Origin of the sequence: Marichromatium gracile (assembly GCF_004343155.1) — a bacterium.
In the GTDB taxonomy this organism is placed as follows: Bacteria; Pseudomonadota; Gammaproteobacteria; order Chromatiales; family Chromatiaceae; genus Marichromatium; species Marichromatium gracile.
The window spans coordinates 57,672-115,342 of record NZ_SMDC01000008.1 but is presented as its reverse complement, the minus strand read 5'-3'; the positions used below and the strand labels follow the sequence as shown (position 1 = coordinate 115,342).

Annotated in this window: 38 protein-coding genes, 1 tRNA gene and 1 CRISPR repeat array (2 of these 40 cut by a window edge); of the genes, 17 read left to right on the top strand and 22 right to left on the bottom strand. The window is 69.7% G+C overall.

Going from position 1 to position 57,671, the window contains the following annotated elements; genetic code table 11:
• The 3 genes in view from EDC29_RS12140 to EDC29_RS12130 are tightly spaced (at most 25 nt apart) and all read right to left on the bottom strand, a layout consistent with a single transcriptional unit that may run on beyond the window.
• Nucleotides 1-1,812, bottom strand: partial view of an efflux RND transporter permease subunit gene (locus EDC29_RS12140; protein WP_132230059.1) — the 5' portion only. 540 nt of this gene lie to the left of the window's left edge; the window shows 1,812 of its 2,352 coding nt (coding positions 1-1,812); its start codon is at nt 1,810-1,812; the stop codon falls past the left edge of the window.
• Nucleotides 1,813-1,837: 25 nt separating this feature from the next.
• Entirely contained in the window at nt 1,838-3,055 is a 1,218-nt protein-coding gene (locus tag EDC29_RS12135) for a DUF1302 family protein (RefSeq protein ID WP_165913508.1), read from the bottom strand.
• A gap of 22 nt (nt 3,056-3,077) precedes the next feature.
• Complete coding sequence (locus EDC29_RS12130; protein WP_062273607.1) at nt 3,078-3,863, bottom strand: outer membrane lipoprotein-sorting protein; 786 nt, start codon at nt 3,861-3,863, stop codon at nt 3,078-3,080.
• 271 nt (nt 3,864-4,134) lie between these two features.
• On the opposite strand from EDC29_RS12130, the gene EDC29_RS12125 reads away from it, so the two are divergent.
• From EDC29_RS12125 to EDC29_RS12095, 7 genes are all read left to right on the top strand, one after another.
• The gene (locus tag EDC29_RS12125; RefSeq protein WP_132230055.1) at nt 4,135-9,609 is read left to right on the top strand and encodes a non-ribosomal peptide synthetase; all 5,475 of its coding nucleotides are present in this window, start codon (nt 4,135-4,137) and stop codon (nt 9,607-9,609) included.
• Complete coding sequence (locus EDC29_RS12120; RefSeq protein ID WP_165913507.1) at nt 9,606-10,715, top strand: saccharopine dehydrogenase NADP-binding domain-containing protein; 1,110 nt, start codon at nt 9,606-9,608, stop codon at nt 10,713-10,715. Before EDC29_RS12125 ends, EDC29_RS12120 begins: the two co-directional genes overlap by 4 nt.
• Complete coding sequence (locus tag EDC29_RS12115; RefSeq protein WP_165913506.1) at nt 10,712-11,815, top strand: class I SAM-dependent methyltransferase; 1,104 nt, start codon at nt 10,712-10,714, stop codon at nt 11,813-11,815. Before EDC29_RS12120 ends, EDC29_RS12115 begins: the two co-directional genes overlap by 4 nt.
• Complete coding sequence (locus EDC29_RS12110) at nt 11,812-13,896, top strand: methyltransferase (protein ID WP_132230049.1); 2,085 nt, start codon at nt 11,812-11,814, stop codon at nt 13,894-13,896. The genes EDC29_RS12115 and EDC29_RS12110 overlap by 4 nt, the downstream gene beginning before the upstream one ends.
• On the top strand, nt 13,893-14,987 hold the full coding sequence (locus EDC29_RS12105) for a Gfo/Idh/MocA family oxidoreductase (protein ID WP_132230047.1): 1,095 nt from the start codon (nt 13,893-13,895) through the stop codon (nt 14,985-14,987). The genes EDC29_RS12110 and EDC29_RS12105 overlap by 4 nt, the downstream gene beginning before the upstream one ends.
• Complete coding sequence (locus EDC29_RS12100) at nt 14,984-15,691, top strand: VOC family protein (RefSeq protein ID WP_123140926.1); 708 nt, start codon at nt 14,984-14,986, stop codon at nt 15,689-15,691. Before EDC29_RS12105 ends, EDC29_RS12100 begins: the two co-directional genes overlap by 4 nt.
• A 138-nt stretch (nt 15,692-15,829) precedes the next feature.
• Complete coding sequence (locus EDC29_RS12095) at nt 15,830-16,750, top strand: helix-turn-helix domain-containing protein (protein ID WP_123140925.1); 921 nt, start codon at nt 15,830-15,832, stop codon at nt 16,748-16,750.
• Here the strand turns inward: EDC29_RS12095 and EDC29_RS12090 are convergent.
• Nucleotides 16,723-17,463: a 4'-phosphopantetheinyl transferase family protein gene (locus EDC29_RS12090; RefSeq protein ID WP_132230045.1), complete on the bottom strand. Its 741-nt coding sequence runs from the start codon at nt 17,461-17,463 to the stop codon at nt 16,723-16,725. The genes EDC29_RS12095 and EDC29_RS12090 overlap by 28 nt on opposite strands.
• A gap of 209 nt (nt 17,464-17,672) precedes the next feature.
• Between EDC29_RS12090 and EDC29_RS12085 the strand changes: the two genes are divergently transcribed.
• The 7 genes from EDC29_RS12085 (at nt 17,673) to EDC29_RS12055 (ending at nt 34,435) form a co-directional block, all read left to right on the top strand.
• Nucleotides 17,673-20,651, top strand: a complete 2,979-nt coding sequence (locus EDC29_RS12085) for a salicylate synthase (RefSeq protein WP_132230043.1) — start codon at nt 17,673-17,675, stop codon at nt 20,649-20,651.
• Entirely contained in the window at nt 20,648-27,160 is a 6,513-nt protein-coding gene (locus tag EDC29_RS12080; RefSeq protein ID WP_132230041.1) for a non-ribosomal peptide synthetase, read from the top strand. Before EDC29_RS12085 ends, EDC29_RS12080 begins: the two co-directional genes overlap by 4 nt.
• A gap of 334 nt (nt 27,161-27,494) precedes the next feature.
• The gene (locus tag EDC29_RS12075; protein ID WP_123140921.1) at nt 27,495-29,612 is read left to right on the top strand and encodes a TonB-dependent receptor; all 2,118 of its coding nucleotides are present in this window, start codon (nt 27,495-27,497) and stop codon (nt 29,610-29,612) included.
• A gap of 13 nt (nt 29,613-29,625) precedes the next feature.
• Complete coding sequence (locus tag EDC29_RS12070; RefSeq protein WP_132230039.1) at nt 29,626-30,906, top strand: MFS transporter; 1,281 nt, start codon at nt 29,626-29,628, stop codon at nt 30,904-30,906.
• Nucleotides 30,896-31,681, top strand: coding sequence for a thioesterase II family protein (locus EDC29_RS12065; RefSeq protein ID WP_132230037.1), 786 nt, complete (start codon nt 30,896-30,898; stop codon nt 31,679-31,681). Before EDC29_RS12070 ends, EDC29_RS12065 begins: the two co-directional genes overlap by 11 nt.
• A 98-nt stretch (nt 31,682-31,779) precedes the next feature.
• Complete coding sequence (locus EDC29_RS12060; RefSeq protein WP_123140918.1) at nt 31,780-32,016, top strand: hypothetical protein; 237 nt, start codon at nt 31,780-31,782, stop codon at nt 32,014-32,016.
• A gap of 22 nt (nt 32,017-32,038) precedes the next feature.
• Nucleotides 32,039-34,435, top strand: coding sequence for a pentapeptide repeat-containing protein (locus EDC29_RS12055; protein WP_132230035.1), 2,397 nt, complete (start codon nt 32,039-32,041; stop codon nt 34,433-34,435).
• Between the two features lie 277 nt (nt 34,436-34,712).
• On the opposite strand, the gene EDC29_RS12050 is transcribed toward EDC29_RS12055, so the two are convergent.
• A tRNA-Ser gene (locus EDC29_RS12050) sits at nt 34,713-34,802 on the bottom strand.
• A gap of 294 nt (nt 34,803-35,096) precedes the next feature.
• Between EDC29_RS12050 and EDC29_RS12045 the strand changes: the two genes are divergently transcribed.
• Nucleotides 35,097-35,768, top strand: a complete 672-nt coding sequence (locus EDC29_RS12045) for a Bax inhibitor-1/YccA family protein (protein WP_062275071.1) — start codon at nt 35,097-35,099, stop codon at nt 35,766-35,768.
• Nucleotides 35,769-35,840: 72 nt separating this feature from the next.
• A complete protein-coding gene (locus EDC29_RS12040) occupies nt 35,841-36,026 on the top strand; it encodes a hypothetical protein (protein WP_005224143.1) in 186 nt (61 codons plus the stop codon).
• Between the two features lie 57 nt (nt 36,027-36,083).
• Here EDC29_RS12040 and EDC29_RS12035 read toward each other — a convergent pair whose 3' ends face one another.
• The 3 genes from EDC29_RS12035 to EDC29_RS12025 all read right to left on the bottom strand — a co-directional run bounded on the left by EDC29_RS12035 (nt 36,084) and on the right by EDC29_RS12025 (nt 42,299).
• Nucleotides 36,084-37,844, bottom strand: a complete 1,761-nt coding sequence (locus EDC29_RS12035; RefSeq protein ID WP_132230033.1) for a SufS family cysteine desulfurase — start codon at nt 37,842-37,844, stop codon at nt 36,084-36,086.
• A 215-nt stretch (nt 37,845-38,059) separates the two neighbouring features.
• Nucleotides 38,060-39,058 carry an acrylyl-CoA reductase (NADPH) gene (gene acuI, locus EDC29_RS12030; RefSeq protein WP_123143197.1) on the bottom strand — a complete coding sequence of 333 codons (999 nt, stop codon included), beginning with the start codon at nt 39,056-39,058 and terminating at the stop codon, nt 38,060-38,062.
• Between the two features lie 40 nt (nt 39,059-39,098).
• Entirely contained in the window at nt 39,099-42,299 is a 3,201-nt protein-coding gene (locus EDC29_RS12025; RefSeq protein WP_132230031.1) for a bifunctional diguanylate cyclase/phosphodiesterase, read from the bottom strand.
• A gap of 355 nt (nt 42,300-42,654) precedes the next feature.
• Between EDC29_RS12025 and EDC29_RS12020 the strand changes: the two genes are divergently transcribed.
• A complete protein-coding gene (locus EDC29_RS12020; protein ID WP_123140961.1) occupies nt 42,655-42,996 on the top strand; it encodes a hypothetical protein in 342 nt (113 codons plus the stop codon).
• 16 nt (nt 42,997-43,012) lie between these two features.
• Here EDC29_RS12020 and serS read toward each other — a convergent pair whose 3' ends face one another.
• The 14 genes from serS to EDC29_RS11950 form a co-directional block, all read right to left on the bottom strand.
• Nucleotides 43,013-44,287 (bottom strand): serine--tRNA ligase, encoded by a 1,275-nt coding sequence (gene serS / locus EDC29_RS12015; protein ID WP_132230029.1) that lies wholly within the window; start codon nt 44,285-44,287, stop codon nt 43,013-43,015.
• Nucleotides 44,288-44,303: 16 nt separating this feature from the next.
• Nucleotides 44,304-44,609 carry a DUF190 domain-containing protein gene (locus EDC29_RS12010; RefSeq protein WP_132230027.1) on the bottom strand — a complete coding sequence of 102 codons (306 nt, stop codon included), beginning with the start codon at nt 44,607-44,609 and terminating at the stop codon, nt 44,304-44,306.
• A complete protein-coding gene (gene crcB, locus EDC29_RS12005) occupies nt 44,606-44,980 on the bottom strand; it encodes a fluoride efflux transporter CrcB (protein WP_190287942.1) in 375 nt (124 codons plus the stop codon). The genes EDC29_RS12010 and crcB overlap by 4 nt, the downstream gene beginning before the upstream one ends.
• A 382-nt stretch (nt 44,981-45,362) precedes the next feature.
• Nucleotides 45,363-47,005: a CRISPR direct-repeat array (repeat unit 37 nt; unit sequence GCCGCAATGCTCAATCCATTACAACAAGGATTGAAAC).
• A 232-nt stretch (nt 47,006-47,237) separates the two neighbouring features.
• Nucleotides 47,238-47,819, bottom strand: coding sequence for a class I SAM-dependent methyltransferase (locus tag EDC29_RS12000; protein ID WP_132230025.1), 582 nt, complete (start codon nt 47,817-47,819; stop codon nt 47,238-47,240).
• Nucleotides 47,820-47,837: 18 nt separating this feature from the next.
• Nucleotides 47,838-48,503 carry an endonuclease III domain-containing protein gene (locus EDC29_RS11995; protein WP_132230023.1) on the bottom strand — a complete coding sequence of 222 codons (666 nt, stop codon included), beginning with the start codon at nt 48,501-48,503 and terminating at the stop codon, nt 47,838-47,840.
• Nucleotides 48,497-49,732: a GlgC family sugar phosphate nucleotidyltransferase gene (locus tag EDC29_RS11990; RefSeq protein WP_123143202.1), complete on the bottom strand. Its 1,236-nt coding sequence runs from the start codon at nt 49,730-49,732 to the stop codon at nt 48,497-48,499. Before EDC29_RS11990 ends, EDC29_RS11995 begins: the two co-directional genes overlap by 7 nt.
• Nucleotides 49,733-49,880: 148 nt before the next feature.
• Entirely contained in the window at nt 49,881-50,669 is a 789-nt protein-coding gene (gene pdxJ / locus EDC29_RS11985; RefSeq protein ID WP_123143203.1) for a pyridoxine 5'-phosphate synthase, read from the bottom strand.
• Nucleotides 50,670-50,689: 20 nt separating this feature from the next.
• Nucleotides 50,690-51,427, bottom strand: coding sequence for a DNA repair protein RecO (recO, locus tag EDC29_RS11980; protein WP_132230021.1), 738 nt, complete (start codon nt 51,425-51,427; stop codon nt 50,690-50,692).
• Between the two features lie 9 nt (nt 51,428-51,436).
• The gene (gene era, locus EDC29_RS11975) at nt 51,437-52,339 is read right to left on the bottom strand and encodes a GTPase Era (protein ID WP_123141028.1); all 903 of its coding nucleotides are present in this window, start codon (nt 52,337-52,339) and stop codon (nt 51,437-51,439) included.
• Nucleotides 52,332-53,009, bottom strand: coding sequence for a ribonuclease III (rnc, locus tag EDC29_RS11970; protein ID WP_123143205.1), 678 nt, complete (start codon nt 53,007-53,009; stop codon nt 52,332-52,334). Before rnc ends, era begins: the two co-directional genes overlap by 8 nt.
• Nucleotides 53,006-53,401, bottom strand: a complete 396-nt coding sequence (locus EDC29_RS11965) for a DUF4845 domain-containing protein (protein ID WP_123143206.1) — start codon at nt 53,399-53,401, stop codon at nt 53,006-53,008. Before EDC29_RS11965 ends, rnc begins: the two co-directional genes overlap by 4 nt.
• A gap of 10 nt (nt 53,402-53,411) precedes the next feature.
• A complete protein-coding gene (gene lepB / locus EDC29_RS11960) occupies nt 53,412-54,230 on the bottom strand; it encodes a signal peptidase I (protein WP_062275028.1) in 819 nt (272 codons plus the stop codon).
• Nucleotides 54,231-54,372: 142 nt separating this feature from the next.
• The gene (gene lepA / locus EDC29_RS11955) at nt 54,373-56,175 is read right to left on the bottom strand and encodes a translation elongation factor 4 (RefSeq protein ID WP_123141031.1); all 1,803 of its coding nucleotides are present in this window, start codon (nt 56,173-56,175) and stop codon (nt 54,373-54,375) included.
• A gap of 201 nt (nt 56,176-56,376) precedes the next feature.
• Nucleotides 56,377-57,671 carry the 3' portion of a DegQ family serine endoprotease gene (locus EDC29_RS11950; RefSeq protein WP_123141032.1) on the bottom strand. It continues 127 nt past the right edge of the window, so only the last 1,295 of its 1,422 coding nucleotides appear in the window; its start codon lies beyond the right edge, outside the window; the stop codon is at nt 56,377-56,379.

The following is a 57,671-nucleotide window of genomic DNA, read 5'->3' as shown; positions in this document are numbered from 1 at the left end:
GCCGATCAGATACACCTTGGCGTCGGGGAACAACTCGGCGGCGCGGGCGCGGATACGCTCGAGCTCGCGCTCGGCCTCCTCCGAGTCGTAGTCGCTGACCTCGATCATCATCCGCAGTCGCTGGTAGTCGTAATCGACCCAGCGCGCCGCCTCGGTGCCGCCGGCGTTCTCGTAGAGCAACAGCAGCTGGGCGAGCAGCTGGCGATCCTCCGGCAGCCGGTAGTCGGCGTCGCCGCCGCCGAACACCGCCTGGTGCAGGTCCTTCACCACCAGGTTGAGCGAGGTCACCCGCTTGGTCAGCGGGAAGCCGAGGATCTCCTCGCGCAGCTGGTCGAGCTTGGCAAGGTTGGCCGGCTCGCGCGCCTTGTCCGGGGCGTCGAAGGCGATCGCCAGGTCATAGGCGTAGAGCGAGCCGACCTCGCTCTCGGCCACCGCGTTCATCCGCGCGATATAGGGCACCTGCAGCCCCATGGTCTCGCGATAGTCGAACGAGACGCGGAACTGACTGAGCCCGGCCACGCAGCCCAGGGTGAGCAGCAGGAAGACGGCGATCACCGCACGCGGACGGCGCAACACCCAGCCGCCGAAGGCGCCGAGCAGCCGCTCCAGCGCACGCCCACGGGGGCGATCTCCCGGACCCGCGTCCGGCGCCGGGGCGCGATCCCGACCGAAGCTCAGCAGCACCGGCAACACCAGCACCACCAGCGCCCAGGTCACCAGCACCAGGCTCGCCGCGGTGTAGCCGATCCAGTGGATCGGCTGCAGCGGGATGAGCAGGAAGGAGAGCATCGCCGCGGCCGTGGTCAGCGCGGTGAACAGCAGCGGCCAGCCGGTCTCCTCCAGGGCGTGGAGGATGGCCGCGCGGCGCGCGCCGGTGACGAGGAAGCGACGGCGGAAGTGGTTGATGACATGGATCGAGTAGCCGATCGACACCGCCATGCCGAGAAACAGCGGCAGGAACACCAGCGAGGGGTCGATACCGACGCCGAGATGGCCCTGCACCCCGAGCACCATCGCCATCGCCGCCGCCGCGGTGAGCAGCGGGAAGAGCACGCCCCACACCGAGCGCAGCGTCACCGCCAGGATCAGCGCGCTGACCAGCAGCGAGATCCCCAGCAGGCGCGGCGCCTCGGCGTTGAAGAACCGCTTCTTCTCGTAGTTGACCGCCGGCAGCCCCGAGACCTGCGGGCGCATGAAGGCGTACTCGGGCTGGGCGGCGATCTCGCTGCAGCTGCGCCCGACCTGCAGGTCCGGGCCCTCGCTGCGCGCGACCTCGCCATAGCCGTGGAGACGCAGCATCACCCAGGTCTGGGTGCCGTCGGCCGAGACCAGCCGATCGCGGATCGACGGGCGCGACATCGCCAGGGCGCGGATCTCGGCGAGCGCCGCGGCCGACTCCGGCACCGGCTCGGGGACCAGCTCGGTGATCTCCAGCCCCTCCTCGCTCCCGAGCATGAACTCCAGGTCGGTCAGCGACAGCACCTCGTCGGCATGGGGGACGCGACGCTCCAGCTCGGTGCCGAGCGCGCGGATGCCGCGCAGCACCTCGGGGCTGAACACGTCCTCGTGCTCGATCAGCACCGCGCAATAGTCGCTGTTGCCGAAGATGCGCTCGAAGTGGTCGTGGTCCTGACGCATGGCGTCGTCTTCGAGCAGCCAGTTGTCCGGGTCGACATCGCTGTGCAGGCCGCCGATCCCGGACACCGCCCCACCGAGACAGAGCCCGACGCCGAGCAGCACCCACAGCCGGCGGCGCAGCAACGCCTCGGTGAGCCGGCGAAAGCCGAGGTTGACGCGCTCGATCCTCAGCATGACGCGCTCCCCGTGGCGGCGCGGGTCAGAAGCTGTACTTGAGCTTGAGCCATAACTGATCGTTCTCCTTGTAGAAGGCGAAAGCCCCCTCCTCGCCGCCGAACAGGTCGAGCCCGAGACCGGCGTGGAAGCGATCGGTGACCGCGTAATCGAGGCTGAGGCGGTTGTAGTAGCCCTGCTCGTTGGGACGGACGAAGAGCAGGTTGCTGAATTCGAGGGTCTCGCGCAGCAGATCGGCGCTCAGCCCCAGGGTGAGCACCGGGGTATGGGCCTCGCTGGCCAGGCCCTGGCCATAGCCGGGGATCCAGGCGTCCGAGACCTGGGCGATCAGCGTCCAGTTGTTGCCCGGCGTCCAATCCAGCCCGAGCATCCAGTGCAGCAGGTCCTCGCGGCGCAGCGGGTCGCGCCAGTCGGCGGGCTCGAGGCGCTGCCCCTGGATGTAGACCGCCTCGCCACGGAACACGAAGCTCTGCCACGGACGGGCGAACTCCAGTCCCCAGAGGGTCAGACGATGGTGGCGCGGCACCAGGGTGAGGGCGCCGTCGGCGCCATACTCGCGATCGAGGCTCGGCAGGTCCTCCCAGGTGTGGAGGACGGAGACGGCGAGATCGAGCCCGGCGCCGTAGTAGGACCAGCGCGCGGCGAACACCCCCTCGTCGAGGGCGCTGCCGGGGCGCTCGACACCCGCGCGCGCCACCCCCTCGGGGACCGGGTCGGGCAGCGCCCAGACCTCGCTCGGCGCGCGTCCGGGCCGAAAGCGCGGCGACCAGATCAGCGTGATCTGGCTGGAGTCGTCGAGCCGGCGCAGCCGTAGCGCGTCGACCCCGAGCCGCACCTCGTCGAGCTCGCGGGTGAGCGACTCGGAGCTGTCCAGGGTCGAGACCCGGTCGACGATACGCAGCCCGTCGGCACGCCCCCAGATCACCACTTGGCGCCCGAGTCGCGCGTCCCAGCCGCGCCCGACCAGATCGAGATAGCCCTCGTCGAGCTCGATCCGGTTGCCCTCGAAGGCGAGATCACGCTCGGCGGTGATGCGCGCGAACAGCTGACGATCGCCCTCGCCGGCGTAGAGCCGCAGCCGCGCCCGGGCGCGCGAGCCCTGGGTGTCCTGGGGGGCGGCAAGCTGCAGCGCCTGATAGGTCTCGACGAAACCGTCCCAGCTCAGGGTGTCGAGCAGCTCGCCCGAGGCCGCCGGCGAGAGACAGCCACAGCACAGCAGGACGGCGACGAGACGGCGACACATCGACGGGAACGACACGGCGGGGTCAGCGCAGATGGCCGCGCTGGATCGCCGAGACCTCGAAGAGCGCGTCGCGCAGCCCGGTGTCGTGGGCGATCTCCTCGATGGTCATCAGCGTGCGGTGGTCCTGCTGGACGTTGTGCATCTCGGTGCGGAACTGCACCCAGAAGCCGTCCTGCCGGCGCGCCTCGAGCACCCGCAGCACCTTGAGCAGACCGCGGTGGTCGTAGAACTCGACCTTGATCGGCAGGTCGGCGTCCTTGCGCACCCACACCTGCTTGCGGGTATAGAACTCGTCGGCGGCCTTGGGCACCGACTCCACCACCCAGCAATCGTGCCCGTCGAGGCGTTCCTCGCCGATCAGTTGATGGGTGTCCTCCTCGACGCTGCGGTCGCCCAGGTCGTCATAGGTGAAGTCCGAGCCCATGAAGGCGTCGTTGCGCGACTCGCCCATGATCCGCCGCACCCGCTTGAGCGCGGGCAGATAGAGCCAGCGATCGTCGTCGCGAGCGATGTCGTCGTACTCCCAGGTGAGGAAGGCGGTGCCCTTGACGTCGGGCGGCGACTGCAGCGCCATCACCTTGCGGGTGTCCGGCCCGTCGTCCTTGGACAGCACCAGCATCCGCCGCACCCGGGTGCTGCCGTTGCTGTTGATCAGCTCCATCACCATGGTCGAGCGGCGATCCTCACCGTCGGGACGCTGATCGACACGGGTCATGATCTCCTCGCCGGTGGGGGCGGCGAGGGTCGTGGCGGCGGTGAGCGCGAGCGCGCCGGCGAGCAGGCGGGATAACAGTTGGGCGCTGGGCATCGATGGGGTCCTCTGATCGGTTTCGGGGAGGCCCCCAGCCTATGAGTCGCCCCGCCCCGACGCTCCCCGCATAGGGTCGCACGCTGACCCGATCTGAAGTTTTCCCGTCCGCGCCACAGAGAATCCCGATTCGGGCAGAGGCCGTCCCGTTGCGGTGAGCGGCGTTCTGCAACGGGCCTTTAACCTCAAACAATAATGATTCTCGAACACATTCTTAAGTAGATCGCCGGCGCGTCCCCGGAGCCCGGATCACAGGAGCGGATTCACCACCATGCAAGCCACCGAGTTGATGACCGAACTGGAGACCCTCGGGGTCGCGCTCTGGGCCGAGGACGGCAAGCTGCGCTTTCGTGCCCCCAGCGGCGTGCTCACCGAGGAGCGCATGGCGCACCTGCGCGCGCACCGCGACGACCTCCTCGCCCTGCTTGCCGAGCCGGCCACGGTCAAGGTCGACGCCGACCCGGCGCAGGCCCACGCGCCCTTCGGCCTGACCGACGTACAGACGGCCTATCTGCTCGGCCGTCACGACTCCTTCGGTTACGGCGGCGTGGCCTGTCACGGCTATCTCGAGGTGCTCTACCCCAGGGTCGAGGACCCGGCGTGCTTCGAGACGGCCTGGAACCAACTGATCGCACGTCACCCGATGCTGCGTGCGGTGATCGCCCCCGAGGGCACCCAGCGGGTGCTCGAGACCGTGGCGCACTACGCGCTCCGGGTCGACGACCTGCGCGCGCTCGACACCGCCGCGCGCAAGCACGCCCTCGCCGAGACCCGCGCCGCGCTCGATCACCGTCTCTACGAGACCACCCGCTGGCCGCTGTTCGAGCTGCGCCTGAGCCGCACCGAGGCCGGCGAGATCCTCCACGTCTCGCTCGACTCGCTGATCGCCGACTGGGCCAGCGCCGGCATCCTCTTCGACGAGCTCGACCGCATCCTCGCCGGCGAGGGCGAGGCGCTGCCCGCGCTCGAGATCGGCTTCCGCGACTATCTCGTCGCCGAGCGACGGATGCGCGAGAGCGCCCGCTATCAACGCGACCGTCAGTACTGGATGGCGCGCGTCGACGCCCTGCCGCCGGCCCCCGAGCTGCCGCTCCGGCACGACAGCGGCGAGGGTCCGGCGCGCTTCGCCCGTCATCACGCCCGGCTCGATGCGACGACCTGGGAGCGGCTGCGCGCCCGCGCCGCCGAACACGGCACCACCGCCACCATCCCGGTGCTCGCCGCCTACGCCGCCGTGCTCCAGCGCTGGAGCCGACACCAGGCCTTCTCCCTCAATCTCACCCTGCTCAACCGGCTGCCGCTGCACCCGCAGGTCGAGCGGCTGATCGGCGACTTCACCTCGGTGAGCCTGCTCGAGATCGCACCGCTCGACGGACGCGCGTTCGACGACTGGGCCGCGGCGATCGGCGAGCGGCTGTTCGCCGATCTCGACCACCGGCTGTTCTCCGGCGTCGAGGTGCTGCGCGAGATCACCCGCCGACGCGGCCGCGAGGCGGCGCTGATGCCGGTGGTCTTCACCAGCGCCATCGGGCTCGGCCGGGGCGAGCCGCCGCGCAGCGGTCGGCGCACCCTGCGCGGGCTCACCCAGACCCCGCAGGTGCTGCTCGACTGCCAGGTGATGGACGATCACGACGGGCTGGAGATCAACTGGGACGTGCGCCAGGGCGTCTTCCCCGAGGGCATGGTCGAGGACATGTTCACCGCCTTCACCAGCCTGCTGCGCGCGCTCGCCACCGAGCCGGCGCGCTGGCGCGACCACGACCCGGTGGCGCTGCCCGAATGGCAGCGCCAGGAGCGCCGCGCGGTCAACGACACCGCCGCCGCGCTGCCCGAGCGGCTGCTCCACCAGGCGGTGTTCGAGCGCGCCGCCGAGCAACCCGGGGCGAGGGCGCTGATCGACGCCCGCGGCACGCTCGACTACGCCACCCTGACGCGCGCCGCCGGCGCCGTCGCCGAGGCGCTGCGCGCGGCCGGTTGTCGACCGGGCGAGCGGGTCGCGGTGGTGATGGAGAAGGGGCGCGAGCAGGTCGTCGCGGTGCTCGGCGCCCTGCTCGCCGGCGCCGTCTATGTGCCGATCGACATCACCCAGCCGGCGCTGCGCCGGGCGCGGATCATCGAGCGCGCCGATGTCCGACTGGTGCTCACCCAGTCCTGGCTCGCGCTCGACAGCGGTTGCACGGAGATCGCCGTCGACACCCTGGCGCCCGCCGCCGAGGTGCCGGTGTGTCCCGCCGGCGACCCCGACGCGCTCGCCTACGTGATCCACACCTCCGGCTCGACCGGCGAGCCCAAGGGGGTGATGATCAGTCACCGCGCCGCCTGCAACACCATCGACGACATCAACCGCCGCTTCGGCGTCGACGCCGGGGCGCGGGTGCTCGGGCTCGCCCAGCTCGGCTTCGATCTCTCGGTCTACGACCTCTTCGGCACCCTCGGACTCGGCGCCACCCTGGTGCTGCCCGACCCGGCGCGCGGCGCCGACCCCTCGCACTGGGCCGAGCTGATCGCCCGCCACGCGCTGACCCTGTGGAACTCGGTCCCGGCCCAGTTGCAGATGCTCGCCGGCTACCTGGAGAGCGAGCCGCGCGCCCTGCCCTCGCTGCGTCTGGCGCTGCTCTCCGGCGACTGGATCCCGATCACCCTGCCCGAGCAGCTCGCCCGGCTGCTGCCCGATCTGGCGCTGGTCTCGCTCGGCGGCGCCACCGAGGCGGCGATCTGGTCGAACTATCACCGCATCACCCGGGTCGACCCCGACTGGACCAGCATCCCCTACGGTCGACCACTGGCCAACCAGGGGCTGCGGGTGCTCGACGCCGAGCTGCGCGACGTCCCGGTGTGGACCCGGGGTGAACTCTATCTCGGCGGCGCCGGGCTCGCCCGGGGCTATCTCGGCGATGCCGAGCTGACCGCGGCGCGCTTCATCACCCACCCGCGCGACGGCCAGCGGCTCTATCGCACCGGCGACCTGGCGCGTTACCGCCCCGGCGGCGAGGTCGAGTTCCTCGGTCGCGAGGACGGTCAGGTGAAGCTGCGCGGTCATCGCATCGAACTCGGCGAGGTCGAGAGCGCGCTGCTCGCCCATCCCGACGTCGGCGCCGCCGCGGCGGTGATCAGCGCCCCCGGCGCGGGCGAGCGCGCGCTGCTCGGCTTCGTCGAGTGCGCCGCCGTCGAGCGTCCCCCCGAGGACGATCCCGAGCCGCTGCGCCGCGCCGTGGCCCGCTTCGCCGAGCGTCAGTGCGCGCCCCCACCGCGACTCGACGAGGCCAGCGCCGAACTCGAGGCGGCGGCGCGTCAGTCGATGCTCGCCGCCCTCGCCGCCCGGGGGCTGTTCGCCGACACCGAGAGCTGGCACGCCTTCGACGAGATCCTCGAGCGCGCCGCCATCGCCCCGCGTCACCACTGGCTGACGCGCCGCTGGCTCGACCTGCTCGAACGCGGTGGCTGGCTCGAACGCGCTCAGGACGCCGAGCGCTACCGCCTCGCGCGCCCCTTCTGCGCCGATGCCGCACCGGCGGCCTGGACACGACTGCGCGAACACCACGGCGCGGTCTTCTCCTCGGCCTTCATCGACTATCACCTCGCCCATGTCGAGCGGCTCCAGGCGCTGCTCGAGGACCGCGCCGATCCCTTCGCCCTGCTCTTCCCCGAGGGGCGACAGGAGACCGCGCTGGCGATCTATCGCGACGACCTCGCCGCGCGCTACAACAACCAGGCCGCCGCCGCACTGATCAACCGCGTCGTCACCGGGCACGACGAGCGCCATCCGCTGCGCATCCTCGAACTCGGCGCCGGCACCGGCGCCACCACCGCCGAGGTGCTGGCGCTGCTCGAGGGCTACCCGGTCGACTATCTGTTCACCGACATCAGCCCCTTCTTCCTCGGCGAGGCCCGGCGGCGCTGGGGCGAGCGCGCGGGGATGCGCTTCGCCCGCTTCGACCTCGACGGCGATCTCCGCGCCCAGGGGCTGGCGCCCAACGGCGCCGACCTGATCCTCTGCGCCGGCATGCTCAACAGCGTCGCCGACCCCGAGCGCGCGCTCGATGCCATCGTCGAACTGCTCGCCCCGGGCGGCTGGCTGGTATTCACCGAGCCGACCGAAGAGCTGGCCCACGTGATGCTCACCCAGGGCTTCATGATGAGCCCGCGGGACGACGGCGCCGGACGCTTCCTCTCCCGCGAGCGCTGGCGCGCGCTGATCGAGTCGCGCGGCGGCGCACTCGCCGTGGAGCTGCCCGAGGCGGCCCACCCCCTCGCCTGCCGCGGCATGGCGGTGTTCGCCGCGCGCTTCAAGCGCGAGCGCCGCGCCCTCGACCTCGACGACCTCGCCGCCACCCTCGCCCAGCGACTGCCGGCGCCGATGCGCCCCGCGCACCTGCAGATCCTCGACCGTCTGCCGCTCAGCGCCACCGGCAAGATCGACCGCAAGCGCCTCGCCGGACTGCGCCCGGCACCGCTGACCGACGGCGACGAGCACGCCGCGAGCGACGCGCGCGCGCCGGACCCGCTCGAGACCGAACTCTGCGCGATCTGGGCCGATGCCCTGGGGATCGAGCGGATCGCCCCCGAGGAGAACGTCTACGATCGCGGCGCCGACTCGCTGATCCTCGCCCGGGTCGCCGGACGGCTGCGCGAGGAGGTCGACGCCGCCGCGCCCTTCGCCTACGACACCCTGCTGCGTCAGATGCTCAACGAGCCGACGGTGGCCGCGCTCGCCGCCGCGCTGCGCGCCAGCCCCGAGGCCGAGCCGGCCGCGGCGCCGGTGGCGCAGCCGGACCGCGCGGCGGCGAGCGCCGAGAGCAACGCCCGGCTGGTGTCCTTCGGCGGTGGTGATACGGGTCCGCTGCGGGTGATGTTCCACGCCGCGCTCGGCACCCTCGACTACTTCCAGCATCTCGGGCGCGGGCTCGCCGCCCAGCGGCTCGGGCCGGTGGTCGGCATCGCCGTCGCCGACGTCGAGCGCTATCTGGCCATCGACACCCCGGCGCTGATCGAGACCGTCGCCGCCGATTACGCCGCGCGGCTGCGCGCCACCGGCCACACCCGCTTCCAGCTCGTCGGCTACTGCCTCGGCGGGCTGCTCGCCACCGAGACCGCGCGACGGCTCTTCGAGCAGGGCCTGGAGGTGGTCGACCTCACCCTGGTCGACAGCATCCCGATGTTCATCGACACCGACGAGGAGCTGGCCTTCGAGGCGATCTTCGTCCCCAACCTCAACCTCGATCCGGTGGCGGCGGTGTTCGGCGAGCAGGTCGAGCCCGAGCAGCTCCATCGCGCCATCGCCCGGCTCACCGACAACCCCGAGCGCCGGGTCCCGGCCGGGGCGATGGCCGCGCTCTCCGGCGACCCCGGACTGGAGGCGGTGGCCGCGGCGGTGCGTGCCCGCGAGGCGATCGACCAGGAGACCCGGCTCGCCGGCTATGCCAGCGCCGCCGCCGCCCAGGCCGGGCTGCCGGTCGGCCCCGAGCTGGTCCCGGCACTCTTCCGGGTGTGCCGTCACAGCATGCGCGCGGCGCGCTTCGACCCGCCGCCCTATGTCGGCGACATGACCTTCCTGCGCTGCCGCGAGCAGCAGTCGTTCGGCATCGCCGCCGGGGTCGGGCATCTCGCCGCGCCCTTCTGGCAGGAGGTCTGCCTCGGCGAGTTCCGGCTGATCGACGTCGCCGGCAACCACTTCAGCGTGATCGAGCCGCCGCACGTCGAGCAGGTGCTCGACCATCTCGGCGCCGCGCTCGGAGCGCAACAGTGAGGGTCGGACTGCTCGGCGCCAGCGGCGAACTCGGTGGCGTCGCCGCCCGCGTCCTGCTCGATGGCGGACTCGACACCCTGCGTCTCGGCGCACGCGATCGGCGCCGCGCCGAGACGCTGGCCGCCGAGCTGCGCCGACGGGCGCCGGGGGCGCGCATCGAGACCCGCGCGGTCGATCTCACCGAACCGGCCTCGGCGCTGGCCTTCGCCGCCGACTGCGGGGTGCTGGTCAACTGCGCCGGTCCGGCCCGCGACACCAGCCGCCCTGCCGCGCTCGCCGCCATCGCCGCCGGGGTCGATCTGGTCGACGCCAGCGCCGAGCCGGGGATCGCCGCGCTGTTCGAGCGCGCCCCGGCGCGCACCGCGCTGCTCGGCGCCGGGCTCCAGCCGGGGTTGACCGGGCTGCTGCCACGCTGGCTGGCGGGGCGGGGGTTTGCGCGCGTCACCCGGTTGCGCAGCTATCTGCGGGTGTTCGACCGCTTCACCGCCACCGCCGCGACCGATTTCCTCCACGCCACCGACGCCGGCTGCCTGCCGCTGGCGGCCTGGCGCTCGGGACCGCGCGGCGGCGCGCTGGCGCGGCGCAGCGCGGTCGAGCTGCCCTTCTTCGACGCCCCGGCGACGCTGCTGCCCTATCTCGATCAGGAGGCGATGGCGCTCGCCGGGGCGCTCGGGCTGGAGCACGGCGACTGGTTCAGCGTGGTCAGCGCGCCCCAGGTGCTCGACGCCTTCGACCGCGCCCCCGCGCTGGAGCCGGAGGCGGCACGCGCGGCGCTCGAACGCGCCAGCGCGCTCGACCTGCTCGGGCGTCGCCCGCGCATCCAGCTGCTGGTGGAACTCGCCGGACGCGACCCGGCGGGACGGGCGCTGACCCGCTGCGCCCTGGTCGACGGCGTCGGCAACGCGACCGTCAGCGGCACCCTGATCGCCCTCGCCGCCCAGGCGGTCGTTGCCGGCGCGCTCACCCCCGGCGCGGGCTTCGCCGCGCTCGCGCTCGACCCCGAGGCGATGCTCGCGGGGCTGCGCGCACAGCGCGCGATCGAGCCGCCGCAATGGCTCGACGGCGGGGTCGAGGACCTCGCCGTCATCGAGGAGGGCGCGCTGTGACCCTGTTGCCGAGTCAGCAACGGCTGATCGACGCCATGCCCCGTCCCGCCGCGCCCGAGGCCCTGGCCGCGGCGCTGGCACGGCTCGAGGTGATCAGCCTTGCGGCGATCCTGCGGGTGCTGATCGAGCAGCGCGCGCTCGTCGCCGAGACCGGGCGCGATGCCGCCGCGGTCGCCGCCGCGCTCGGCGCCGCGCCGCGTCACGTCTGGCTGATCGGTCGCTGGCTCGCCGTGCTCGCCGCGCGCGGCCTGATCGTGCGCGACGGAGCGGGCTATCGCCGCGCCGCCGAGACAGCGCCCGAGGTCGCCACCGAGGCGCTCGACGCGGCCTATGCCGCGCTCGGCTTCCCGCCGGGGATGGCTGGGCTGCACCGGCTCGCGCTCGGCCATCTCGTCGACCTCGCCCGCGACCGCACCGGCCTGCCCGAGCTGGTGTTTCGCAACGGCGGCGATCTCGCCGACCTCGGCGCCTATCAGCGCAACCACTTCACCGCCGCGCTCAACGCCGTCTGCGCCGAGCTGGTGGCGCTGCGACCACGCCGGGTGGTCGAACTCGGCGCCGGGCTGGGACACACCACCGAGGCGGTGCGCGCGCGCCTCGGCGCACTGCCGCCGGATTATCTGTTCACCGACGTCTCGCGCCTGTTCACGCTGGCCGCGGAGCGCCGTCACGGCGTCGACACCGCGCTGCTCGACATCGACCGCGACCCGCGCGAGCAGGGCCGCGCGCCCGGCTCGGCGGCGCTGGTGCTGGCCACCAACGTGCTCCACAACGCCGTCGACGCGGTACGCGCCCTCACCCACATCCGCACCCTGCTCGCCCCCGGCGGCTGGCTGGTGTTCAGCGAGTCGGTCGACGACAGCGCGGCGACGCTCGGCGCCATGCAGTTCCTGCTCTCGCCCGCACCCGGCGCGCCGCGCCCCGGCAGCGGCGACGAGCGTGCACGCGAGGGACGGGTGTTCCTCGACACCGCCGGCTGGCGCCGCGCGCTCGAAGGCGCCGGGCTGGCGATCCATTCCATCCTGCCCGAGGAGGACGACCCGCTGGCCCTGGCCGGTCAGCGGCTGTTCATCGCGCAGGCCCCCGAGGAGTCCGCATGATCCGCTCATCCACCCTGTTCGCGGCGCTCGAAGCCGCCGCCACCTCGCCGCGCCTGATCGTCGACGGTCACGTCTGGAGCGGCGCCGCGCTGCTCGAACACGCCGCGCGGCTGGCCGCGCGGCTCGCCGCCGACGGACTCGGCGCCGGTCGGCATCTCCACTGGCGTCCCGACGACCCGGCGCTGACCCTGCAGGCAGGGCTCGCCTGTCTGCAGCTCGGCGCCGAGCTGCGACTCGATCGCCAGGCGCCGCCGCCCCCGGACCCGGCCGATCTCGCCGGGATCGAGCCGCTGCAGACAGCGCCGCCGGACACCGCGATCACGCACCCCGGCCCCTGGTTCGGCGCACCGCGCATGCTCGCGCTCCAGGAGACGCCCGCGGCGCTCGCCCTCACCGCCGCGCTCGCCTGCTGGCAGCAGGGCGGCTGCGTACTGTTGCTGCCAGCCGACTGTGCCCCGGCACGCGCGCTCGGACTGCTCGAGCGCGACCGGGTCGATCAGGCGCTGATCGCGCCGACCCGGCTCGACGCGCTGACGGCCCACCCGGCCGCCGCGCTGGCCGATCTCGATGCCCTCGAACGGCTGTTCTGCCCGCTTCTCGACCCCGGCCAGAAAATGCCGTCACAGCAGCTCGGCGTCGACTGCATGTCACTGGTCGAGACCGGCGATGGCTGGACGATCGCCACCCCGACGGCGCGACTGGAGGCTGAGGCGCGCGCCCTGCCCGAGCTGGCCGAGGCGGTCGCACTCGAGCGCCCGGGGACGACACCGCGACTGGTCGCGGTCCCCGCCCCGGCGCGCACCGCCCTCCCGACCCTGCCCGAGGACCGGGCGATCGACATCGGCATGACCGCCGACGACCTCGATCACGCCGTCGCGCTCACCGAGCGGCTCGCCCGGATCGCCCTCGACTCGATGCTCAACGCACTCTGGCGCGGCGGTCTGTTCACCGATTCCGAGACGACCCACGCCCCCGGCGAGGTGCTGCGCCGGGCCGGGGTCGCCCCCGCCCATCGCGCCCTGGTCGGGCGCTGGCTCGAGGTGTTGCGCGCAGAAGGGCTGCTGGCCGCCGAGGCCACAGGCGCGCTGCGCTCGACCCGCCCGCCGAGCGCCTACGACGATGCGGCGCTCGCCACCGCCTGGACGGCGATCGAGGAGGCGTGGCGCGACTGTCTCGGCAGCGCCGAGACCATCGTCTACGCCCGCGACAACGCCGCGCGCCTGCCGGCGCTGCTGCGCGACGAGCACCGGGCGGTGCACCTGCTCTTCCCCGAGGGGCGCACCGAGCGCGCCGCCGCGCTCTATCGCGAGTCGGTCGTCGGTCGCTACCAGCACCGCGCCATGGCCGAGCTGGCAGCGTGCATCGCCGCCGCACACCCGCGCGGGCGGGCGCTGCGGGTGCTCGAGGTCGGCGCCGGCACCGGCGCGACCACGGAGCAGGTGTTGCCGGCGCTCGCCGGGTACGCGGTCGACTATCGCTTCACCGACGTCTCCGCCTTCTTCCTCGATCGTGCCGCCCCCCTGCTCGCGCCCTATCCCTGGGTGCGGCGCGGCCTGCACGACATCGACCGCGACCCCGCCGAGCAGGGGCTGGCCGCGGCGCGCTTCGACCTGATCCTCGCCGGCGGGGTGCTCAACGCCGCGCGCGACACCGACGCCTCGGTGCGCTGGCTCGGCGAGCTGCTGGCCCCCGGCGGCTGGCTGCTGCTCTCCGAGCCGACCCGCGAGGAGTATTGGGTGATGGCCTCGCAGGCGCTGATGCTCAGCGAGGCGAGCGACGCGCGCGCCGACGCGCGCGCCACCTTCCTCGATCTGGCGCAGTGGCGCGCGGTGCTCGACGGCGCCGGGCTCGAGCGGGTGCGCGAGCTGCCCGGTCCCGATCACCCGCTCGATCGGCTCGGTCATCGGGTGTTCGCCACCCGCCGGCCAGTGGCACCAGCGAGCGCCGCGACCCTGGCCGCACGACTCTCCGCACCCTGCGATCTGACGCTGGTCGCACACCTGCCGCGCACGCCCTCGGGCGCGATCGACCGCGCGCGGCTGGCGCGAGAGACCGCGATCGAGACGGAGGCCCACGCATGAGCACCAGCCACCCCGCCAAGGTCGTGGTCGCCGGCACCGGCTTCGGTCGTGTCTATCTCGATGCGGTGCGCTCGGCGCCCGAGCGCTACACCCTCGCCGGCATCCTCGTCCGCGGCAGCGACTACTCGCGGGCGCTCGCCGGCGAGCTCGGCGTGCCCTGCTACACCGATCCCGAGCAGATCCCCGGGGATGTCGCCATCGTCTGCGTGGTGGTGCCCTCGGGGGCGACCGGCGGGCCGGGCGCGGAGATCGCCCAGCGGCTGCTCGCCCGTGGCGTGCACGTCCTCCAGGAGCACCCGGTGCACGCCACCGAGATCACCGCCTGCCTGCGCGCCGCGCGCGCCGGCAACGCCGCCTATGCGGTCAACACCCTCTACCCCAACCTCGCGCCGGTGCGACAGTTCATCGACACCGCCGCGCGGCTGCGCGCCCAGCAGCGCATCCTCTGTGTCGACGCCGCCTGCAACAGCCAGGTCAGCTACCCCTTGCTCGACCTCATCGGTCACGCCCTCGGCGGGCTGCGGCCCTGGTCGTTCACCGACTGCCCGCCGCCGCCCGGTCAGCCGTTCCGACAGCTCTATGCCGAACTCGCCGGGGTGCCGGTGACGCTGCGCGTGCACAATCAGGTCCACCCCGAGGACCCGGACAACCACGGGTTGCTGATGCACCGGGTGTCGCTGTTCTGCGAGGGCGGCGTGCTCACCCTCGCCGACACCCACGGCCCGGTGCTGTGGAACGCGCGGCTGCACGCGCCGCGCGAGGCCAGCGGTCGGCTGCGCCTTGCCGGTCCCGGCACCGAGCGGCTCGACACCCCGAGCACCAGCCTGATCGACGGTCTGCCGACGCCGACCTTCCACCACATCTTCGCCCACACCTGGCCCGATGCCGTGGTGCATGCGCTCGATGCGCTGCGCGCCGACATCGCCGAGCCGGGCAGACGCGCGCGTGCCGGACGCTGGGCGCTCGACGTCTCGCTCGCCTGGCGCGAGCTTGCCTCGCGGATCGGCGTCCCCGAGCTGATCCGCCCCGATCCACCCCGCCCCGTGGCGCTGGAGACGCTGCTGGGCGAGCCTTGCGAGGAGCCGCGATGAAGACCCGTTGCAGTCATGTCCTGGTGCGGGTGAACGACCTGCACCGCGCCGTCGACGACTACCGTCGGCTCGGTTTCCAGGTCGACTACGCCACCCCGCGCGAGCGCGCGCAGCACGCCCATGTCTGGTTCAGCGACGGCCCGGTGATCGAGTTGCTCACCACCCCGGCCAACGCCCGCTGGTTCAAGTGGCCGATCGACCTGATCGCCGGGCGTGGCGCGGGACGGCGGATGATCGGCTGGAGCGCGCGCGGCGAGGGCTTCTGCGACCTCGCCGTGGTCACCGACTCGGGGCTGTTCGACGCCACCCGCAAGACCCTGTGCGCCGCCGGCATCCCGATCGGTCGCGCGGTACGCTGGCGCCGACGTCGCGCCGACGGAAGCGAGACCCGCTTCAGCTTCGCCTATCCGCGCGACCCGGCGCTGCCCTTCATGGTCAGCCCCTACCAGCCGCGCCAGCACCCGGCGACGATCCGTCATGCCAACGGCGCCAGCCGTCTCAGTCGGGTACGGCTGGGCGCGCCCGTCGAGCGTCATGCCGAGATCCGCCGCATCATCGGCGATGATCCGACCATCGTGCTCGAGGATGCGCCGAGCAGCGGGGTCAGGACGATCGAACTCACCGGCCTGACCGAAACGCTCGACCCCGCGCTGCTGCACGGCGCGACAATCCGGGCGGCATCGGCCGAACAGGATTGCAAATAAGATTAATTCTTGTTTACGATACTCCCCCATCCCCAACAGGGTCGTGCCCGCGCCGTCCACCGCGATCGCGTGGGCGCTGCCCGTGTCGGCGGCCCCATCACGACCGACGCCAGCGGTCATTGCGTTCAGGAGGGAGGAATGTCTTGTCTACAGGAATCATCGTCCGCGGCGGGGCACCGTCTGCCCAGACCCGCACCGCGGGTCCACGAGGCCCTGCCGGGTGTCCAGGGCTGGTCGATCGAGGTCTGTCCGGGGATGACCGCCGCGCTCTACAGCGGTAACGGACAGCGCGAGACCCAGGCGGTGGTGGTCAACACCAGCCACCAGGTGCACTTCACCTGTCTGTTACGCGAGGCCTCGCAGGCGCGGGTGCGCGATCGGGTGTTCTGCCCCAAGGTCGGCGAGGGCTGCATCGGCTACGCCCCGGACGAACGCTTCGCGGTACGTTACGGCGCCCAGTACCAGCAGATCGATCTGGCGCTCAGCCCCGAGCTGCTCGGCGAACTCGTCGGCGAGGACTTCGGCCAGGTCAGCGAGGCGATCGCGCAGGGCTTCCTGATGCGCGCCAGCCGTCCCGGCAACCGCACCATCGCCGCCGCCACCCGCCTCGCCCAGCGTATCCAGCAACCCGAGCCGCTGCTGCTGCACGCCGCCGCGCTCGAGTATCTCGGCTGGCTGCTGCACGGGCTCACCCCCGACGAACGCGATCCGCGCACCCCGCTGCGCGAGCGCCGTTGTCTGCTCGCCGCGCGCGAGCGTCTGCTCAGCAACCTCAGCGAACCGCCGACCATCGCCGAGCTGGCCCAGGACACCGGGCTCAACCAGCTCAAGCTCAAGCAGGGCTTCAAGGCGCTGTTCGGCACCAGCATCTACGCCCTCTTCCAGCAACATCGCATGGACCGTGCCCGCCAACTGCTGCGCCAGCACAGCGTCACCGAGACCGCACTGATGCTCGGCTACAGCAACATCAGCCACTTCAGCGCCGCCTTCCGCAAGCAGTTCGGGGTGCTGCCGAGCGAGACCCGCAAGCACTATCTCGGCAACGCCGGCGCCGACTGAGCCGCGTCCCAGCTCAGTTGCCACCAATCCACCTGCGTCCAGGGACGCGCGCAGGCCAGCGCCAGATGCACGCCGCTGTCGAGACACCGGTGGCGCGCCTGCCAGCAACGCCCGCGCCAGCGACAGCGATAGCGCCCGTCGCCCTCGGGGCGAAGCGCCAGTGCGGCGAACTCGATCCCGAGCCCGAGACCGACGCCCTTGGCGATCGCCTCCTTCAGCGTCCAGGCGGTGTAGAAGCCCTGCTCGGCCGACACCGGCGCCGGCACCAGCCGATCCTCCGGGTGGCCGATGGCGATCCCCGCGATACCGCCGCGGCGCGTTGCCGGTTGCTCCAGATCGATCCCGACCGCCCCACTTGGGTCGCAGGCGAGCGCCACCCAGTCGCCGGCGTGCGACAGGTTGAAGGCGAGCGCGCCGCTCGCCAGCGCGGGCTTGCCGTGGGCCTCGCACACCAGCGCCAACGCCCCGGGTGACTCACCGAGCAGCGCCGCCAGCACCCGCCGCTTGAGCGCGTGCGCGCTCGCGCAACGCAGCCGGTCGGCGGGCCGGCGATAGCGCGCGCAACGCGCGCGTTCCGCCGCCGACAGCCAGGGCGCGAGCGCCTCGCCGCTCGGCGCCAGGGGCGCCATCACCACCAGGGGCCGATCCAGCCCGCCGGCCAGCACCGACTCGACCCCGGACCAGGGGCACTCGCGCCAGTCACCATCCAACACTCACGTCATCCTCCATCCGACATCGCGCCTGGAGCGCCGATCCGATCTCCGCCGGGAAGAATCCCGATCGGGGTTCACGGCTGCCGATCCGGGGAGTCGGCCACCGATATAGCAAATGATAATTGATATCAAATAAGCCTTCAGCCATCCGTCCCTGCACGGTGCAGATGGCGCATCGTTCTCTCGCCCGACAACCCCGGAGACCCTCCATGGACCACACCCTCGCGTTCTGGCCGCCCGAGACGGCGCAAAGCTATCGGGACAAAGGCTACTGGGAACCGCTGACCCTGGGCGAGCAACTGCGCCGCTGGGCCGTGGCCCAGGGCGAGCGCACCGCGCTGATCGCCGGCGACGCGCGCCTGAGCTACGCCGCGCTCGACGCCCGTGTCGACCGTCTCGCCGCGGCGCTGCACGGGCGCGGCATCGCGCTCGGCGACCGGGTGCTGGTACAGCTGCCCAACGACCTGCCGCTGGTGCTCACCACCCTGGCGCTGCTGCGCCTCGGCGCGGTGCCGATCATGGTGATGACCGCGCTGCGCGAGCGCGAGCTGGCCGCGCTCGGCGCGCTGGCCGAGCCGGTCGCCTGCGTCGTCCCGGACCGCTTCCACGGCTTCGATCATCGCGCCCTGGCCGAGCGCATCCAGGCCGGGCTGCCGAGCCTGCAGGAGATCGTCGTGGTCGGCGAGGCCGGGCCGCACACGGCCTTCGCCGCGCTCGATGCCGAGCCCCTCGACCTGCCCCGGCCCGACCCCGAGTCGATCGCGCTGCTGCTGCTCTCCGGCGGCACCACCGACGTGCCCAAGCTGATCCCGCGCACCCATGTCGACTACGCCTACAACGCCCGGCGCGCCGCCGAGATCAGCGGGCTCGACGCCGACAGCGTCTATCTCGCCGCGCTGCCGGTGGCCCACAACTTCCCGCTCGCCAGCCCCGGCATCCTCGGCACCTTCTGCACCGGCGGCCGGGTGGTGCTCGCCCGCACCCCGGGCTTCGACGAGACCTTCCCGCTGATCGCCCGCGAGCGCGTCACCCACACCGCGCTGGTCCCGGCGCTGGTGCCGCTGTGGCTGCAGGCGCGCGAGTGGGACGACACCGACCTGTCGAGCCTCCAGGTGCTCCAGGTCGGCGGCGCCCGACTCGAGCCCGAGACCGCCGCGCGCATCCGCCCCGAACTCGGCTGCACGCTGCAACAGGTCTTCGGCATGGCCGAGGGGCTGCTCTGCTTCACCGGGCTCGACGATCCCGACAGCATCGTGCTGCACACCCAGGGGCGACCGATGTGCGCCGACGACGATGTCCGCATCGTCGGCGCGAATGGTCACGAGGTCGCCCCCGGCGAGGCCGGCGAGCTGCTGGTGCGCGGCCCCTATACCATCCGTGGCTACTATCGCGCCGAGGCCCACAACCGCATCGCCTTCACCAGCGATGGCTATTACCGCTCCGGCGACAAGGTGCGACGCACCGCCGAGGGCGCGCTCGTCGTCGAGGGACGGATCAAGGACCAGATCAACCGCGCCGGGGAGAAGATCGCCGCCGCCGAGATCGAGGCCCTGCTCGTCGAGCACCCGGCGATCCGCGAGGCGGCGCTGGTGGCGCTGCCCGATCCACGACTCGGCGAGAGCGCCTGCGCCTGCGTGCTCGGCGACGACCCGACACTCGATCTCGCCGCGCTCCACCGCTTTCTCGCCGCGCGCGATCTGCCCCGTCACAAGTGGCCCGACCGTCTGGAGCACCTCGACGGCTGGCCGCTGACGGCGATCGGCAAGATCGACAAACAGGCGCTGCGCACGCGCTTGCAACCGGCGACCGAGCGCCCCGCGCCGCGCGCCTATCTCGAGCACCGGCTGCGCATCGTCGGCGACCCGCTGCAACTGGCCACGCGTCTCGCCCAGGCCGGGCTCGACGACACCCTGACGCTCTACGAGCGCGACGGCGAGTGGTCGCTGGGCATCGGCGTCGCCGCACGCCTCGACCTCAACCTCGAACGGGTGCGTATCCGCTACGACGAGGAGACGCGGAGCTGGCCGCTCGAGGACTTCCCCAGCGCGGTCGAGGCGGCGCTCGCGGCACTGCCCTTCAGCGGCTGGCGCGCCTACGGCATGGCCCGCTTCGAGCTTGCGCGACGCTTCCACGGCCTGCCCGACGCGGACACCCGCACCGAGCTGCTGCAACTGGTGGTGCCCGCGCGCGAGATCCGGCTGCGCGAGGGCGAAGCGCTGCTGCGCGGGCTCTCGCAGCAGGACCTCGACGCCCTCGCCGAGACCCTCGGACGGCTCGACAGCGACCGACCCGAGACCCCCGACCTGCCGGTGCGCGCGGTCCAGGCCCCGGTCGCCCACGAGCACGGCGAGGCCTATCAGCAGATGGTCGCCGCGGCGGTGGCCGAGATCCAGGACGGCCAGTACCAGAAGGTGATCCTGTCGCGCCGGGTCGGCATCCCCGAGCCGATCGACCCGATCACCAGCTATCTCGCCGGGCGACGCAACAACACCCCGGCGCGCTCCTTCCTGTTGCTGTGGCCGGGCTTCCGCGCCGCCGGATTCAGCCCGGAGACGGTGCTCGAGGTCTCGGCCGAGGGCTGGGTGAGCACCCAGCCGCTGGCCGGTACCCGCGCGCTCGGCGAGACTCCGGAGGAGGAGTCGGCGCTGCGCGCCGAGCTGCTCACCGATCTCAAGGAGGTCGCCGAGCACGCCATCTCGGTCAAGCTCTCGTTCGAGGAGCTGGAGGCGGTCTGCGACCCGCGGACCATCCAGGTCTCGGAGCTGATGTCGGTGGCGCGACGCGGCTCGGTACAGCACCTCGGCTCGCGCGCCGGCGGTCGGCTCGCCCCCGGCGCCAACCCCTGGCACGCCTTCCAGTCGCTGTTCCCGGCGGTCACCGCCTCGGGCATCCCCAAGCGCGAGGCGATCGACGCCATCGGCCGTCACGAGACACAGCCGCGCGGGCTCTACAGCGGCTCGGTGCTCACCGTCGACAGCGACGGCACCCTCGACGCGGCGCTGGTGCTGCGCGCCTTCTACGAGCAGGACGGCCGGCAGTGGTTGCAGGCCGGTGCCGGGCTGATCGCACTCTCCACCCCGCAGCGCGAGCTGCAGGAGACCCGCGAGAAGCTCGCCGGGGTCTGCGCCACCCTGTTCGCCCCGGCGCTGGCCGCCAACGACCAGCCCGAGGAGGCCCGCGCGTCATGAGTACCTGCGCCGCCATCGCCCCCGAGACGGTGCGCGAGCAGGTCTGCGCGCTGCTGCCGCTGCCCGCCGCCGAGGTCGCCGCCGAGGACAACCTGATCGCGCTCGGGCTCGACTCGCTGCACGTGATGCGGCTGGTCAGCCAGTGGCGTCGCGCCGGCGCCGAGATCGGCTTCGCCGAGCTGATCGAGCGCCCCACGCTCGCCGCCTGGCAGGGGCTGCTCGGCGCCGCGTCGGCGCCGACAGCGCCGGCGCCGACAGCGCCCCGGCACGACCCCGCCGCGCCCTTCGCGCTGACCGACGTCCAGCACGCCTACTGGATCGGTCGGCAGGACGGCCAGCCGCTCGGCGGGGTCGGCTGTCACGCCTATCTCGAACTCGATGGCGACGCGCTCGACCCGGCGCGGCTCGACGCCGCCTGGCGCGCCCTGCTCGCCCATCACCCGATGCTGCGCGCGCGCTTCGACGACCAGGGACGCCAGCGGATCGCGGCGCAGAGCGGCTGCGCGCCGCTCGCCGTCCACGACCTGCGCACGCTCGACCCGGCGAGCCGCGCGCAACGCCTGGAGACGATCCGCGAGGCGCTCTCGCACCGCCGTCTCGCCGTCGAGCGCGGCGAGGTCGCGGGGCTTGCGCTGAGCCTGTTGCCCGAGGGTCGCGGTCGGGTCCATCTCGACCTCGACCTGCTGGTGGCCGATGTCGAGAGCCTGCGCATCCTGCTGCGCGATCTGGCCAGGCTCTACGCCGCGGACGCGCCCCCGGCGGCGCCCGCCGGGTGGAGCTTCGCGGACTATCTGGCGGCGGTCGAGACGCGCGCCGCGCCGCGCCGTGAGGCCGATCGCGACTACTGGCGGGCACGCGCCGCGACCCTCCCCGCCGGTCCGCAACTGCCGCTGCGCCAGGCCCCGGAGACGATCGACCGACCCCGCTTCCGCCGCCGTCGGCACTGGCTCGATGTCGCCGACTGGCGACGCCTCAGCGAGCGCGCCCAGGCCCGCGGTCTGACCCCGGCGCTGGTGCTCGCCACCGCCTATGCCGAGGTGCTCGCACGCTGGAGCGCCGAGCCCAGGCTCTCGCTCAACCTGCCGCTGTTCGACCGCCACGACGACCTCCCCGGCGCGGCCGAGGCGGTGGCCGACTTCACCAGCCTGCTGCTGCTCGAGGTCGACTGCGCCACGCCGCACGACTTCGCCGCGCGCGCCGCGACGGTCCAGCGCCAGTTCCATGCCGACATGGCCCACGCCGGCTATTGCGGCGTGCGGGTGCAGCGCGACCTCGCCCACCTGCGTGGCGGCGACGGTTTCGCCGCCCCGGTGGTGTTCGCCTGCAACCTCGGCGCGCCGCTGCTCGACGACGACACCCGCGCAACCCTCGGCGCGTTCGAGTACATGATCTCGCAGACCCCGCAGGTGTGGCTCGACCATCAGGTCTACGAACAGGACGGCGCCCTGCTGCTCGCCTGGGACGCGGTCGAGGCGCTGTTCCCCGAGGGCATGATCGACGCCATGTTCGCGGCCTACACCGAGCTGCTCACGCGTCTGGCGCGCAGCGAACGGGCCTGGTCCGAGCCGGCGATGCTGCCGCTTCCCGAGGCGCAGCGTCGGGTCCGCAGCGAGGTCAACGCCACCGCGCTGGCGCTCCCCCCGCGTCTGCTCCACGCCGGACTCTTCGCCACCGCACGCCGCGAGCCCGCGCGCCCGGCGCTGGTCGACGGCGAGCGGGTGATCGACCACGGCGAACTCGCCGCCGCGGCGCTGCGCATCGCCGGCTGGCTGCGCGCCGCCGGGCTCGCCCCGGGCGAGGCGGTGGCGGTGTCGCTGCCGCGCGGCGCGGCCCAGGTCGCGGCGGTGTTCGGGGTGCTCGCCGCCGGGGGGTGCTATGTCCCGATCGGGGTCGAGCAGCCGTCGGCGCGACGCGCGCGCATCCTCGAGCGCGCCGGGGTCGGGCTGGTGCTCGATGCCGAGACGATCGCGCAGGCCCGGGCCCATGCGCCGCTGCCCGCGCCGGTCGCGGTGGCGCCGAGCGGTCCGGCCTATGTGATCTTCACCTCCGGCTCGACCGGCGAGCCCAAGGGGGTGGAGGTCACCCATCTGGCCGCGGCCAACACCATCGATGCGATCAACCAGCGCTACGGCGTCGGGCCGGAGGATCGGGTGCTGGCGGTCTCGGCGCTCGACTTCGATCTCTCGGTCTACGACCTCTTCGGCCCCTCGCAGGTCGGCGGCGCGCTGGTCTGCGTGCCGGAGACGGCGCGGCGCGATGCCGCCGTCTGGCGCGCGCTGATCGCGCGCCACCGGGTGACGCTGTGGAACTCGGTGCCGGTGCTGCTGGAGATGCTGTTGAGCCTCGCCGGGACGGACGAGCACCCGCTCGGGCTGCGCCTGGCGCTGGTCTCGGGCGACTGGATCGCCCGCGACCTGCCGGCGCGGCTCGACGCCGCCACCGACGGCGGTTGCCGCATGGTGGCGATGGGCGGGGCGACGGAGGCGGCGATCTGGTCGAACGCCTTCGAGCCCGCGCCCGAGCCGCTCCCGGGCTGGAACTCGATCCCCTATGGCCGACCGCTGCCCAATCAGTGCTATCGCGTGGTCGACGCCCAGGGGCGCGACTGCCCCGACTGGGTCCCCGGCGAGCTGTGGATCGGCGGGGCGGGACTGGCCAGCGGCTATCGCGGCGATGCCGAGCGCACCGCCGAGCGCTTCGTCACCCGCGCCGGGGCGCGCTGGTATCGCACCGGCGACATCGGCCGCTATCACCCCGACGGGCTCCTGGAGTTCCTCGGGCGCGCCGATCAGCAGGTCAAGGTGCGCGGGCACCGTATCGAGCTCGGCGAGATCGAGACCGCGCTCACCGCCGCGCCCGACGTCACCGAGGCCTGCGCCCTCACCCTCGGGCAGCCGCCCCGTCTCGGCGCGGCGGTGGTGCTCGCCCCCGGCGTGCAACCCGAGCAGGCGCTCGCAGTACTGCGCGAGACCCTCGCCCAGCGCCTGCCCGAGTACATGATCCCGACCTCGATCCTGCCGCTCGAACGGCTCGATCTCAGCGCCAACGGCAAGGTCGATCGCCGCGCGCTCGCCGCCCGGCTCGACGCGCTCGACGCCGCGGGCGTGCGCACCCCGCCCCAGGGGCCGCTCGAACAGGCCCTCGCCGCGATCTGGACCGAGGTCCTCGGGCGCGCCGACATCCACCGCGAGGACGACTTCTTCCTCCTCGGCGGCGACAGCCTCTCGGCCACCCGGGTGGTGGCGCAGCTCGAACCCCGGGGCATCGCCATCGAGCAGCCGCTGCGCCATCTCTTCGCCCACCCGCGGCTGGCGGACTTCGCCGCCGCGGCCAAGCAGGTCGAACAGATCGCCGCCCGTGCCCTGGTGGCCGATCGCGCGGCGCGTCACGCGCCCTTCCCGCTCACCGAGATCCAGCGCGCCTACTGGCGCGGTCGCACCCAGGGTCTGGCGCTGAGCACCGGCACCCGGTACCTGATCGTGCTCGACGGCGCCGGGGTCGACCTGGAGCGGCTGGAGGCGGCCTGGAACCTGTTGATCGAGCGTCACGAGATGCTGCGCGCCACGGTCGAGGCCGACGGCGAACAGCGCATCCTGCCCTCGGTGCCGCGCGTGACGATCACCGTCGATCATCTCGACGAGGCCGGTCCGGCGACCGCCCAGGCGGTGCTCGACGCGGCCTGGGACGCCGCGCCCTCGCCGACCGTGCAACGCTGGCCGGGACACTGGCTGCACGCGGTGCGCTACGGCGAGCGGACGCGGATCGGGTTGTGCATCGACTACCTGCTGGTCGACGGCTTCAGCGTCAAGCTGCTGCTCGCCGAACTCGCCCGGCTCTATGCCGACCTCGACACCGAGCTGCCGCCGATCGGGGTCTCGTTCCGCGACTATGTGCTCGGGGTCCGTCCCGCGCCCGAGGCCGAGGCGCGCGCCGAGACCTATTGGCGCGCGCGCCTCGACGATCTGCCGCCGGCCCCGGCGCTGCCCCTGGCGCGTGCGCCCGAGTCGCTGGAGCGGGTCGCGTTCGGCCGTCGCGAGGCGCGGCTCGAACCGGCCGTCTGGGCGCGGCTGGAGTCCGGCGCGCGCGCGATCGGCGTGACCCCGTCGGTACTGCTGCTCACCGTCTACGCCGAGGTGCTCTCGCGCTGGAGCGGCGGCGGGTCGCACACCCTCAATCTGACCCTGTTCGATCGCCAGCGCGTCCACCCCGACATCGACGCCGTGGTCGGCGACTTCACCAGTCTCGCGGCGCTGCCCTATCGGCCCGAGGCGGCGAGCGATCTGGCGACCCGGGCGCGGGCGGTGCGCGAGACCCTGGTCGAGGTGCTGGAGCACCGCGCGCGCTCCTCGATCTGGCTGCAGCGCGAGCGCACCGCCCGGCTCGGGCCGGACGGCGCGGCGCTGCCGGTGGTCTTCACCAGCACCCTGGGGCTGCCCGAGCGCCACGGTGTCGCACCGCCCCGCGACTTCCCGGCGCTGGTCGGCGGCGGGCGCTCGGAGACCCCGCAGGTGTGGCTCGACCACCAGCTCTACGAGCAGGACGGCGCCCTGGTGTTGCAGTGGGACGCGGTCGAGGCGCTGTTCCCCGAGGGGATGCTCGATGCCATGTTCGCGACCTATACCGCGACGCTCGCGCGGCTGGCCGAGGACCCGACGGGCTGGTCGCGCCCGCTCGTGCTCGACCTGCCCGAGCCGCAGCGGCGGATGCGCGAGGAGGTCGGCGCCACCGCGCAGGACATCGCCCCGCGCCTGCTCCATGCCGGGCTCTTCGCCACCGCACGGCGCGAGCCCGGGCGCCCGGCGCTGTTCGACGGCGAGCGGGTGATCGACCACGGTGAACTCGCCGCCGCGGCGCTGCGCATCGCCGGCTGGCTGCGCGCCGCCGGACTCGCCCCGGGCGAGGCGGTGGCGGTGTCGCTGCCGCGCGGCGCGGCCCAGGTCGCGGCGGTGTTCGGGGTGCTCGCCGCCGGGGGGTGCTATGTCCCGATCGGGGTCGAGCAGCCGTCGGCGCGACGCGCACGCATCCTCGAGCGCGCCGGGGTCGGGCTGGTGCTCGATGCCGAGACGATCGCGCAGGCCCAAGCCCACGCGCCGCTGCCCGCGCCGGTCGCGGTGGCGCCAAGCAGCCCGGCCTATGTGATCTTCACCTCCGGCTCGACCGGCGAGCCCAAGGGGGTGGAGGTCACCCATCTGGCCGCGGCCAACACCATCGATGCGATCAACCAGCGCTACGGCGTCGGGCCGGAGGATCGGGTGCTGGCGGTCTCGGCGCTCGACTTCGATCTCTCGGTCTACGACCTCTTCGGCCCCTCGCAGGTCGGCGGCGCGCTGGTCTGCGTGCCGGAGACGGCGCGGCGCGATGCCGCCGTCTGGCGCGCGCTGATCGCGCACCACCGGGTGACGCTGTGGAACTCGGTGCCGGTGCTGCTGGAGATGCTGTTGAGCCTCGCCGGGACGGACGAGCACCCGCTCGGGCTGCGCCTGGCGCTGGTCTCGGGCGACTGGATCGCCCGCGACCTGCCGGCGCGGCTCGACGCCGCCACCGACGGCGGTTGCCGCATGGTGGCGATGGGCGGGGCGACGGAGGCGGCGATCTGGTCGAACGCCTTCGAGCCCGCGCCCGAGCCGCTCCCGGGCTGGAACTCGATCCCCTATGGCCGACCGTTGCCCAATCAGTGCTATCGCGTGGTCGACGCCCAGGGACGCGACTGCCCCGACTGGGTCCCCGGCGAGCTGTGGATCGGCGGGGCGGGACTGGCCAGCGGCTATCGCGGCGATGCCGAGCGCACCGCCGAGCGCTTCGTCACCCGCGCCGGGGCGCGCTGGTATCGCACCGGCGACATCGGCCGCTATCACCCCGACGGGCTCCTGGAGTTCCTCGGTCGCGCCGATCAGCAGGTCAAGGTGCGCGGGCACCGTATCGAGCTCGGCGAGATCGAGACCGCGCTCACCGCCGCGCCCGCCGTCACCGAGGCCTGCGCCCTCACCCTCGGGCAGCCGCCCCGTCTCGGCGCGGCGGTGGTGCTCGCCCCCGGCGTACAGCCCGAGCAGGCGCTCGCGGCACTGCGCGAGAGCCTCGCCCAGCGCCTGCCCGAGTACATGATCCCGACCTCGATCCTGCCGCTCGAACGGCTCGATCTCAGCGCCAACGGCAAGGTCGATCGCCGCGCGCTCGCCGCCCGGCTCGACGCGCTCGACGCCGCGGGCGCGCGCACCCCGCCCCGGGGGCCGCTCGAACAAGCCCTCGCCGCGATCTGGGCCGAGGTCCTCGGGCGCGCCGACATCCACCGCGAGGACGACTTCTTCCTCCTCGGTGGCGACAGCCTCGGCGCCACCCGCACCGTCGAGCGGCTCAGGCGCGAGGGCGTCACCCACACCCTGGTGCCGCTGCGGCTGCTGTTCGGCGCCTCCACCCTGGCGGCGTTCGCCGAGCGGATCGCCGAGTTCGGCGCCGTCTCGCCCGGCGACCCGGGGACGGAGCAGACGGTCTTCGAGGAGGGCGCGCTGTGAGACCACGCGGCACGCCAGGCGCCACACCGGACGATCCCGGCTGAGCCCGCCTCGCCCTCATGCACACCCGACCTTCCAGCCAGCCGATGACAGCCATCCCGCGGCTGTCGGCCAGCCACGCCCCGCGCCGCGCACCGCGGCGGGGGCGCTGCGCGATGCCGATGCGCCCAGCGCCGCGATGGAACGGCACAGGCACACCAGGCAACCGTCTCCCGCCAGCCGAGCGGCGGGCGACGACATCACGGAGCGACCCGCGCCCGTGTTCACCCGAGGCCCGCAAGGCCCATGCATCGCTAAGGAAAGAAGCACGCAGATGAACAAGAGAGAGCATTCCATGACGCCCCCACAGCAGATCCAGCCATTGATCCTGGCGCTGGTCGTCGGCGCGAGCGGACTGACCACCCTGCCCGTGGCCACGCACGCGGCGGGCGCGGAGACCGGGGAGGCCTCGGTCTCGCTGTCGACCATCACCGTCACCGCCCGACGCGGCGAGGAGCAGGCCAAGGAGATCCCCTTCGGGCTCAGCGTGCTCGGCGGCGAGCAGCTCGAGGAGCAGCGTCTCGACAACCTCGAGGAGGTGCTGGCGACGGTGCCCGGCGTCGACATCAGCGGCGACGGCGGTCCCAACAACTCCAACGTGCGCATCCGTGGCGTCGGCTCGCTCTACCAGCTCAACATGGACGACAACTCGGTGGTGCTGAACGTCGACGGGGTGTCGATGTCCACGCGCAACCTCGCGCTCGGCATGCTCGACATCGAGCGCATCGAGGTGCTCAAGGGGCCGCAGGGCACCCTGTTCGGACGCAACAGCGAGGCCGGCGCGATCAATGTCACCACGCGCAAGCCGACACGCTATTTCGAGGGCCATGTGCGCGGCGAGGTCGGTGAGCTCGGACGCAAAATGGGCGAGGCGGTGTTCAGCGGCCCGATCTCCGAGCAGGTGAGCGCCCGCGTGGCCTATCGCAACACCACCTCGGATCTCTGGGTGGAGAACAGCCGCGACGGCGAGCCGCTGATGCGCCCGCACGAGCAGACCCTGCGCGGCACCCTGCTGTGGGAGATCGGCGCGGGCACCGAGGCGACGCTGGTGGCCGAGCGCTACTCGATCGAGCACCAGGCCAACCTGATCGTCGCCCAACCCTATGGCGATCAGCCGGCCAACGACCTCACCCCGGGGCTGTTCGACGACAACGAGCGCAAGACCGAGCGCTACTCGCTGGAGATCAACCACGACCTCGCCGGCAGCCGGCTGAGTCTCATCACCTCGCTGGTCTCGACCGATATCGTCAAGTGGAAGGCCTATGACCGCACCATCACCGAGCAGGTCTTCGGTTTCCCCGGCGAGGTCGCCTTCCTCGACACCTCGGAGCAGGACGAGACCAGCCAGGAGCTGCGCTGGTCGTCGCTGCCCGATGCCCCGGTGTTCTGGGTGACCGGCCTGCACCTGTCGCAGTCCGACCGCACCTTCGACACCCTCGACACCATGACCGGCAACTTCTATGCGCGCGACTTCAGCAGCCAGAGCGCGGCGCTGTTCGGCGAGCTGACCTATCCGCTCGGCGATGCGCTGAAGCTCACCGGCGGCGTGCGTCACTCCTGGGACGAGAAGGACTACGAGGCGAGCTATCGGCGCGGCGCCACGGTGACCCGCGACGAGCGCGACCTCAGCGACGACTACACCACCGGGCGACTGGCGCTGAGCTATGCCCTCAGCGAGGAGACCAACCTCTACGGCCTGCTCGCCCGCGGCCACAAGTCCGGCGGCTTCAACGACTACGCCTCCAGCATCGAGGGCAGCACGCCCTACGACTCGGCGAGCGTCAACACCCTCGAACTCGGCTTCAAGCACGAATCGCTCGACGGGCGCTTCACCCTCAACGGCGCGCTCTTCTTCAACCGGGTGAAGGACGACCACCTGCTCGGCTACGACGCCCACACCTTCGCCGCCACCGCGATCAACGCCGACACCGAGAGCAAGGGCGCCGAGCTGGAGGGGCGCTATGCCTTCGACAACGGGCTCTCGCTCGCCGCCGCGCTCAGCTATACCGACGCCCAGATCACCAGCGACGCGGTCGGCGTCTCCGGCGGCGACGTCGACGACGGCAACCGCGTCCCCGAGGTGCCGCGCTGGGGCGCGAGCCTGAGCCTCGGCCACGTCAAGCCGCTGCCGGCCGTCGGCGGGCTCGGTCCGCTCACCCTCAACACCCAGCTCAGCTATCGCTTCGTCGGCGAGCGCCCCGGCGACCCGCAGAACACCTTCGACCTCGACGCCTACCAGAAGCTCGACCTGCGCGTCGGCCTCGCCGCCGGCAACGCCGAGCTCTATCTGTGGGCCGACAACCTGCTCGACGAGGACTACGACCTCTACGCCTACCAGTACACCCCGACCCTGCGGATCGGCGCGCCGGCGCGCGGGCGTACCGTCGGACTCGGCGTCAATTACTTCTTCTGAGACCTGATCCGTGATGAATGATCCAACCCGGACCAAGACCCCGAGGTCCACCTGGTGGCTGCTCGCCAGCCTCTACACCACCCAGTACCTCGGGCTCGGCTTCTTCGTCATCGCCCTCGCCGCGCTGCTGCGCGAGCAGGGCGCGCCGCTCGACCAGATCAGCCTGGTCTACATGCTCGGGCTGCTGTGGGCGCTCAAGTTCCTCTGGGCGCCGCTGGTCGACCGCATCGGCGTGCGCCGCTGGGGGCACTATCGCGGCTGGCTGATGCTGATGCAGGCGGGGATGATGGCCTGCTTCCTGCTGATCGGCGCCTACGACCTGATCGACGACTTCTCCACCATCTATCTGCTCTGCGTGGTGGTCGCCCTGCTCTCGGCGACCCAGGACATCGCCGCCGACGGGCTCGCCTGCCGGCTGATCCCGGCCGAGGAGCGCGGCACCGGCAACGGCATCCAGGTCGCCGGCGGACTGCTCGGCAACATGCTCGGCGGCGGCGTGGTGCTGATGGCCTATCCCTATCTGGGGTGGGTCGGCAGCATGGTGGTGCTCGCCCTCGCCACCGGGGTGGCGCTGGTGCAGTTGCTCGTCTTCCGCGAGCCGCGCTGGCCGGTGGCGACGACCGCGCGGCCCCGGCTGCTGCCGCGCATCGGTGCCCTGCTGCGCGCCCGCCCCGGGCGCTACTGGCTGGCGATGCTGCTGCTCTACCCGCTCGGCTACAACCTGATGTTCATCCCGCTGACCCCGATCCTGGTCGATCTCGGCTGGTCGGTCGAGCGCATCGGCTTCACCGTCAATGTCTTCGGCTCGGTGGTCGGCATCATCGGCGCGCTGGCCGCGGGCTGGGTGTTCAACCGCGTGGCGCGCCGCAACGCGCTGACCGGCGCGGCGCTGCTGCAGATCATCGGGGTGGGCGCCGTCGCGCTGCCGCTGCTGGGGATGACCGACACCCTCACGGTGATGCTCGCCATCGGCGCCTTCTTCCTCTTCTGCAACCCGGCCACCACGGTGCTGGCGGCGGTGATGATGGACCACGCCTCGCACGACGCCCCGGCCACCGACTACAGCCTGCAGTTCAGCCTGAGCATGGGTTTTGCGATGGTCGCGGCGACGGTGAGCACCTCGCTGGCCGAACAGCTCGGCTATCTCTCGGTGATCTGGACCGCGCTGGCGGTAGCCGTCGTCGCCCTGCTGCTGGCGCTGCCCTACCGCTTCCAGCGGGTCTTTCCCGAGGGTGAGTCGAGTGAGGACGCGCCCGCGCTGGACCCCGCCGTGGTGACGGGCGATGCGCGCTGAACCCTCGCGCCACCTCGCCCCGGCCGCCGCCACGGCGGCGGCCGGGCGCTGGATCCGCCGCCCGCAACCGCGCCCGGCGGCGCGGCTGCGGCTGTTCTGCCTGCCGCACGCCGGCGGCACCCCGGCGCTGTTCAAGCACTGGCCGCCGCTGCTGCCCGACTGGATCGAGCCGCTGATGGTGTGTCTGCCGGGGCGCGAGAACCGGCTCGACGAGCCGCTGCCCGAGGACATCCCCGCCCTGGTCGGGCAGCTTGCCGGTGCCGTGCGCCCCTGGCTCGATCGTCCCTGGGCGCTGTTCGGCCACAGCATGGGCGGGGCGCTCGCCCACGAGCTGACCCAGACGCTCATCGACCAGGGACGGCGCGCGCCCGAGCAGCTGGTGATCTCGGCGCGCGAGCCGCCGCAGTGCCACCACGGCGGCGACCTCCATCGGCACGACGACGACACCCTGTGCGCGGCGCTCACCGCGCTCGGCGGCACGCCGCCCGAGCTGCTCGCGCTGCCCGAGATCCGCGCCATCGTGCTGCCGGCGGTGCGCCAGGACTACCGCCTGATCGAGACCTACCGCCCCGACCCCGAGCGCCCGCCGCTGCCCTGCCCGCTCACCGTCTTCCGCGGCCGCGACGACCCCGACCTCGACGCCGAGGAGGCCGATGCCTGGTCGCGCTGGACCGACGCCGGCTTCCGCGTCGAGACCTTCCCCGGCGGACACTTCTATCTCAGCGACGCGCCGGGCCCGGTGGTCGCCCGGTTGAGCGCATTGCTCGCCCAGTAGCCACGCAGGTCGGGTTGCCCGTCGCTCAGCGGCCACCGGGAGGCGATGGCGATCGGGGCGGGCAACCCGACATCCGTACCTGGAGACGGCGCGCGGCGATGATGGGCACGCTGCGCGTTGCCCATCCGACCGGCAATATCGGTGGGGCCGTCGGCCACGACATCGACGAATCGGCTTCTTGGACGGCTTGCCCGACATCCGCGCGTGGGATGAAAAACCGCCTCGGTGTCCCGAGGGCGCTTGATGCCGATCACCAGACGTCGGCGCAGATATCGGGCGGCGTGGCGTCGGGCGATGACGGGGCGATGGGGCTTCCCTACAATGGGGACACCTGATGTGTAACCGGGATGGTGGCGGATGTCCAGGCGGTGGGATGGCAAGGAGAACCTCTGGGCGCTGGAGGAGCAGGACGTCCTCGCGAAGCTTGCGCTGTTACGGGCCTCCGCCGACGATGCGGCGCGACACGTCCGCAACCTCTATGTCACCTTCCTGCTGTTCAGCTTCTATATCGCGGTCATCGTCTTCTCCACGGACGACGAACAACTGCTGCGCGAGACCGGCGCCACCCTGCCGCTGCTCGACATCGAGTTGCCGTTGCTGGGGTTCTATAGTTTTATCCCCTGGCTGGTGCTCTTCTTCCACGCTCACCTGCTGCTGCAGTTCTTCCAACTCTCGCGCAAGCTGTTCAATCTCGACGCCCTGTTGCTGAAGCTTCCCGAGGCGGAAGAACGCACCTATCGAGAGCTCCCCTTTCCACTCGTCTTCAGCTATGTGCTCATCGGTCGACACCAACCGGGCCTGATCCGCTTGATGCTGCGAGTCGTGGTCAAAGTGACCATGATTCTCTTGCCGATCCTGCTGCTGGCCGCCATTCAATGGCGGTTTCTGCCCTATCACAGTTTCTGGATCACCCTCGACCATCAGCTCGTCATAACCCTGGATCTGCTGCTCATCGCGCTGCTCTGGCCGCGCCTGAGTTCGCGCTCCGGCCGCTGGCGAATTCGCTGGCCGACATCCAGATGGTTGCCGAGAAAGATCGGGAGGCTGGTTCGTCCGAACCGGAGATGGCAGCGCAGGGGCGCGCGAGTACCTCCAGCCTTGGCGCTAATCTTTTTAGGCGCCATATGGGGACTAATGGTTCCACCGGGAGGTGGAATCGAATGGATGATCGGTGAAAACCAACAGTGGATAAACTGGCTCTTCCAACGTAACCTGACTTTACGTGAGCGCGTATTAATGGGAAAGGCCCCACCCGCCGAGGTGCTATACGCGGCCCATATCGACACGGATGAAGAGCGCACCGAGATCTGGAAAGACGTCGGTCAAGCACTGGACTTGCGACATCGCGATTTGCGGTATGCGGATTTTTGGAGAGCGACGCTTTGGGATGTCGACCTCAGGGAGGCGCAACTGCAGGGGGCCGATCTCAGCATGGTGCAACTGCAGGGGGCCGATCTCAGCAGAGCGCAACTGCAGGGGGCCGATCTCAGAGGGGCGCAACTGCAGGGGGCCGATCTCAGCAGAGCGCAACTGCAGGGGGCCGATCTCGGCGGAGCGCAACTACAGAGCGCTGATCTCGGCGGAGCGCAACTACAGAGCGCTAATCTCGGCGGAGCGCAACTACAGAGCACTAATCTCGGCGGAGCGCAACTGCAGGGGGCCAATTTCAACTTGGCACAACTACAGAGCGCCAATCTCAGCGAAGCTCGACTGCAGGGAACCGCTCTCAACTTGGCGCAACTACAGGAGGCCAATCTCAGGGGGGCGCAACTGCAGGGGGCCGATCTCAGCGGGGCGCAACTACAGGGGGCCGATCTCAGCGGGGCGCAACTACAGGGGGCCGATCTCAGCGGGGCGCAACTACAGGGGGCCGATCTCAACTGGGCGCAACTACAGGGGGCCGATCTCAGCGGGGCGCAACTGCAGGGGGCTTATCTCAACTGGGCGCAACTACAGGGGGCCTATCTCAGGGAAGCACAACTGCAGGGAGCCAACCTCAACTGTGCGCAACTGCAGGGGGCCGATCTCAGGGAAGCACAACTGCAGGGGGCCTATCTCAACTGGGCGCAACTACAGGGCGCCAATCTCAGCGAGGCACAACTACAAGGGAGCAGTTTTCAAGGAGCGATTATTTATTCAACAGACTTTGATAATTCCAATCTAACACTTTCCAATCTTAGATTAGAAAAACATCTTCCCATAGAAATTAAAACTTCTAAAAAAGAATACAAATTAAAACCAGTCAAAACCACCAATCATCCCTTATCCACGGACCTAATTTTATACATAGACCCCATAGACCCCATAGACCCCATAGACCCCATAGACCCCATAGACCCCATAGATATCATGAGTCTCGCGTACCGCATAAGCTTCTACTTTATTACCCAAACGGAATACGATCTTAAAATTTACTCCGACATTTTTTCTGAATCATCGAAAAAACGCATCTCCACAAGCATCGAAACTTTCTGGTCGATTGCCTTCGATCTGCCGTTGACGCCAACGGTGATTTCACCAGCGCAAGCCCCACAGGCAATCTATGACCAATGCGGCCTCTTCGCCAATTGGCCAGACCCGCCCAGTGAGGAAGAATTCCTGCAGGAACAAGCGGGCTATCTCGCCAATCTTGCCTGTTCTAACCAATACATTGCGGCACGCATGATTGAAAGATCTGAAGCCAATCCGATATTGGCTGAGGCGATTCAACGACGGGCGAGTGAAGAAGACTGCCCAATCCTCACGAGGCGTTGACAGCCCCGTAGGTTGGGTTGCCCATCGCTCACCGGTCATCGAGGCAGCGATGGCGGTCGCGACGGGCAAACAAACGAGCCCGATCGACGCCAGAAGACGATCGAGGTCATCGTCAAGCGACGGCTCAGCCGTTGGCTTGCCAAGGATGGCCAACCCAACCGACCGGCTTCATGTGCCCACGGGTCATACCGGCCCCAAAACGAAAAAACCCGCCGAGAGGCGGGTTTCCAGAATCAAGCCAACCGTGAGCAGATGGGCTGCAAGCGCTTGATTGATGTGGCGGAGGGACAGGGATTCGAACCCTGGAAGGGCATTAACCCTTGCTGGTTTTCAAGACCAGTGCATTCAACCGCTCTGCCATCCCTCCAATAACTTTTTCCGCCGTGACGGGCCGCGTTCAAGACCGTCGCTTGCGACCGCTCAGCCAAATCTCCGGGGCACGCGCGAGACGACCTGTGGGGACGGCTTGAGTTGGCGCCGGTCGTCCGCATCTGGCGGGGATGGAAGGATACCGCAACTCGGGCGTTTTCCCAAGTCCGGTCGGGCTTGCGCGGGGCGGCGGGTCAGGTATCCTTCTGGAACTTGAGAGATCGCAATCAGTCTCACCCAGCGATCAACTCGGTTTCCCAACCTGTTCGACCATAAGGAGTGAATGCACGACATGGCCAACAACAACTTTTCCTTCGTTCAGAGTGCCCCGTCGGCCGTCTCGGCCAACAAGGTGCTCAAGAACACCTACCTGCTGCTGGCCGCGACCCTCGGTTTCAGCGCGCTGACGGCGATGCTGTCGATCGCGCTGGCGATGCCCTCCTGGACCTACCTGGCCTCGGTGATCGTGGCCATGGTGCTGGGGATGTTCGTGCTGCCGCGCACCGCCAACTCCTCGGCCGGCATCGGCGTGATCTTCCTGATCACCGGCCTGATGGGCTTCGGTCTGGGCTCGATCCTGAGCATGTATCTGGCGCTGCCCAACGGCCCGCAGACCGTGGGTCTGGCCTTCGGTGGCACCGCCGCGATCTTCCTCGGGCTGTCGGGTTACGCGCTCAGCAGCAAGCGTGACTTCAGCTTCATGGGCGGGTTCATCTTCGCCGGCATGATGGTGGTGATGATCGCGGTGATCGCGAACCTGTTCCTGCAGATGCCGGCGCTGTCGCTGGCGATCTCCTCGGCCATCATCCTGCTGATGAGCGGCTTCATCCTGTTCGATACCAGCCGGATCGCGCGGGGTGAGGAGACCAACTACATCATGGCCACCTACGGCATCTATCTGAGCATCTTCAACATCTTCATCAGCCTGTTGCAGATCCTCGGCATCATGGGCGGCGACGAGTAATCACCCTGCTCGCCCCGCAACAGCCCCGGCCCCGCGCCGGGGCTTTTGTTTGTCTCGCCGGAGGTCTCCACCATGGAACTGTTCCTGAAGATCATGGCCGCAGCCCTGCTCGGGCTGATGCTGTTCTATCTCTGGCCGGTCTACAAGCGCTGGCAGGAGCACGGCCCCAAGGCCGAGAAGGGTGATTGGGCGGCGGCGATCGTGCCGCTCGGCGCAGTCGCGGCGCTGGTGATCGTGCTGATCATGGCGGTGCGCTGAGGCGCGCCCCACCCTCCCCCGGCACGGGGCCGTCCGGCCCCGTGCCAACGCATTCGCTCAGGCGTCCGCCGCGACCTGACGCGCGGCCACCTGACGCAGTCGCTGCACCATCGCCTCGAGGCCGTTGCGCCGGTTCATGCTGAGATGCCCGTCGAGCCCGAGCCGGGCGAAGAAGGCGCGGGCGTCGAAATCGAGGATGTCGCGCGCGCGCTGCCCGGAGTAGAGCTGCTGGAGCAGCGCGATCAGCCCGCGCACCAGCTCGGCGTCGCTGTCGGCGAGGAACTCGACGCGCTCGGGGTCGTCGGGCATGGCGCGGGCGGCGATATAGACCTGGCTCTGACACCCCTGTACATGCGTCGCGGCGTTCTGCATCGACGCGGGCAGGTGCGGCAGCCGACCGCCGAGGTCGATGATGTACTCGTGTCGGGTCGGCCAGTCGGGCAGCAGCTCGAAGTCGTCGGCGATCTGCGCGGCGGCGGCGGCGGGCGACTCGGCGCTCGGCCCCGGGTAGTCGAGCGCGGTCTCGGCGACGGGCGCGACCCGTGCCTGACGCGCGCGCATCTCGTCAGCGATCTCGATCAGCGCATCGGCCAGGGTGTCGATCTCCTCCAGGGTGTTGTAGACCCCGAAGGAGGCGCGCACCGTGGCCGCCACGCCGAGCCGCTCCATCAGCGGCTGGCAGCAGTGGTGGCCGGTGCGCACGCAGATGCCGCGCAGGTCGAGCGCGGTGCCGAGGTCGAGGCTGGAGATCGCCGGCGCCTCCATCACCCAGGAGGTGACGCAGCTGCGCCGCTGCGCCCGGCCCTTGAGCGCGAGCCCGGGAATGGCCTCCAGACGCTCGGTGGCATGACGCAGCAGCCACTGCTCGTGGGCGCTGATGCGCTCGAAGCCGACCGACTCGATCCAGTCGATCGCCGCGCCCAGCCCCACCGCGCCGGAGATGTTGGGCGTGCCGGCCTCGAAGCGGGTCGGCGGCGCGGCATAGCGGGTGGCCTCGAAGCTGACCTGCTCGATCATGTCGCCGCCGCCCTGGTAGGGCGGCATCGCCTCGAGCAGCGCGCGCTTGGCATAGAGCACGCCGATCCCGGTCGGGCCGTAGAGCTTGTGGCCGGAGAAGGCGTAGAAGTCGGCATCGAGCGCGCGCACGTCGGTGCGCCCGTGGGCGACCCACTGGGCGCCGTCGACCAGCACCAGGGCACCGTGCGCGTGGGCCAGCTCGATGATCTCGCGCACCGGGTTGACGGTGCCGAGGGCGTTGGAGACCTGGTTGACCCCGACCAACCGGGTGCGCGGCGAGAGCAGCCGACGATAGGCGTCGAGGTCGATGTCGCCGGCATCGTCGATGGGGATGACGCGGATACGCGCCCCGGTCTGCTCGGCGACCATCTGCCAGGGGACGATGTTGGAGTGGTGTTCGAGGTTGGAGAGCAGGATCTCGTCACCGGGGCCGAGGTTGGCGCGCCCCCAGGTGGCGGCGACCAGGTTGATCGCCTCGGTGGTGCCGCGGGTGAACACGCACTCGGCGGGTTCGGCGGCGTTGAGGAAGCGCGCCACCGCCGCGCGGGCGTGCTCGTAGAGCCGGGTGGCGTGCTGCGAGAGGCGGTAATTGCCGCGATGGATGTTGGCGTGGGCGCTACGGTGATAATCGCTGACCGCCGCGATCACCGCCTGCGGCTGCTGGGTCGAAGCGGCGCTGTCGAGATAGACCAGCGGGCGACCATCGACCTGGGTGGAGAGGATGGGGAACTGGGCGCGCAGCGCGGCGACGTCGAGGGTCGCGTCATCGCTGCGCGGAGCCGGTGCGGCTTGAGCGTTCATGGCTGAATTCATTGGTTTAAGGCGATGCACGATTCTATCGCGGCGGCGCCCGGTGCGGTCGGCCGGATGCGGCTGCGACAGTGCGGCAGGCACTCGGGTGGCACACGGCGCGCGTCCCTGGGCGGCGTGGTCGATTCGGTCGACGGGGCGCGCTCCGCGCGCCCCCATTGGGTAGGGAGATGGGTCCGCCGCGGGCGAGATGCCAGTGGCGCGGCTCAGTCGGCCTCGGGGATGCGCACCACGGTGCGACCGCGGACCCGTCCGGCGAGGATCTCCTCGGCGGCCTGGGGCAGTTGCGCGAAGTCGACCTCGCGGGTCATGGTCTCGAGCCGGTCGAGATCGAGATCGCGCGCCAGCCGCGACCAGGCGCGCTCGCGCAGCGCGTGCGGGGCCATCACCGAGTCGATGCCGTAGAGGGTGACGCCGCGCAGGATGAAGGGCGCGACCGTGGTCGGCAGCTCCATCGCATCGGCCAGCCCGCAGGCGGCCACCGCGCTGGCGCGCTGCATGCGACTGAGCACGTTGGCCAGGGTGAGCCCGCCGGCGACATCGATCGCCGCCGCCCAACGCTCGGATTCGAGCGGGCGCGGGGGCTGGGTGAACTCGGCGCGATCGAGGATCTCGGTGGCGCCGAGCTCGCGCAGATAGTCCGCCTCGTGCGGTCGGCCGGTGACCGCGGTGACCCGATGGCCGAGCCGCCCCAGCAGCGCCACGGCGATGCTGCCGACACCGCCGGCGGCGCCGGTCACCAGCACCTCGCCGGCGCCCGGTTCGAGTCCGTGCGACTCCAGCGCCAGCACCGCGAGCATCGCGGTGTAGCCGGCGGTGCCGATGGCCATCGCCTGGCGGCTGGTCAGCCCCTCGGGCAACGCCACCAGCCAGTCGCCCGGCACCCGGGCGCGTCCGGCATAGCCGCCGGAGTGCTTCTCCCCCACCCCGTAGCCGTTGAGCACCACGCGATCGCCGGGGCGGAAGCGCGGATCGCCCGACTCCACCACCCGACCGGCGAAATCGATGCCGGGGATCAGCGGGAAGCGCCGCACGATCGGCGAGCGTCCGGTGAGCGCCAGCCCGTCCTTGTAGTTGAGCGTCGAGTACTCGACCGCGACGGTGACATTGCCCTCCATCAGGTCGGCCTCGGTCAGCCGGGTGAACTCGAGCTGCTGGGCGCCGTCGCGACGGTCGATCCGATAGGCGCTGAAGGTGGTCGTCATGTGGCGATCTCCTGTGCGTTGGGAGTGAGGGGTGGAGACGTCAGCCCGCCGTCGGGACCAGGGCGCGCTGGGGTGAGCGACGAGGGCCTCGCGCACGCTGCTGGTCCTCGAGCATGCGCGTCAGGGTGTTGGCCGAGACCGGGCGGCTGATCAGATAGCCCTGGATCAGGTCGCAGCCCTCGGCGGTGAGGATACGTTGTTGGCGAAGGTCCTCGACGCCCTCGGCGACGGTGCCGATATCGAGATTGCGCGCCATCGACAGGATGGCGCGCACGATCGCGCGGCTGCGCCCGTCGGTGGCGAGGTCGTTGATGAAGCTGCGATCGATCTTGATGAAGTCGACCGGGAAATGGGTGAGATAGCTGAGGCTGGAATAACCGGTGCCGAAGTCGTCGAGCGAGATGCCGATACCGAGGGCACGCAGTCGCTCCAGCTCGGCCAGGGCGCGCTCCGGGTCTTGCAGCAGCACCCGCTCGATCAGCTCGATATGGAGCAGGCGCGCGGGGATGTCGTAGCGTTCGAGCAGGTCGGCGATGGTCTCGGCCAGCCCGCCGGCGGTGATCTGCGGCTCGGAGACATTGACCGAGACGCGGATCTCGGGCAGCCCGGCGTCGCGCCACAGCCGCATCTGGCGCAGCACCGCCTCGATCACCCAGCGCCCCACCGGCACCACCAGATCGCTGCTCTCGATGATGTCGATGAAGACCCCGGGCATCACCAGCTGACCGCCACGCTGCCAGCGCAGCAGCGCCTCGGCGGCGTGGATGCCGTTCTGCTGCGGCTCGACCAGCGGCTGATAATGGACGACGAACTGCTCCTCGGCCAGGGCAATGCGCAGCGCCTCCTCGAGCGCCAGGCGCTCGACCGCCGCGGCGGTGATCTCGGGGCGGTAGAAGGCGATCGAGCGCCGCCCGCTGCGCTTGGCCGAGAGCAGCGCCGAGGCGGCATTGCGCAGCAGCTCGGCGGCATTCTCGCCGTCGCCGGGATAGAGCGCGCCGCCGGCCGAGGCGCTGAGGGTGAGCTGACCGTGACCGGCGATCTCGATCGGCTGACAGCAGATGGCGAGATAGTGTGCGGCGAACGCCGAGGCGGCGGAGATCTCGCCCTCGATCTCGGTGAGAATGACGAAGGTGTCATCGCTCAGCCGCGCCACCAGATCGCCCGGCCCGGTCGACTCGCTCAGCCGCTCGCCGAGCACGCAGAGCACGGTGTCGGCGACATTGTGACCGTAGCTGGCGATGACGTCGTTGTAGCGATCGATATCGACATAGAAGACCCCGAGGCGCTGACGATGGATGGTCGCCAGGTCGACAGCCTGGGCCAGGCGCTGCTTCAGCAGCCGGGCGTTGGGCAGGCCGGTGAGGGGGTCGTGGTTGCTGAGATACTCGATCTCCTCGGCCGAGCGGTAGCGCTCGGTGATGTCGCTGAAGATGGCGACATAGTTGACCACCTGACCGTGGTGGTTGCGGATGGCGTTGATACTCATCCACTGCGGATAAAGCTCGCCGTTGCTGCGCCGGTTCCACAGCTCGCCCTGCCAGCGCCCCTGCTCGAGCAGCGCGCGCCACAGCTGACGATAGAAGTCCTGACCCTGACGACCGGACTTGAGCAGTCGCGGGTTGCGACCACGCACCTGCTCCGGGGTGTAACCGGTGATCTCGGTGAAGGCGGGATTGACCGCGACGATCTCGCCGTCGGCATCGGTGACGATGATGCCCTCGGCGGTGTTCTCGAACACCGCGTTGGTCAGGCGCAGGATGTCCTCGCGCCGGCGCTGCTCGCTGAGATCGCGGATGATCGCCACGCGCAGCCGTCCGCTCTCGAGCTCGATGCGCCGGGTGCGCACCTCGGCCGGGAAGGTCGAGCCGTCGCGCCGCCGGTGCAGCCACTCGAAACGGGCGCTGCCGTGCTCGGCGAGAAACCCCAGCACCTCGGCGTTGCGGTCCGCCGAGCGACGCCCGTCGGCCTGGAACTCGGGCGAGAGCGCGCCGGGATGGACATCGGTCAGCTCGGCGGCGCTGTCATAGCCGAACAGCCGCGCCGCGGCCGGATTGGCCAGACAGCTCAGGTCGGTGCCGTCGATCACCCACATCGCCTCCTCGGCGCCCTCGAACAGGGCGCGGTAGCGCGCCTCGCTCTGGCGCAGCGCCTCCTGGGCGCGACGATCCTCGGTGATGTCGAGCACCGAGCCGAACACCCGCAACGGCTCGCCACGATCCCCCGGCACGATCCGGATGCGCTGGCGCACCCAGCGCACCCCGGCGTCCGGGCGCACCACGCGATGCTCGACGTCCTCGGTGGCAATACCGCACCGCGCCGCATCCAGTACCCGGGCGACGCGGCCACGGTCCTCGTCATGGACCCGTTCGAGCAGCCCCTGCTCGCTGGCGACGAAGGTCCCGGGATCGACCCCGAGGATGGCCAGCAGCTGCGCCGACCAGAACACCCGACCGGTGGCGAGGTCGAGTTCCCAGCTGCCCAGCGCGGTGATTGCCTGCGCCTCGCTCAGCAGCGTCTGGGTGCGATACAGGGCGCTGAGATCGCGCCCGCAGCCCATCACCCCGAGCAGCTCTCCGTCGGGACCGTGATAGGGGGTCTTGAGGACGTCGAAGAGCAGGCGCTGGCCGCGCGCGTCGCTGTACCAGAAGTCGAAGCGGCGCGCGCGCCTCTGTTCGAGCACCAGTCGATCATCGGCGCGCACCCGCGCGGCGACCTCGGGAGGGAAGAGCGCCTCATCATCCTGACCGATGATCTCCGCCGGCTCGCGACCGACCAGCGCGCCGAGCGCGCGGTTACAACCGAGATAACGCCCGTTCTCATCCTTGAAGAAGATCAGGTCGGGCGAGTTGTCGAGCACGCTGCCGAGCTGCCCCTGGGTGAGCGCCAGTGCCTGCTCGGTCAGCCGATAGGCGGAGACATCGCGATGGGCGACCAGCACCTGCCGCTCGGCCTCCTCGCCATCGTTCAGCAGACGGGCGCCGAGACTCAGCCAGCGGGTCTCGCCCTCGAGCGGCAAGACGTATTCGAGCGAGAAGTCGGCGCGCCGCCCCTGGCAGACCTCACGGACCCCCTGGCGCGCCTGATCGAGCACCTGGCCAGGCCCCTCCGGCACCGCCCAGACACCGAGCGGCAGGGTCGCGCGCTGCTGACGGTTGCTGTAGAGCACCCGCCCCTCGGGATCGATCACCGCGATCGCACACTCGAGGGCATCGAGACATGCCCAGGCATCGATCGACTTCATGGACGGCTCGGGATGGCGGGACAACGGAGACTGGAACCTTTTCTCATCGTGCTCGGTTAGGGGGCGAGACAGACATGCGACGGGCGGAGGGAGGGGTCGCGACCGAGCATGCGCCACGGCTCCGTCTCCCTGACCCTTGGGCGATCAGCATAGAACAACATCCGTGCCCACGTGCCCCACCCCGGGGCGACTCATCGGAACCCGCATTCTGACGGGCGCAAGGGCATTGATCAAATGGGGCGTCCCCACCCGAGCAGTACATCATCGACGAACCTCGGGGACAGCCGGCGACGCCGCCGCTATGCTTGACGACACCTGCCGAACACGCGCCGGTCGCAACCGGCCGGAGCCCGTCATGCATCAGCCCGCACGCGCCGTCTGCGGCGCCGGACCTGTCGTTCTCGTCCTGGTCGCAAGCCTCGTCGGCTGCGCCACCGCCACCCGCCATGTCACCGACTGGGGCAGCATCACCCTGGCGCCGGGCGACACCGGCACCTGTACCTCCAACCCCTGCGCGGTCTATCTGCAGCTGCCGCCCGGCGAGGGCCGCTACCGGGTCACCGCCAATCAGGTCGATCTCGGCGACTACCCGGCGGGCGCACTCGCCGCGCTCGGGCACTTCTACGACAGCAAGGCACTGGAGATCGTCGGCGCCGGGGTGGCGCGCGCCTACGTCTATATCCCGCAGACGCGCTGAGGCGGCGCGCCCGGACTCAGCCGAGCACCTCGAGACCGCCCATGTAGGGGCGCAGCGCCTCGGGCACGGTCACCCGACCGTCGGCGAGCTGGTAGTTCTCGAGCACCGCCACCAGGGTGCGACCGATCGCCAGCCCGGAGCCGTTGAGGGTGTGCAGCAGCTCGGGCTTGCCGGTCTCGGGGTTGCGCCAGCGCGCACGCAGCCGCCGCGCCTGGAAGTCGCCGAAGTTGCTGCACGAGGAGATCTCGCGATAGGCCTGCTGACCCGGCAGCCACACCTCCAGGTCGTAGGTCTTGCGCGAGGAGAAGCCGAGATCGCCGGTGCACAGGGTCACCACCCGATAGGCCAGCCCCAGCCGTTGCAGGATCGACTCGGCGTGCCCGGTGAGGGCCTCGAGCGCGGCGAAGGACTCGGCCTCGGGCACCGCCTGCACCAGCTCGACCTTCTCGAACTGGTGCTGACGGATCATCCCGCGGGTGTCCTTGCCGTAGGAACCGGCCTCGCTGCGGAAGCAGGGGGTGTGGGCGACCCAGCGGCGCGGCAGCTCATCGGCCTCGAAGATGCAGTCGCGCGCCAGATTGGTCACCGGCACCTCGGCGGTCGGGATCAGATAGAGATCGCGCTCGCCGGGGACCTTGAACAGATCCTCCTCGAACTTGGGCAGTTGACCGGTACCGTAGAGGCTGTCGGCGTTGACCAGATAGGGGACATAGGTCTCGGTGTAGCCGTGCTCGGTGGTGTGCACGTCGAGCATGAACTGGATCAGCGCGCGATGCAGCCGCGCCATCGGCCCGGACAGGGTGACGAAGCGCGAGCCGGTCACCTTGGCGGCGAGATCGAAGTCCATCCAGCCGTTGCGCGCGCCCAGGTCGACGTGATCGAGCGGGGTGAAGTCGAAGCTCGGCACCTCGCCCCAGCGCCGCTCCTCGCGGTTGTCGGCCTCGTCGCGCCCGTCCGGCACGCTGTCGTCGGGCAGGTTCGGCAGCCCCAGCGCGATCGACTCGATCTCGCCCTGGCAGTCGGCCAGCGCCTGCTCGGCGGCCTTGAGTCGATCACCCAGATCGGCGACCTCGGCGAGCAGCGGCTGAATATCCTCACCCGCGGCCTTGGCCTTGCCGATCGACTTGGAGCGGGTGTTGCGCTCGGTCTGCAACGTCTGGGCCTCGACCTGCAGCCGCTTGCGCTCTTGTTCGAGCTGCTCGAAACGGGCAGTGTCCAGGGTCACGCCGCGACGGGCGAGCAGCTCGGCGACGCGCGCGAGATCGTTGCGCAACAGTCGTGGGTCTAGCATGTAGTCTCCTTGGGTCTCAGGACTCGATGGTGACCGGCCAGGACACGATGTGCCCCGGTTTCACCTGATTACGGATTCGGGCGATCGCCGCACGGGCACGCTCGGGGGCATCGAAGAACTCCACCACCAGCGGCAGATCGAGCGACAGATCGATCAGCGAGGCGGCGTGGGCGCGCCCCGAGGGACCATAGCCCTCGATCGCGCGCAGCACCGTCACCCCGCGCACCCCCAGCTCGTCGCGCAGGGCGTGCACCAGGGGTTTGAGCTCATGATCGGACTCGGCGAGATAGACCCGCACCATGATCGCTTCGTTCTGACTCACAGTGACCTCCCCAGGGCGATGCCCGCCCAGCACAGCAACACGCAGACCCCGACGCTCGCGCCCACGTTCAGGGTGGCGCGCAACAGCGCCCCCTGCTCGATCAGGTTCAGGGTCTCGATCGAGAAGGTCGAGAAGGTCGTCAAGGCCCCCAGAAACCCGACCAGCACGGCGCCGCGCCACTCGGCCGCCACCGCCAGCCGCTCGGTGAGCAGCACGAACAGCAGCCCCATGAGGAAGGAGCCGATGACGTTCACCGCCAGGGTGCCCCAGGGGAAGTCACGCCCCAGCACCCGGTAGACGCCGGTCGAGATCCAGAAGCGCGACAACGCCCCGAGCGCGCCGCCCCCGGCGATCGCCACAAGTTGCAACACGGTATCTTCCCGCCAAAAGGGATAAGTCTACTATGGACGTCCGGGCCTTTGCCCGGGCGAACGCCCCGCCCACCCTGGCCACTGCCGCACATCCGAAGCGCACACACAGAGGACACCGATCGCACCGACTTGATATTATCGGGCCACGGCAATACCACTGCCCGCAGCGACCTCGACTCAGACTGCTGAGCAAAAAATATCACCGACCCTCAACGCCGCTGACGCAACCTTCTGATAAAAAAGACATAAAATCAAAAGCGTCAATGTCAGCCAGCGAGAAAACAGGGCATACATCGGTGCAAAACATCTATTTTTCGCCACCCAAGAGCCTCGGCAGAAAAGACCAAGTGCTTGTTTCAAAATGCTTTTTAGGGAATTTGCGGCCGCAATGCTCAATCCATTACAACAAGGATTGAAACTAATAACTGGTGGTTTGGATGGTGGAGTATCCTGGTGCCGCAATGCTCAATCCATTACAACAAGGATTGAAACTCTCAGGGGGATGGAGATGCGGCGATCACCCTGCATGCCGCAATGCTCAATCCATTACAACAAGGATTGAAACAGGTTCCCGAGTCGCTGCTGGGGGCGACCGAGCGGGCCGCAATGCTCAATCCATTACAACAAGGATTGAAACACAGGATCCCGCAATCCTGTAAAATACAAACCATCGGCCGCAATGCTCAATCCATTACAACAAGGATTGAAACTGGAGCGGCGACTTGCGCTGGATCATGTGGTGTACCGCCGCAATGCTCAATCCATTACAACAAGGATTGAAACAGAGCACCGGCTATGTCGTAGGCCCTGGATCTCTGGCCGCAATGCTCAATCCATTACAACAAGGATTGAAACGAGGGCGTGATTGGGGCGGTCTTGTCGGCATACTCGCCGCAATGCTCAATCCATTACAACAAGGATTGAAACATTAGCGCCTGGGCGTTTGCGTGCATCGCGTGGTGTGCCGCAATGCTCAATCCATTACAACAAGGATTGAAACCCATTGCTGGTGCTGGGGGGAACTCAGTGCTCCAAGGCCGCAATGCTCAATCCATTACAACAAGGATTGAAACCCTCGGTAGAACCATGTCTCGGTGGTTCCTTGGCACGCCGCAATGCTCAATCCATTACAACAAGGATTGAAACCGGATCACGTAGGTCTTGTCGACTTTGCTGCGGACGCCGCAATGCTCAATCCATTACAACAAGGATTGAAACATGATGTGGAGCACTTCCGTTTCGGATGAGTCGCGCGCCGCAATGCTCAATCCATTACAACAAGGATTGAAACCGTCTGGCGCTTGTGCGTATCCGGTAAACCAGCCGCGCCGCAATGCTCAATCCATTACAACAAGGATTGAAACCGCGCCAGGGTAAGCGCGGCCTCTTCGCGGCCCGCGGGCCGCAATGCTCAATCCATTACAACAAGGATTGAAACCCGATGTCGGTGACCTTCAGCCCGGCGTCGCGGAGGCCGCAATGCTCAATCCATTACAACAAGGATTGAAACATGTGGACATGCTGCGCCTGCTGCGGGCGACCATGCGCGCCGCAATGCTCAATCCATTACAACAAGGATTGAAACTCGGGTACATGCGGCTGGAGGTGTACACCACCGGGGGCCGCAATGCTCAATCCATTACAACAAGGATTGAAACCGCCTCCGGGTATGTGACGAGCAGCAGCCAATCGGCTGCCGCAATGCTCAATCCATTACAACAAGGATTGAAACCCGACCGCCTCCATCTTGGGATCGTCGATCCCGGCGCGCCGCAATGCTCAATCCATTACAACAAGGATTGAAACTTGTCCGCGTAGGCGACCTCTACCGCGTAGACAGCGCCGCAATGCTCAATCCATTACAACAAGGATTGAAACAGGCGGAACGGCGTGCTGCCGTCAGTCGCCGCGTGGCCGCAATGCTCAATCCATTACAACAAGGATTGAAATGCGCGGATCGCCACCGAGGCGCGCTCGCGAATCCGGCGGCCGCAATGCTCAATCCATTACAACAAGGATTGAAACGCAGGGATCGCTGCCGGGTAGAGATGGGCGAGCACGGCCGCAATGCTCAACCCATACAACAAGGATTGAAACCTTGGATGCGCCAAACGCTGTTTTGTTGCGATGAGAGGGTGAGTAACGGGCAACTCAACCTGCGAGATGACATAGCGATGTAGGTTGGGTTGCTGTTTTTCAGCAACCCAACATCGGTCGATGGCGCCAGCACCAGCCAGATCGATCTCAATACATCGAGTCAGCAGTGTTCGAGCAATACGCTGAAATCCCCCGCCAGATAACCCTCACGCACCGTCATGGTCGCATTCAAGGTATCAGCGAGCTGTTGGATCTCGGCGGGCCGGCGACAGTTGTAGATCAGCGAGGTGTCGCGTCCCTTGAGCAGGTTGAATACGAAACCGCGACGGCTGGCGGCGAGACAGTTGCGGATGAAGCTCTGGGTCTCATCCCAGGTGAGGATGTTCATGGCGCCGCTGCAGACGTAGTAATCGGCCTCGGGCAGCGGATCCTGGAGCACGTCGCACTGGCGGATCTCGCAGCCGGTGCGCGCGCGCGCCGTCTCGATCATCGGCGCCATCACATCAAGACCGAGATAGCACCCCGGCGTCTGGTCGTGCTCGCGCAGATAGACGAAGAAGTCGCCGAAACCACAACCGGCATCGGCCAGCTCGACGCTGGAGAGGTCCTCGGGCAGCAACTCGCGCAGCACCCGGAAACGTACCCGCTGGGTCTCCTCGGAGATCCACTGCACCCCTTCGGCATTGGTGCCGTGGGTCTTGAGTGCGTCATCGTAGAAGGCGTGGTTATCGACTCGCGGCATGGTCTCGCAATCCTCGTCTCAGCTCACCTGGGTCGGTTTCGATGACGGACAGCACGCCCGCAGCGCACACCCCGAACAGACCGGCCTGGCCCGGCAGGCATGCTTGGCGTGCGCCACGATCAGCGCATGATACTCCTGCAACAGCGCGACATCGTCCGGCAGCGCCCGCTCGAACCAGCGGCGGATGGTCTCGTAGTCCTCGTCACCGCCGAGCAACCCGAGCCGCGAGAACAGTCGCCGGGTATAGGCGTCGACCACGAACACCGGGCGCGCGAAGGCATAGAGCAGGATGTCGTCGGCGGTCTCCGGGCCGATGCCGGGGGTCGCCAGCAACCACTCGCGCAGCCTCGGGGTGGCGAGCGCGGCGAGCGGCTCGAGACCGCCAGCGGCATGATAGCGCTTGCAGAATCCCTGCAGGCGTCGGGTCTTGACCCTGTAGTAGCCGCTGGGCCGCAGCAGCTCGGCCAGCCGCGCCGGATCGAGCGCGAGCAGCGCCTCGGCGTTCAACGCCGTCTCGGCGCGGACCTGGTCGAGCGCACGCTCGACGTTACGCCAGCTGGTGTTCTGGGTGAGGATGGCGCCGACCATGACCTCGAACGGGGTCTCGGCCGGCCACCATCCCTGGGGGCCATGGGCCGCGAGCAGGGTCCGATAGACCGTCTGCGGCGTGGCCGCCGCTACCACTCGACGTCCCTGGACACCACCACGATGCCCTCTTCCGAGACATCGAAACGCTCGCGATCGCGTTCGGGATCGATGCCGACCTGCTCGCCCGGCGGCACCACCACGCCCTTCTCGACGATGCAGTTGCGCAGATGGGCCTCGGCGCCGACCTCGACGCCGTCGAACAGGATCGCCTCCTCGACGATGGCGCTGTCACCGACGCGCACGCAGGGGAACAGCATCGAGTGATTGACCCCACCGCCGCTGATCACGGTGCCGGCGGCGAGCATCGAGTTGACGAACACCCCCTCGTTGCCGCTGCGCGCGCCGGGCACGGTACGCGCCGGCGGATACTGCCCCTGGGCGGTGCGGATGTTCCAGTCGTCCTGGTAGAGATCGAGCGGCGGCTGCGGGCGCAACAGCGCCATGTTGGCGCGATAGTAGGCATCGACCGAGGAGAGATCGCACCAGTAGCGATCCGGAGTGACGCGCCCGCGCTCCTGACCGAAGCGATAGGCGCGCACCCGGTGGCTCTGGGTGAGATGGGCGAGCACGTCCTTGGCGAGATGACGATCCGGGGGCAGCGGGCCGACCTCGGCATCGGCGCTCTCGCGGCGAGCGAAGGCATCGAACAGCCAGCCGCGATCGAAGACATAAACGCCCATGGTCTCGAAGGCGCGCTCGCCGGTGATCTCACCGGCGCGCTCGGCCGGCAGGATGCGCACGATGCGGTCGTGCTCGTCGAGTTCGACGCGGGCCTGGGTCTGCGAGGGCGGCGCGCCGGGATCGACCTCGCGCACCGCCACCGTGACCTCGGCGCGGGCGTCGACATGGGCGTGCACCATCTCGCTGTAGTCCATGCGATAGACGGCGCTGCCATCGAGCGCGAGGACCTGGCGCGCGCGGTTGCGCTCGATCAGGTTGCGATTCTGGCGGATCGCGTCGAAGGGCCCGGCGTACCAGTGCTTGCCATCGCGCATCTGCGCCGGCACCGGGATGATGAACTCGCCGAGTTCGGGGTTGTAGATCGACCAGCCATCGCGCAGGTGTTTGTGCAATGAGTGACTCTTGTACTGCGTGATCACCAGGACCTGACGCAGCCCGGAGTGCAGACAGTTGGCCAGCGCGAAGTCGATCACCCGGAACTTGCCACCGAAGGGAACGGCCGCCTTCGGGCGATGACGGGTCAGAGGCGCGGGGCCCACCCCGCGATCGATGGCAAGCAAAAAGATCAGGGTATCTGCGGACATGGCTCTTGGCTTTGGCTGACGGGAGTATTTTCCCGCGGCACAGTCTAGCCCGCAGATCGAGGTCGGGGAACGACGTCGGGCATGTTCCGATCGAAAGGGTCATGTCGATCGGGCACGCCGAGCGCCCTCCCCCGACGGCGCATGCCTCTCAGCGACGGCTGCCCACGGCGATCTGTGCACGCATGTCGCGCACCGCGCGATCGAGTCCGGAGAAGAGCGCGCGGGCGATGATCGCATGACCGATGTTGAGCTCGGTGATGCCGGGGATGGCGGCGATCGGCTTGACGTTGTCGTAGTCGAGCCCGTGCCCGGCATTGACCTGCAGGCCCAGCGACAGACCGTGATCGACGGCGCGCTCGATGCGCGCCAGCGCCTCGGCGCGGGTCTCGCGCGTCTGCGCATCGGCATAGTGGCCGGTATGCAGCTCGACGACCGGGGCGCCGATGGCGCGCGCCGCGTCGAGCTGTGCCGGCTCGGGGTCGACGAACAGCGACACCCGCACCCCGGCCTCGGCCAGACGGGCGCAGAAATCGGTGAGATGGGCCTGATTGGCGATCAGATCGAGTCCGCCCTCGGTGGTCAGCTCCTCGCGTCGCTCGGGGACCAGACAGCAATCGTGCGGGCGCAGCCGGGCGGCGATCTCGCCCATCTCAGCGGTGGCGGCCATCTCCAGGTTCATCCGCGTCTGCAGGATGCCGCGCAGCAGCTCGACGTCGCGGTCCTGGATGTGACGACGGTCCTCGCGCAGGTGCAGGGTGATGGCGTCGGCCCCGGCCTGCTCGGCGACCAGCGCCGCCTGGATCGGCTCGGGGTAGCGGGTGCCGCGCGCCTGGCGCACGGTGGCGACGTGATCGATGTTGACGCCCAGCAGCACCTCGTTGGCATGCGTGCTCAAGGGATTTCTCCTCGCTTCGTACGGTCGGGAAGGCGGCGCCATGACCGGCGTCGCCACTCAATCTAGTGTGGGGATGAACGCTCGCGCCCGCCATACCACTGCTGGAACAGCGCGCGGGTGCGCAACGGACGTTCGCCGAGATGCGGGGCGAGCATGGCGCGCAGCAGCGCCCGCGCCTCGCGCGCGCGTTCGGCGTCGGCCGGCGCGGCGTCGGCGGCGAGCGCCTGCAGGGTGGCGCCACGGCAGCACAGTCGCGGGTCATCGGTGGCGGTGGCCGCGCGCAGCCCCTGCTCGGGCTCGAAGACATAGTCGGCGGTGGCGTGCACCGGCCGACCGGTGGCGGTCTCGACATCGAGCGCGAGGCCATACCCCAGGGCATCGAGCAGGCGCAGCTCGAAGCGGCGCAGCACCGGCTCGAGGTCGTCCCCCGCGGCCAGTGCCGCGAGCGCGACCTGGTAGTCGTCGAGCAGCGCATCGTGCGGGTCCTCGCGACCGAGCAGACGCAACAGCAGCTCGTTGACATAGAAACCGCAGAGCAGCGCCCGACCGGCGAGCGCATAGGGTCGGCCCACGGCCTCGACCCGGGTCAGGGTGCGCACCTCGCCGCGCCCGCCGAGTTCCAGCCACAGCGGCTGGAAGGGCTGGAGCAGCGCGGCGCGTCCGCCCGAGCGCGCGCGCCGCGCGCCGCGGGCGACCGCGGGCAGCCGCCCGCGACCGACACAGAACAGCTCGACCAGCAGGCTGGTGTCGCGATAGTCGTGCCGGTGCAGGACGAAGCCGTGAGAGGCGCTGGCGCTCACCGCCGCCGATCAGTCCTCGCTGTAACCGAGCCGCGCGAGCGCGGCCTCGTCGCTCGACCAGCTCTTCTTGATCTTCACCCAGACCTCGAGATGGACCGGGCAGTCGAAGAGCTTCTGCATCTCCAGACGCGCCTGGGTGGCGGTGGCCTTGAGCGACTCGCCCTGCTTGCCGATGATGATCGCCTTCTGTCCCGGGCGCTCGACCCAGATCAGGGCGTTGATCATATAGCGCCCGTCGACCGCCTCGAAGCGCTCGATCTCGACCGTGGTGCGATACGGCAGCTCCTCGCCATAGCGCTGGGTGAGCTGTTCGCGCAGCAGCTCGGCGGCGAAGAAGCGCTCCGAGCGGTCGGTGAGCTGGTCCTCGGGGAAGATCGGCTCGCCCTCGGGGAGCGCGGCGAGCACCGCCTGCTCCAGCGCCTCGACCTGACTGCCGCGCGCCGCCGAGACCGGGAACAGCTCGCGGAAGGCGTGACGCTCGCCCAGGGTCTGGAGGAAGGGCAGCAGCGCCTCCTTGTCCTCGACCCGGTCGACCTTGTTGATCACCGCGATGCACTCGACCCCGGCGCGGGCGACGGCGGCGAGCGCCTGCTCGTCCTCCTCGGTCCAGCGCAGCGCCTCGACCACGAACAGGATCAGGTCGGTGTCGGCGAGCGCGGCGCGCGCGGTACGGTTGAGATAGCGGTTGAGCGCACTCTCGCCGCGACGATGGATGCCCGGGGTGTCGACGAACAGGATCTGTCCCTCGGCGCGGCTCTTGACCCCGAGGATGGAGTGGCGCGTGGTCTGCGCCTTGTGCGAGGTGATCGCGAGCTTCTGACCGAGGATGCGGTTGAGCAGCGTCGACTTGCCGACGTTGGGGCGCCCGACGATGGCGACGGTGCCGCAGCGACCGGTGATGGCGTCATTCATGTTCGAGGATCTCCAGCATGGCCTCGGCGGCCGCCTGTTCGGCACGGCGCCGGCTGGTGCCGGTGCCTCGGGTGGTCAGATCGGCATCGCCGAGCGCACAGACCACGGTGAAGGATTGTGCATGCTGATCACCCTCGATGGTGATCACCGTATAGCCCGGCAACGGCCGCTTGTGGGCCTGGAGGAACTCCTGCAGCCGGGTCTTGGGGTCCTTTCCGGAACGGTCGATGCTGGTCTGCTCGAGGCGCTCGGCGAACAGCTTGGCCACCACGGTATTGGCCACGGCGAAGCCACCGTCGAGATAGACGGCGCCGAGCACCGCCTCCAGGGCATCGGCGAGGATCGAGTCGCGGGCGTGACCGCCGGTGCGCAGCTCCCCCGCCCCCAGGCGCATGTAGTCGCCCAGCTCGATGCCGCGGGCGAGCTTGGCCAGCGACTCGCGCTTGACCAGGCTCGCGCGCAGACGGCTGAGCGTGCCTTCGTCGGCCTCGGGGAAGCGATGGCCGAGCGCCTCGGCGATCAGCAGCCCGATCAGGGCATCGCCGAGGAATTCGAGACGTTCGTTGTTGTTCGGGCCGACGCTGCGGTGCGTCAGGGCCTGTTCGAGCAGTTCGGGGCGGGCGAACTCGTGCCCGAGCACACGGGCCAGCCGTCTGGGGTCTGCATTCACTGAGTGCTGATTTCCACCTGATTGTGGAACGTGAGCACGACATCGACGTTGAAGAACAGATGCGTGCGACGTTCATACTCGAGGACCACGCTGAATCGATCGGCATCGGTCCGCTTGATGACGAACTCCTGCGCCGAGACCGAGGTGATCCCGTTGATGTCGAGATTGCGCATGAGATAGTCGGTGATCTTGCGCGGATTCCTGCCCACCGGCTCGACCGGATCCTCGAGCCCGTCCATCACCGACTGGATGGTCAGGTTCTGCATGTAGATCGGCCCGAGCTTGAGCAGCAGGGTGATGAAGAAGGCCGCCAGCCCGACCAGGATCGTGAAGGAGAGGATCCCGGCCCCAGCTTGCCGGCGGGCGGGCGTCGTGCATCTGCGTGTCGGCATCGCTCGCACCTCAGTCGATTCCGTCGCCGAGTCGCGACCAGGCGATCGGCAGGCCGTCGCGGGCACCGTCCCAGTGCATCCAGATGCCGAACGCCTTGCCGACCAGATTCTCCTCCGGGACGAAGCCCCAGCAGCGACTGTCGTTGCTGTTGTCGCGATTGTCACCCATCACGAAGTACTGCCCCTCCGGCACCTTGACCGAACCGAAGGCGAGCACCCGGCAGCCGGGCGGCAGATCGGGGGCGCGCGAACGGGTAAGGATGCTGTGCTCGACCCCGTCGAGGCTCTCGAGGGCCTCGCGCGCGCCGGTCATCTCTCGCCCGGAGCCGACACCAGTGTAGCGCCCGATCGGCAGCTGGGCCACCGGCTCGCCGTTGAGATAGACGGTCTTGCCGCGATAGCCGATGACGTCGCCGGGCAGCCCGATCACCCGCTTGATGTAGTCGGTCGAGGGGTCGAGCGGGAAGCGGAACACCACCACGTCGCCACGCTCGGGCTCGCCGATGTCGACGAACTTGGCGTTGAGCACCGGCAGACGCAGCCCGTAGGCGTACTTGTTGACCAGGATGAAGTCACCGGTGAGCAGGGTCGGCATCATCGAGTTCGAGGGGATGCGGAAGGGCTCGACCACGAACGAGCGCAGGATCAGCACCGCGAAGATCACCGGGAAGAAGGCGCGCGCATACTCCACCACCACCGGCTCCTTGACCGGGGCGCCACCGGCGGCGGCACGGCGACGCGGGGCAAGCCAGCGCGCGTCGAGCAGCCAGATCGCGCCGGTCACCACGGAGGCCAGCACCAGGAAGGCGGGAAAGTCGAAGTTGGTCATTGCGTCTGCAGGGTCTCTTGGTCCTTAGGGGATGGTCCGTGCCCCGGGGGGCGACAGGCGACGGCGGGCGCGTCCACCCGAACGGGCGAGCGGCGAGTGACGGGCGCCGGGGCCGCGCGCACCGGGCGCGCGGCCGGCGGGCTCAATTATCCTTGCCGACCTGGAGCACGGCAAGGAAGGCCTCCTGCGGGATCTCGACCTTGCCGACCTGCTTCATGCGCCGCTTGCCGGCCTTCTGCTTCTCGAGCAGCTTGCGCTTGCGGGTGGCGTCACCGCCGTAGCACTTGGCGGTGACGTTCTTGCGCAGCGCCTTGACCGTGGTGCGAGCGATGATCTTGGTGCCGATAGCCGCCTGGATGGCGACCTCGAACATCTGCCGCGGAATCAGCTCCTTCATCCGCTCGGTGACCTCGCGCCCACGCGACTGCGACTGCGCGCGATGGACGATCGAGGACAGCGAGTCGACCTTGTCGCCGTTGATCAACACATCGAGCTTGATCAGGTCGGCGGCCTCGAAGCGCTTGAACTCGTACTCGAAGGAGGCAAAGCCACGGCTGACCGACTTCAGCCGGTCGAAGAAGTCGAGCACCACCTCGCTCAGCGGCAGGTCGTAGGTGACCTGCACCTGGCCGCCGAGATACTGCAGGTTCTTCTGTACCCCGCGCTTCTCGATACAGAGGGTGATGACCGCGCCGAGATAGTCCTGCGGGACGAGGATGTGGGCCTCGATGATCGGCTCGCGGACCTCGGCGATCTGGTTCGGCTCGGGCAGATTGGCGGGGTTGTCGACCTTGATCAGCTCGCCGTCGTTGCGCAGCACCTCGTAGACCACGGTGGGCGCGGTGGTGATGAGGTCGAGGTCGTATTCGCGCTCGAGCCGCTCCTGGATGATCTCCATGTGGAGCATGCCGAGGAAGCCGCAGCGGAAGCCGAAGCCGAGCGCCTGGGAGACCTCGGGCTCGTAGTAGAGCGCGGCGTCGTTGAGGCGCAGCTTGCCGAGCGCCTCGCGCAGGTCCTCGTAGTCGTCGGTGACCACGGTATAGAGCCCGGCGAAGACGCGCGGGCGCATCTCCTTGAAGCCCGGCAGCTTGGCACCGGGGTTGTCGGGATGGGTGATGGTGTCGCCCACCGGCGCGCCGTCGATCTCCTTGATGCCGGCGATGAGGAAGCCGACCTCGCCGGTGGAGAGACACTCGCGGTCGGTCTTCTTCGGGGTGAAGACGCCGACCGCATCGACCTGATGGGTGCGCCCGGTGGACAGCATCTGGATCTTGTCGCGACGACGGATCTCGCCGTTGACCACCCGCACCAGCGAGACCACGCCGACGTAAGGGTCGAACCAGGAGTCGATGATCAGCGCCTGCAACGGCGCCTCGCGGTCGCCTTCGGGCGGCGGGATGCGCTCGACCAGCGCCTCGAGGAGATCGGGGATGCCGAGACCGGTCTTGGCGCTCACCCGCAGCGCGTCGGTCGCCTCCAGGCCGATGATCTCCTCGATCTCGCCGATCACCCGCTCGGGCTCGGCCGAGGGCAGGTCGATCTTGTTGAGCACCGGCAGCACCTCGAGCCCCTGGTCGATCGCGGTGTAGCAGTTGGCCACGCTCTGCGCCTCGACGCCCTGGGCGGCATCGACCACCAGCAGCGCGCCCTCGCAGGCGGCGAGCGAACGCGACACCTCGTAGGAGAAGTCGACGTGACCGGGGGTGTCGATGAAGTTGAGCTGGTAGGTCTCGCCGTCGCGCGCCTGATAGTTCAGGGTGACGCTCTGCGCCTTGATGGTGATGCCGCGCTCGCGCTCGAGGTCCATGGAGTCGAGCACCTGGCTCGACATCTCGCGATCGGTCAGGGCTCCGCTGACCTGGATGAAGCGGTCGGCGATGGTCGACTTGCCGTGATCGATATGGGCGATGATCGAGAAGTTACGGATGTGGGAGAGATCGGTCATCGGGATTGCGTGTGCGCCCAGCGGCTGATGAATGCGAGTGATCGCGATGCCGCCCGGTTGAGGGCGCGGCATCGCGACAGATAGCCGCTCATCTTACCAGAGGCGCGGGGGACGGCGCATCAGGCAGCGGCCAGCGGCCAGCGGCCAGCGGCCAGCGGCCAGCGAAGAGGATAGCCGCGCTGGCCGGGGCCGATGCCCGGATCATTCGGGGTCGGGCATGCGGATGGCGAAGAACATCCGCCCGTCGCTGCGTTGCACCAGCACCGCCACCGAGCGCCCCGGCTCGATCCCGGCGAGGATCTGCTCGAAATCGGCGGGGTCGGCGACCGGCTGGCCGTCGAGCATCAGGATGAGGTCGCCGGCGCGCAGCCCGGCGCGCTCGGCCGGGCCGGGTTCGAGGGCCTCGACCATCACCCCGCCCTGCTCGACGCCGAAGTGCTCGCGCTGCTCCGGGGCGATGGCGCGCACCACCAGGCCGATACGGTTGGCCGGGGTCTCATCGAGCGCCGGCGGCGCGGCGAAGGCGTCCTCCTCGGGCAGCTCGGCGATGGTGACCGAGAGGCTGATCCGCTCGCCACGACGCAGCACCCTGAGTTCGGCCTGCTCACCGATCGGCGTCACCCCGACCAGCGGCGGCAAGGCGCTGGAGGTGAGCACGTCCTTGCCGTCGAAGGCGAGGATCACGTCGCCCGGGCGCAACCCGGCCGCCGCCGCCGGGCTGTCGGCCAACACCTCGGCGACCAGCGCGCCGCGCGGCTGCTTGAGGCCGAAGCTCGCGGCCAGTTCGCGGGTGACGTCCTGGATCATCACCCCGAGCCAGCCACGGGTCACGCGCCCCTTGGTCTTGAGCTGTTCGATCACATCCATGGCGACATCGATCGGGATCGCGAACGACAACCCCATGAAACCGCCGGTGCGGCTGTAGATCTGGCTGTTGATGCCGACCACGCGGCCATCGAGATCGAACAGCGGCCCCCCTGAGTTACCGGGATTGATGGCGACATCGGTCTGGATGAAGGGGACATAGTTCTCCGAGGGCAGGTTACGCCCCTTGGCGCTGACGATACCGGCGGTGGCCGAGGACTCGAAGCCGAAGGGCGAGCCGATCGCCAGCACCCATTCACCGACCTGGAGATCCTTGGAGGAACCGATGCGCACCGCCGGCAGGCCCTCGGCGTCGACCTTGAGCAGCGCGATATCGCTGCGCTTGTCGGTGCCGACCAGATCGGCGACGAACTCGCGCCGATCGCTGGTACGCACCACGATCTCGTCGGCGCCCTCGACGACGTGCGAGTTGGTCATCACGAAGCCGTCGGAGGAGACGATGAAGCCGGAGCCGAGCGAGCGCGACTCGATGTCGTCGGGCAGCTCGCCCTCCTCGCCGAAGAAGCGATCGAAGAAGTCGCGCAGCGGCCCCTCGTCGGGCAGGTCGGGGATGGTGAAGCCGTGCATCTCGGAGACCGAGGACGTGTGCTGCTTGGTGCTGATGTTGACCA

Excerpts from the sequence above, each read along its gene's own strand:
- EDC29_RS12135 (WP_165913508.1), bottom strand. The coding sequence starts at position 3,055 with ATGTGTCGCCGTCTCGTCGCCGTCCTGCTGTGCTGTGGCTGTCTCTCG.
- EDC29_RS12130 (WP_062273607.1), bottom strand. The coding sequence starts at position 3,863 with ATGCCCAGCGCCCAACTGTTATCCCGCCTGCTCGCCGGCGCGCTCGCG.
- EDC29_RS12125 (WP_132230055.1), top strand. The coding sequence starts at position 4,135 with ATGCAAGCCACCGAGTTGATGACCGAACTGGAGACCCTCGGGGTCGCG.
- EDC29_RS12110 (WP_132230049.1), top strand. The coding sequence starts at position 11,812 with ATGATCCGCTCATCCACCCTGTTCGCGGCGCTCGAAGCCGCCGCCACC.
- EDC29_RS12105 (WP_132230047.1), top strand. The coding sequence starts at position 13,893 with ATGAGCACCAGCCACCCCGCCAAGGTCGTGGTCGCCGGCACCGGCTTC.
- EDC29_RS12100 (WP_123140926.1), top strand. The coding sequence starts at position 14,984 with ATGAAGACCCGTTGCAGTCATGTCCTGGTGCGGGTGAACGACCTGCAC.
- EDC29_RS12095 (WP_123140925.1), top strand. The coding sequence starts at position 15,830 with ATGTCTTGTCTACAGGAATCATCGTCCGCGGCGGGGCACCGTCTGCCC.
- EDC29_RS12085 (WP_132230043.1), top strand. The coding sequence starts at position 17,673 with ATGGACCACACCCTCGCGTTCTGGCCGCCCGAGACGGCGCAAAGCTAT.
- EDC29_RS12080 (WP_132230041.1), top strand. The coding sequence starts at position 20,648 with ATGAGTACCTGCGCCGCCATCGCCCCCGAGACGGTGCGCGAGCAGGTC.
- EDC29_RS12075 (WP_123140921.1), top strand. The coding sequence starts at position 27,495 with ATGACGCCCCCACAGCAGATCCAGCCATTGATCCTGGCGCTGGTCGTC.
- EDC29_RS12070 (WP_132230039.1), top strand. The coding sequence starts at position 29,626 with ATGAATGATCCAACCCGGACCAAGACCCCGAGGTCCACCTGGTGGCTG.
- EDC29_RS12065 (WP_132230037.1), top strand. The coding sequence starts at position 30,896 with ATGCGCGCTGAACCCTCGCGCCACCTCGCCCCGGCCGCCGCCACGGCG.
- EDC29_RS12060 (WP_123140918.1), top strand. The coding sequence starts at position 31,780 with ATGATGGGCACGCTGCGCGTTGCCCATCCGACCGGCAATATCGGTGGG.
- EDC29_RS12055 (WP_132230035.1), top strand. The coding sequence starts at position 32,039 with ATGTCCAGGCGGTGGGATGGCAAGGAGAACCTCTGGGCGCTGGAGGAG.
- EDC29_RS12045 (WP_062275071.1), top strand. The coding sequence starts at position 35,097 with ATGGCCAACAACAACTTTTCCTTCGTTCAGAGTGCCCCGTCGGCCGTC.
- EDC29_RS12040 (WP_005224143.1), top strand. The coding sequence starts at position 35,841 with ATGGAACTGTTCCTGAAGATCATGGCCGCAGCCCTGCTCGGGCTGATG.
- EDC29_RS12035 (WP_132230033.1), bottom strand. The coding sequence starts at position 37,844 with ATGAACGCTCAAGCCGCACCGGCTCCGCGCAGCGATGACGCGACCCTC.
- acuI (WP_123143197.1), bottom strand. The coding sequence starts at position 39,058 with ATGACGACCACCTTCAGCGCCTATCGGATCGACCGTCGCGACGGCGCC.
- EDC29_RS12025 (WP_132230031.1), bottom strand. The coding sequence starts at position 42,299 with ATGAAGTCGATCGATGCCTGGGCATGTCTCGATGCCCTCGAGTGTGCG.
- EDC29_RS12020 (WP_123140961.1), top strand. The coding sequence starts at position 42,655 with ATGCATCAGCCCGCACGCGCCGTCTGCGGCGCCGGACCTGTCGTTCTC.
- serS (WP_132230029.1), bottom strand. The coding sequence starts at position 44,287 with ATGCTAGACCCACGACTGTTGCGCAACGATCTCGCGCGCGTCGCCGAG.
- EDC29_RS12000 (WP_132230025.1), bottom strand. The coding sequence starts at position 47,819 with ATGCCGCGAGTCGATAACCACGCCTTCTACGATGACGCACTCAAGACC.
- EDC29_RS11990 (WP_123143202.1), bottom strand. The coding sequence starts at position 49,732 with ATGTCCGCAGATACCCTGATCTTTTTGCTTGCCATCGATCGCGGGGTG.
- pdxJ (WP_123143203.1), bottom strand. The coding sequence starts at position 50,669 with ATGGCGCCGCCTTCCCGACCGTACGAAGCGAGGAGAAATCCCTTGAGC.
- era (WP_123141028.1), bottom strand. The coding sequence starts at position 52,339 with ATGAATGACGCCATCACCGGTCGCTGCGGCACCGTCGCCATCGTCGGG.
- EDC29_RS11965 (WP_123143206.1), bottom strand. The coding sequence starts at position 53,401 with ATGCCGACACGCAGATGCACGACGCCCGCCCGCCGGCAAGCTGGGGCC.
- lepB (WP_062275028.1), bottom strand. The coding sequence starts at position 54,230 with ATGACCAACTTCGACTTTCCCGCCTTCCTGGTGCTGGCCTCCGTGGTG.
- lepA (WP_123141031.1), bottom strand. The coding sequence starts at position 56,175 with ATGACCGATCTCTCCCACATCCGTAACTTCTCGATCATCGCCCATATC.